This is a genomic window from Flavitalea antarctica (assembly GCF_054461535.1).
This window is the reverse complement of sequence record NZ_JBTLQG010000041.1, coordinates 1-43,848: the sequence shown is the minus strand read 5'-3', so window position 1 is coordinate 43,848 and position 43,848 is coordinate 1. Positions and strand designations below refer to the sequence as shown.

At 43.3% G+C, this 43,848-nt stretch carries 34 protein-coding genes, 1 tRNA gene and 2 pseudogenes; 17 read left to right on the top strand and 20 right to left on the bottom strand.

From position 1 onward, the window contains the following. On the top strand, positions 1-536 hold a 536-nt coding region (locus ACX0G7_RS24000), incomplete at its 5' end, for a hypothetical protein (RefSeq protein ID WP_458926071.1). A 510-nt stretch (positions 537-1,046) separates the two neighbouring features. Here the strand turns inward: ACX0G7_RS24000 and ACX0G7_RS23995 are convergent. From ACX0G7_RS23995 to ACX0G7_RS23965, 7 genes are all read right to left on the bottom strand, one after another. Beyond that, the gene (locus ACX0G7_RS23995; RefSeq protein ID WP_458926070.1) at positions 1,047-1,283 is read right to left on the bottom strand and encodes a GIY-YIG nuclease family protein; all 237 of its coding nucleotides are present in this window, start codon (positions 1,281-1,283) and stop codon (positions 1,047-1,049) included. Between the two features lie 1,036 nt (positions 1,284-2,319). Then, positions 2,320-3,036, bottom strand: a complete 717-nt coding sequence (locus ACX0G7_RS23990; protein ID WP_458926069.1) for a hypothetical protein — start codon at positions 3,034-3,036, stop codon at positions 2,320-2,322. Positions 3,037-3,160: 124 nt separating this feature from the next. Continuing rightward, positions 3,161-3,637: an organic hydroperoxide resistance protein gene (locus ACX0G7_RS23985; protein ID WP_458926068.1), complete on the bottom strand. Its 477-nt coding sequence runs from the start codon at positions 3,635-3,637 to the stop codon at positions 3,161-3,163. A 171-nt stretch (positions 3,638-3,808) separates the two neighbouring features. Further along, the gene (locus tag ACX0G7_RS23980; RefSeq protein ID WP_458926067.1) at positions 3,809-4,336 is read right to left on the bottom strand and encodes a LytR/AlgR family response regulator transcription factor; all 528 of its coding nucleotides are present in this window, start codon (positions 4,334-4,336) and stop codon (positions 3,809-3,811) included. Positions 4,337-4,451: 115 nt separating this feature from the next. Further along, positions 4,452-5,348: an alpha/beta hydrolase gene (locus ACX0G7_RS23975; RefSeq protein ID WP_458926066.1), complete on the bottom strand. Its 897-nt coding sequence runs from the start codon at positions 5,346-5,348 to the stop codon at positions 4,452-4,454. 171 nt (positions 5,349-5,519) lie between these two features. Next, positions 5,520-7,493, bottom strand: coding sequence for a sigma 54-interacting transcriptional regulator (locus ACX0G7_RS23970; protein ID WP_458926065.1), 1,974 nt, complete (start codon positions 7,491-7,493; stop codon positions 5,520-5,522). Next, entirely contained in the window at positions 7,486-9,789 is a 2,304-nt protein-coding gene (locus tag ACX0G7_RS23965; RefSeq protein ID WP_458926064.1) for a sensor histidine kinase, read from the bottom strand. The genes ACX0G7_RS23970 and ACX0G7_RS23965 overlap by 8 nt, the downstream gene beginning before the upstream one ends. A 287-nt stretch (positions 9,790-10,076) precedes the next feature. Between ACX0G7_RS23965 and ACX0G7_RS23960 the strand changes: the two genes are divergently transcribed. The 5 genes from ACX0G7_RS23960 to ACX0G7_RS23940 all read left to right on the top strand — a co-directional run bounded on the left by ACX0G7_RS23960 (position 10,077) and on the right by ACX0G7_RS23940 (position 16,060). Beyond that, positions 10,077-11,363, top strand: a complete 1,287-nt coding sequence (locus ACX0G7_RS23960; protein WP_458926063.1) for an epoxide hydrolase family protein — start codon at positions 10,077-10,079, stop codon at positions 11,361-11,363. 319 nt (positions 11,364-11,682) lie between these two features. Further along, complete coding sequence (locus ACX0G7_RS23955; RefSeq protein WP_458926062.1) at positions 11,683-12,705, top strand: alpha/beta fold hydrolase; 1,023 nt, start codon at positions 11,683-11,685, stop codon at positions 12,703-12,705. A gap of 783 nt (positions 12,706-13,488) precedes the next feature. After that, on the top strand, positions 13,489-13,941 hold the full coding sequence (locus ACX0G7_RS23950) for a hypothetical protein (RefSeq protein WP_458926061.1): 453 nt from the start codon (positions 13,489-13,491) through the stop codon (positions 13,939-13,941). 23 nt (positions 13,942-13,964) lie between these two features. Then, positions 13,965-14,777, top strand: a complete 813-nt coding sequence (locus tag ACX0G7_RS23945) for an alpha/beta fold hydrolase (protein WP_458926060.1) — start codon at positions 13,965-13,967, stop codon at positions 14,775-14,777. 101 nt (positions 14,778-14,878) lie between these two features. Then, on the top strand, positions 14,879-16,060 hold the full coding sequence (locus ACX0G7_RS23940; RefSeq protein ID WP_458926059.1) for a DUF3095 family protein: 1,182 nt from the start codon (positions 14,879-14,881) through the stop codon (positions 16,058-16,060). 855 nt (positions 16,061-16,915) lie between these two features. Here the strand turns inward: ACX0G7_RS23940 and ACX0G7_RS23935 are convergent. Continuing rightward, positions 16,916-18,451 carry an ISL3 family transposase gene (locus tag ACX0G7_RS23935; protein ID WP_458926058.1) on the bottom strand — a complete coding sequence of 512 codons (1,536 nt, stop codon included), beginning with the start codon at positions 18,449-18,451 and terminating at the stop codon, positions 16,916-16,918. Between the two features lie 60 nt (positions 18,452-18,511). On the opposite strand from ACX0G7_RS23935, the gene ACX0G7_RS23930 reads away from it, so the two are divergent. The 3 genes and pseudogenes from ACX0G7_RS23930 (at position 18,512) to ACX0G7_RS23920 (ending at position 22,718) form a co-directional block, all read left to right on the top strand. After that, a complete protein-coding gene (locus ACX0G7_RS23930; RefSeq protein ID WP_458926057.1) occupies positions 18,512-18,982 on the top strand; it encodes a helix-turn-helix domain-containing protein in 471 nt (156 codons plus the stop codon). A gap of 506 nt (positions 18,983-19,488) precedes the next feature. Beyond that, positions 19,489-20,555 (top strand): annotated as a pseudogene (locus ACX0G7_RS23925) (IS3 family transposase); the annotation flags it as partial. 582 nt (positions 20,556-21,137) lie between these two features. Beyond that, a complete protein-coding gene (locus ACX0G7_RS23920; RefSeq protein WP_458926056.1) occupies positions 21,138-22,718 on the top strand; it encodes a BACON domain-containing protein in 1,581 nt (526 codons plus the stop codon). A gap of 144 nt (positions 22,719-22,862) precedes the next feature. Here ACX0G7_RS23920 and ACX0G7_RS23915 read toward each other — a convergent pair. Both ACX0G7_RS23915 and ACX0G7_RS23910 read right to left on the bottom strand, forming a co-directional pair. Then, positions 22,863-23,087 (bottom strand): annotated as a pseudogene (locus ACX0G7_RS23915) (IS3 family transposase); the annotation flags it as partial. Positions 23,088-23,254: 167 nt separating this feature from the next. Then, positions 23,255-23,328: transfer RNA gene (locus ACX0G7_RS23910), tRNA-Pro, on the bottom strand. Between the two features lie 182 nt (positions 23,329-23,510). Between ACX0G7_RS23910 and ACX0G7_RS23905 the strand changes: the two genes are divergently transcribed. From ACX0G7_RS23905 to ACX0G7_RS23870, 8 genes are all read left to right on the top strand, one after another. Next, positions 23,511-24,794, top strand: a complete 1,284-nt coding sequence (locus tag ACX0G7_RS23905) for a dihydroorotase (RefSeq protein WP_458926055.1) — start codon at positions 23,511-23,513, stop codon at positions 24,792-24,794. 66 nt (positions 24,795-24,860) lie between these two features. Then, on the top strand, positions 24,861-25,388 hold the full coding sequence (locus ACX0G7_RS23900) for a DUF4199 domain-containing protein (RefSeq protein WP_458926054.1): 528 nt from the start codon (positions 24,861-24,863) through the stop codon (positions 25,386-25,388). Positions 25,389-25,391: 3 nt separating this feature from the next. Continuing rightward, positions 25,392-26,336, top strand: a complete 945-nt coding sequence (locus tag ACX0G7_RS23895; RefSeq protein WP_458926053.1) for a glycosyltransferase family 2 protein — start codon at positions 25,392-25,394, stop codon at positions 26,334-26,336. Then, on the top strand, positions 26,336-27,484 hold the full coding sequence (locus tag ACX0G7_RS23890; protein WP_458926052.1) for a glycosyltransferase: 1,149 nt from the start codon (positions 26,336-26,338) through the stop codon (positions 27,482-27,484). The genes ACX0G7_RS23895 and ACX0G7_RS23890 overlap by 1 nt, the downstream gene beginning before the upstream one ends. 30 nt (positions 27,485-27,514) lie before the next feature. Beyond that, on the top strand, positions 27,515-28,096 hold the full coding sequence (locus ACX0G7_RS23885; RefSeq protein WP_458926051.1) for a D-sedoheptulose-7-phosphate isomerase: 582 nt from the start codon (positions 27,515-27,517) through the stop codon (positions 28,094-28,096). A 57-nt stretch (positions 28,097-28,153) separates the two neighbouring features. Beyond that, positions 28,154-28,846 (top strand): nucleotidyltransferase family protein, encoded by a 693-nt coding sequence (locus ACX0G7_RS23880; RefSeq protein ID WP_458926050.1) that lies wholly within the window; start codon positions 28,154-28,156, stop codon positions 28,844-28,846. 10 nt (positions 28,847-28,856) lie between these two features. After that, positions 28,857-29,414, top strand: a complete 558-nt coding sequence (locus tag ACX0G7_RS23875; RefSeq protein WP_458926049.1) for a D-glycero-alpha-D-manno-heptose-1,7-bisphosphate 7-phosphatase — start codon at positions 28,857-28,859, stop codon at positions 29,412-29,414. 93 nt (positions 29,415-29,507) lie between these two features. Continuing rightward, entirely contained in the window at positions 29,508-30,542 is a 1,035-nt protein-coding gene (locus tag ACX0G7_RS23870; RefSeq protein WP_458926048.1) for a hypothetical protein, read from the top strand. A 217-nt stretch (positions 30,543-30,759) separates the two neighbouring features. Here the strand turns inward: ACX0G7_RS23870 and lepA are convergent, their stop codons facing one another. From lepA to ACX0G7_RS23820, 10 genes are all read right to left on the bottom strand, one after another. Beyond that, positions 30,760-32,550: a translation elongation factor 4 gene (gene lepA, locus ACX0G7_RS23865; protein WP_458926047.1), complete on the bottom strand. Its 1,791-nt coding sequence runs from the start codon at positions 32,548-32,550 to the stop codon at positions 30,760-30,762. Positions 32,551-32,754: 204 nt separating this feature from the next. Continuing rightward, a complete protein-coding gene (locus ACX0G7_RS23860; RefSeq protein WP_458926046.1) occupies positions 32,755-33,951 on the bottom strand; it encodes a glycosyltransferase in 1,197 nt (398 codons plus the stop codon). Between the two features lie 16 nt (positions 33,952-33,967). Beyond that, on the bottom strand, positions 33,968-34,672 hold the full coding sequence (locus tag ACX0G7_RS23855; protein ID WP_458926045.1) for a class I SAM-dependent methyltransferase: 705 nt from the start codon (positions 34,670-34,672) through the stop codon (positions 33,968-33,970). Next, a complete protein-coding gene (locus tag ACX0G7_RS23850; RefSeq protein ID WP_458926044.1) occupies positions 34,659-35,936 on the bottom strand; it encodes an MATE family efflux transporter in 1,278 nt (425 codons plus the stop codon). Before ACX0G7_RS23850 ends, ACX0G7_RS23855 begins: the two co-directional genes overlap by 14 nt. A gap of 50 nt (positions 35,937-35,986) precedes the next feature. Beyond that, entirely contained in the window at positions 35,987-36,748 is a 762-nt protein-coding gene (tpiA, locus tag ACX0G7_RS23845) for a triose-phosphate isomerase (RefSeq protein WP_458926043.1), read from the bottom strand. A gap of 75 nt (positions 36,749-36,823) precedes the next feature. Then, positions 36,824-37,897 (bottom strand): putative sugar nucleotidyl transferase, encoded by a 1,074-nt coding sequence (locus tag ACX0G7_RS23840; protein ID WP_458926042.1) that lies wholly within the window; start codon positions 37,895-37,897, stop codon positions 36,824-36,826. A 126-nt stretch (positions 37,898-38,023) separates the two neighbouring features. Then, complete coding sequence (locus ACX0G7_RS23835) at positions 38,024-38,275, bottom strand: type B 50S ribosomal protein L31 (RefSeq protein ID WP_458926041.1); 252 nt, start codon at positions 38,273-38,275, stop codon at positions 38,024-38,026. A 95-nt stretch (positions 38,276-38,370) separates the two neighbouring features. Then, positions 38,371-38,862 (bottom strand): YajQ family cyclic di-GMP-binding protein, encoded by a 492-nt coding sequence (locus tag ACX0G7_RS23830; RefSeq protein ID WP_458926040.1) that lies wholly within the window; start codon positions 38,860-38,862, stop codon positions 38,371-38,373. A gap of 315 nt (positions 38,863-39,177) precedes the next feature. Further along, on the bottom strand, positions 39,178-41,640 hold the full coding sequence (locus ACX0G7_RS23825; RefSeq protein WP_458926039.1) for an outer membrane beta-barrel protein: 2,463 nt from the start codon (positions 41,638-41,640) through the stop codon (positions 39,178-39,180). 1,207 nt (positions 41,641-42,847) lie between these two features. Continuing rightward, the coding region (locus ACX0G7_RS23820) for a prolipoprotein diacylglyceryl transferase (protein WP_458926038.1) at positions 42,848-43,848 on the bottom strand (1,001 nt) is incomplete at its 5' end.

Sequence of the window (43,848 nt, the reverse complement as noted above, 5' to 3'; positions counted from 1 at the left end):
AACCCGGTTCGTCATCAAGGTTCTGGAAGACACATACTTTGCAGGCAGGAATAGTTGTTACCAGTCAATTTACAACCCACGTAGGTTCAGTTGAACAACGTTATTGGCCCGGGGACACAATGACAATTGTCAACGAATACATTCTTACTAAGAACCAACAATTCTTTGGGCTTAATTTGGGTCTTAATCATAGATTCAAAATTTCCGGCAAACTTCAGTTTCTCGCAGGCGTGCATGGTCAGGGGAGTTTTGCATTGGTTCACAACTATGAACAACGATGGGATAGCATCGTCCATTTTCCAAATCAAGATGGATTTTTTACAACATCCACCCATCTACCCGCTTTGAAAGGGAAAAACTTTTTTCAATGGCAGCTAATGTTTCCACTTGGGTTTGAATACGATCTTTATCATAAACAGATTTTTGGTCGTATTGAATTTAATCCAGGTATTGTAGGTGGTCCATACCGGCCAAAATCATTCTATTCAAGAGAAACGTATGGAGTTGGAATCTGGCTTGTATATCAACCGCATTAAACGACTAATACAAAAAGTTAGATAAAAGGTCTTAACGCTACATCCAAAATCACGGCCAGGAACTATAACGCAACAATACCAATCTGCCTGGCTATGTTTTTGCTTCCTGTGTTTTGAATTTACCTGGTGACCAAAGTCCCTGAAAAAAGGTAAGCTAACACCGAATGGACGAACACTTTTCATGTAGTTATATCTTGAGGTGAACAAATCATAATCAGGAAGCATTTATATTATAACCATAAGCATAACGTCAACAAACACCCGTTTTTTTTCGCTGGTCATAAAAAACAAATTCAAGCCCAAAACTCCAGCATTAAAAGTATCAACCTGGCATTGATAATTCTAGCGAACCTGCGGCTCGCAAGGCTTTTAGACCACATCAACGAATAACCCAAAAAACCTAACTATGAAAAAGACATCCTCGTTCAATTCACCCTGTGATATTGTCTACCTCAATGCCATCGCTTTCTGTTGAAATATCCTTCTTACACACAATATCGGCGGGTGTATTCAAATAAACCTGTTATTCATAAACGCTCTTCCGGAACCGGTCTTGAGATAAGATTCAAATTCAAAAGCTTTGTACTTATCCGCAAATGCACAATAAAATATGAGCTCGACCGGTAATCTCTTCGCAGTCGCCGGAACATGACCATCAAAGTGTCGTTGATATCTTTCTTTCAAATCAGACGTACAACCCGTATAATGCTTGCCGTCTCTGCATCTCAAAATATAAACATAATGCACCCTTCAAAAATAAATTGAAGATATGTGCGAGCTCACGTATTTATGCGGTCAATTTCGCTAAAAAACTTTTTTTTCAGATGTCTGAAAATCTCATGGGAAAATCCCTGCTCAATTCGCCGCAGCTCCTTCAATAAATATGATGTTAACAATACTGATATGCCCGGTCTTGCCCGACGAATCCCACCCACCTTCGCTAAAGCTACGGCGGACGAAGCCCACCTTCGCTAAGCTACGGCGGGCGAAGCCCGCTTCCCCAAGATTGAAATGGTCAAAGCGCCGTGCTCGATAGCAGTCGGGCCTCGCCCGACGAAGCCCGCCGGGCGGAGAAACCCTCCCTACAAGACATAAAAAAGCCCGCCTTCGCTAAAGCTACGGCGGGCGAAGTCGGGAAGACAAGATTCGAACTTACCCTATAAAAATTTTAATATCAATGTCTTGCAGCAAGAGGATTCTAAGACTCACCGAATGACTCACTGGCCAATAAAGAACAATTGAAAGATAACAAAAAGATTTATTTATTTTATCGGAAGGCCAGTAACTAGTATAGGAATCGCAAAACTTACGGAATTTGTCTTCTATACTTGCGTATGTTAGTAATGATGGCCTTCCTGTTTACGCAAAGAAACGGCGGTAGTCATTAGCAAAGGAATCTCATATCCTGCCAATATCAACCATTTCATATTCCCATCGGAAGTTACATTTCAGGTGCAAGCCAGATAATGCAAGGCTTTAGAATTCTTCCATTGCCTTAGCTTCCGCCGATCGACCAGTGAAATGTGCAAATCCCTGTTTTGTGTATCTATTTAATCTGAATTACCTGTGACTTGTAAACTTGTAGTGAATATTCGGCTAAGTGCGACACCCACCAATAATTAGTTCTTTGTTCGTGACCTTAACCAATTCAAATCAGGGGGCGTCGTGGTTGATTACAATGGCTGGTCACTTGAATTGAAACTGAAATCCGGGTATAATGCCATAGCGCTTCCGGATCTTACCGATAACTTTCTAAAGATAAGATATTTAATGCATCGAACATTTACTGGAACACTACATCGCTAAAATCGATTGAAACGATAACAGGAGCATCTAACTGTGAGTGGTTGTTTTCATCAACAGGATACACCCGCCTTTTCGTTGCCACCATGATTCCGGCTACGTTCGTATAATCGGATAAATAATGTGCACAAGCTGTGTTACCCGCCACTTCCACCCGGTAATCGAGCCTTTTTATCAGACCATCTCCATCAAAATAAAGTGTTTGTTCCCTGCTATGGGTATGAATGTCTTTGGGCCATGTTACGACCAGGCGACGCCATGTTTCATTATTTTCTTCGCATGGCTTGATTTCGATTGTTGTGAAACCCGGCCTTGCAAACTGGAAAGGTGTATTAAAATAGTTCCAGGTGGCATAACCGCTGAAATAAGCCAGCTGAAGGTTGCTCCATTTTGTTTCCCATGCGTGTGACTGATAAGACGCCCTTGGATTATACAATTCTTCAACAATATCTCCGGAAGCCGTCTCAATTGCTATTCGGTCTGGTGTATAAACCGTATGCCAGGCGCTGTTCGGAATGTGTGAAGTTTTCTGTTCCAGCAGGTTCAATTTTACATCGACGCTTTCAATCACACCCGCATGGCCTTTCATTCCCCACAAGAGACCTCCAACCTCGAGGTGAGCACTAACGTTATAAAACTGTCTCCATCGATCGAGCCCACCATGCGCATCGATAGCAAGCTTAATTAAATCATTCATATTTTTTGATTTATTTTTTTTGAATGCTGGTTTTAAAAAGCAGATTTCATGACCACATTGGTTAAATTACTATCAGTCAAGATCCGAATGTAAAAAACCGGGTTGACAATCGTAGCAATGTAAATTATACCAGGTTGAAGGTCGCAGCTATATTACCACGCGTTGCCTTTGAATATGGGCAATTCTGTTCTCCCGCATTAACCAACTGTTGGGCGACTTGACGATCCAATCCAGGTAGGCTAATATTCAGCCTCGCCTGTAAGTAGAATGAGCCGCCTTCATTGCATAGATCCACTTCAGCATCAATAGCAGCATCTGCCGGAAAGCGCAATTTAAGCTGACCCGCTGCAATCCTCATTGCTCCCATAAAGCAAGCCGACCAACCTACTGCAAACAGTTGTTCTGGATTAGTACCGGTTCCGGAGGTACCCGGTGTATCAAGCTTTATATCCAGCCGGCCATCAGAACTGCGCGCCGCGCCGTCACGCCCGCCCGTCGTATGGGTTTTGCCAGTGTAGTGAACTTTTTTTGTCTCAATTTTCCTTTGTTCCCCGGGTTTATTGAGTGCTTCTATGACCGGATTGGAGTAGTTGTTTTCCATTGCCAGATTTTTAATTGTTATAAAATTGTTTGTCAAATATATTTGCTGATCAGGGCTGTTACCACCAACAAAGTGTTGAGGCGGACGATGTTGATAGTGAAGGGGACTGTAAGAGGGCTGAATATTCGGAAAGGGGCAATACCGGAATCAAAAAGCGATATCTATGAAGATTTATCTGTTTTCAAGCCAGTTCAGAAAACTGGTGACTTTTTCCTTTGTCACAAGCAATTTCTCAGACACGGGAACGGTAAGGTTCACTAATAACTTCCGGGCGAAATAATGCTCTACTTCTTTTACCGCATTGAAATTAATAAGGTACTGCCGGTTTAATCTGAAAAATTGGTTAACCGTTAAGAGGTTTTGAATTTGCTCCAACGAGTAATTTACAGGATATTCCCGCATGTCAAAGCACATGATTGTTGCAGATTCATACCTGATATAAAAAAAGGCGATGTTTTCGATTGGCACTGTGATATACTTATGTTTACTAAATACCAGGAAACTCGTTTTAGCTACAGGCCTCACGAGTCTTGACAGGAGCGCGTCTAACACGGCCAGGTTATTCTCGCTGAGGAAATCTTTATGGTCCATTATCTTCTCAAAATGATCACTTATCGGATAATTTCGCCCATCAGTCGAAACTGATCTTAGGGCATACTTACCAGACATCAAACCAACATTTTTAGATTGAGTTTGCATTTTATTTCGTTTTATTTACCAGATTGAATAAGTCCGTTTTTCATTTTCACTTTCAAAAAGTTCAGGTTGGAATTTACTGTCCGGGGGTTCTGTAGGCCATTAATCAATGTAAACTTTATCGCTGCGGCGACTGTTTCTCTAACCATGCGAGTATGTATGCCGCGTCCTGCCGCCAGGTGGGCTGACAAACCACAAAATGATTGCGCCCTCTCATTACTTTAAAATCGGTAACTGAATCTTTACATCTGTACATTTTGAAATTACGCCGGTTCAGTGATGCAGGTATAGACTTGTCAGCACTCCCTCCGAGTAGCAATAAGGGAACATGGGGCTTTTTAAAGTCGATTGCTATCTTCGCGAGTAGACTATTTTTGAGTATCAGCTTAGATTCCGGCACTAATAAATTAATATAAGTTGTTGTTTGTTCATCCAGAGCCATTCCGTTTGTGAAGAAATATTGCCATGTTTTAAAAGACATCAAATATGTCTCTGTTTTCGAGGTGAATGGACATAATACCTTCCACCATGATCGCCAAAACGTCAATTCATAGGGTACTACGCCCTGCGGCGGGAAGGAATGAATGGCCACGCCCGCAACAGCAAGATCCCGGTTAATGAGTACCTGTGTAACTAATCCGCCGAGCGAATGTCCTATCAATACAGGCTTTTCAGGAAGCTGCTGTATAACCGATGCATAATGTTCGATTACCTGGCTTAAATGAACAGAGGCAAGCAACACGTCCGGGTGACGTCTTCGAAGTACTCCCGCAGATGCGTCTTTGTAAGGGTATGGTGGTGCTATAGTGATATAACCCCTGGCTTCAAAAAAGACTCTCCACGCATCCCAAACCTTATTACTAGTGAAAGCCCCCGTGACAAAGACAATTGTTTTCAATTGAGAATTCATCATGTTTGATTTGTTTGCAAGCGCAGAAGCCATCAAAGATGGAATCTTGTCACGCTTTACAGCAATCATCTTTGTCCGGAAATCATCTAACACAAATGACAGCATATCGTAACATGTTCAGTACCTGCTATAGACATGCCAAATTATTGAAGTCCACAGTAACCTGAGTCGGACTGTTGGATACCAGTTAATTATGAGAACTCGTCAATGTGAAGCGCCTTCATAATATCTCCGATAAACTCCGAAAAATGCGGACTTGAATGGAGGAATCCGAAATTAATGGAAGGTCTCATCCTTTCGGATGCCTAGTTTTGAGATCCTGGACTCAAGTGTTGTGGGCTTCAGGTTAAGAATTTCTGCCGCACCACCAGCACCCCGGATGCGGCCGCCGGTTTGTTTGAGGACCGCAAGTATATGGTTCTTTTCATTGTCCGATTGGATTCTTCTAATTTCGGAAATAGTCTTTGGCGCATTGATAGTATTACTGCTGCCGGGAATTTTTGTATCCAATTCAATCGGTTCAAGTGACCTTTTTAAGACTAAGGGAGACTTTCCATCATTCAAAATCACCGTCTGCTCCAGGACATTCTCCAATTCTCTTACATTCCCTGGCCATTCATAGGTCTTTAATGCATCCAGCATTTCCCGGCTGATTCCATTGTATGCCTTGCTAAACCTCGTGCTGAATTCCTTGGCAAGATGAATGGCTAAGATTTGAATGTCCTCATTTCTTTCACGAAGCGGCGGGAGATGCACGGGGAACACGTTTAGACGAAAATAGAGATCGAGACGGAACCTTCCGTGAGCCACTTCTCTTTCCAGGTTACAATTAGTTGCTGCAATCACTCTGACATCAGTTTTTATAGGCCCATTCCCCCCTATGCGGTCAACTACTTTTTCTTGCAATACTCGTAACAGTTTCACTTGCATATCCAAACTCATTTCCCCAACCTCATCTAAAAATAGGGTGCCCCCATCTGCCTGTTCAAATTTTCCGGCCTTTCGTTCGGTTGCCCCGGTAAATGATCCCTTCTCATGACCAAACAATTCAGATTCAATTAAGCTGGCAGGAAGGGCTGCGCAATTCACTTTTATGAACGGCTTAAGTTTACGTGGTGAAAGACCATGTATACAATCGGCGACTCGTTCTTTGCCCGTCCCACTCTCACCTGTTATTAAAACGGATGTATTTAATGGGGCCACCTGGGTCACAAGATCTAGCACATTCAACAATTGGCGGCTATTTCCAATGATACCTTTAAATCCCGCAATGGCGCCGCTCCGCGGCTCCGTATTGCTCTCCTTGCCTCCCCCTACAATCGTTGAATCAGAAAGAAAACAACTATCCAATATGGTCAATAACAAAATTTGTAATCGTTGCAATAGTAATAAATGGCCTGGGTCATAAACATGGCTCTTGCAACTGTAAAGTGAAAAAGAATAAGAATAAGCAGGGAATCTCTTAATAGGAATCGATATACCTGATTCCAACTGAAACGTTTTCGCAAACAATCTCTTCAAGGGATTATTACGACAAATTGTTTCGAACTCGTCATTGTTGTACCATCCTGCTTTTTCTTCAAGCGGGGATGCCGCGAGTATTGTTTGCAGCTCTTTTGGATCGAGCCCCGATATTGTCGCCAATTCCGAAGCCCCCACATCCTGGTATTGTTCAAAACCAATCCGAAGGGAGCCGTGGCCATGATAGGGATGTGCGTCAGAAGCCTTTCTGCACACCGCGAGGTAGTCAAATGGAATGTGAGGCTGCAAAGCAATTGCCGTTGCCAGTAACTTTTTTTTTCCGGAATCGCTGCTCAATCCAATAAAGCTAAGGTGCTTCTCCAGTTGATTTTCCTTGTGCAATTTTGACTCCATACTATGGTCATGCCTATAAAATGCTATTTCAATTGTTACGAATAAGTCTTTTGCCCTAAAAGGTTTTACCAGAAATCCAAAAGGTTCAGTCGCTTTTGCCTCCTCCAACACCTGTTGATTTGAATTTGCAGACAAGTACACAAAAGGAGTAGCTGATTGCCGTAATTGACGTGCCAGATCAATTCCTGTCAATTTGCCTTTGAGATAGATATCCAATAATACAAGGTCAGGCTGCTGAATCTGAACAATGTTTAACGCTTCCTGGAAGGAGGCTGCAATACCGGAAACTATATATCCGGCCTTTTCCAGTGTCAGTCGAAGATCATTGGCAACAATAAGTTCGTCTTCAACAATCAGTATCTTTTTATTAATCATAAACAAAGTTTTGCACCCTATCACTTTCCATACCCGATTGCTGACTGGGAGTTCCATCAGGTTCACCCGTCATTTTGATAATCACTTCAACTCCCTCATTGTTCAGGATCTCAAAACTACCCCCTAATTGCCTGGCGAGCCATCGCATCAGGTTCATCCCGAGAGAACTACTTTGAGTATAATCAAACCCGTCCGGTAAACCTCTCCCATTATCGGCAATACAAAGAATCATCAAATCAGCGCTTTCGCGATACATCGAAATATTAATAAGCGCGCGCTGTTTGTCTGAAAATCCATACTTTATTGCATTGGTTATGGCCTCGTTAAGTATCAACCCAATAGGCACTGCCTGTGCTACAGAGAGCTTAATAGAATCAATGTGCTGGGTAAATATTATATCCGATTCCAGGCTTAAAATATCTTTCAGATACTGTATTAATTCATTTATGTAAATGGGCATATCTACTTTTGAAACATCTTCAGACAGATATAACTTCTGATGGATAAGGGCCATAGCCTGTATCCGCCGTTCGCTATCCTTTATTGCGGCTATTGCCGCATCATTATCAAGATAGGCCGACTGAGTGTTTAGCAGGCTTATTACCATTTGAAGATTATTCTTTACCCGATGATGGACTTCCTTGATCAGCCATTCTTTGTCTTGCAATATCCTCGCCTGTTCTGCTATCAGATGCTCCAGGCTAATATTCTTCTCATCGATTTCTTTCTGATGGATTTTCAGTTTTGCATTGCTTTTTTGTTTTAGCCGATACCCGTTATACAACAACCCGACAATAATAAGTAACAAAGCAGCCCCTGCCGACGTTATCTTCATCCTCATATTCGCCTGGGCGACCCGGTTTCGGTGCAGTTGATTCTCAGTGTTAAGTAACCTGATATCTTTATCTCTTTGGGATGTCTGATATTGCACTCCAAGTTCTTCTATCTGCCTGCTTTTCGTTTCGTCAAAAATGGAGTCTTTGATCGCCTGATACAGCCTCAAATGGGCAATAGCTGAAGCATATTTTCCCTGTGCTGAATCAACTGCATACAACTTCAGATGAATATCCTTGATCGTTGCAAGTGTATTAACACCAACCGAAACATTTAAAGCATTTTGCAGATAAATCACTGCTTGCCCATACTGCCTGCGATCAAAATAAAATTGTCCAATTTCATAGTTAACATCTGCAGTCACTTCATTGTCGTTCTCAAGTTTGCTGATGGACTGAATCGCCTGGAGGTAATATAGGTCCGCCAGCCTGTCCTGCCGCAGTGTATGATAACAGAAAGCCAAAGTAGCGCTAAGGCTGGCTTTTGCATAAAAGCCGTTTGGGCTATTTTTCCTTGAGACATCAAGAATAAAAGCAAGAGCCTCCTTACTTCTGTTTAATTTTATCAACTCACGCACTAAAAACCCCGCATCTCTGAACATATACAAATTAACAGGCTTAGTGTATCTTCTGTCACTGAACACTTTCCAATACCATATAACACTGTTTTGTGGTTGATCCAATTCGCGGTACATATTTGCACGACGGCTATAAAATAAAATAGCGGCATACATGTCTTTCGTAGCCTCCATACTTTCAATACTCTTCAAATTGTAGAAAAGAGCCTTGGTAAAATCACCCTTTTGCCTGTTTATCACAGATAGCAAATCAAAGGTATAATGAAGATTCGGGTTGTTAATTGCCTTAAACTTCGCCAGGACTTCGAATAGTTGAACTTCAGCAGTATCCAGTTTACCATGATTTAAATTCACATCGGCAATGCTCTTCAACGCATCTATTGCCTTTACATTATCGTGCAACCTTTGACAAAGGGTGATAATTTTTTCAAAGCAATTTATCCGGGTAGGATACGAAGTGTCCCGGGAAGGTACAAGCATTGAAAGCTCTTCCCAAACGAGCAATTCCTCCTGATCATTGCCGGATGTTGCCAGTTCATTGATAATTTTTTTAAAATATTTCTGCCCATTCTTAGAATCCCTCATTTTGAAATAGTATCGCCCAATCATCCGGCGGCTCTCATTTCGCCATTTTTGAGATGTACTCATCTCCCCCAACCTGTTCGCCTCCAGCAGCAAAGTCAAGGCGCTATCGGGTTTAGGTTTGATTACTTCAGTTTCGGTGATATAATGGTCAGCAAGGATGAGCAGCAAGCGTACCCGATTGGAATCGGCCCGGCTTTTTTTTATTTTTAAAAGTAAAGTTGAAGTATTAACGGAGGAAGTTTGAGCGATTAATGAAACCGCAACAGTCAATGCGATACCTATAGTCAGCAGACTCTTCATATACTCCCTGATTTTATGATCATCAAACTACGCGGGTGAGAAAAAAAGTCAGCAGGCACTTAATGTCATTACCAACTATAGGCTTTCGGTGGGCAGCATTGTGATCGGGTTAAAGTTATCAAAAAAAAACAATAAAGGCCCGGATAGGATATTGAAGCGTAGGACCAAGGTTCTTCACATACAGAAAAGACGGGTTGAAGCACGAATTCGTCCACTTATCCGATTGTTGGTTGGCCAGAAGATCTGTCCCAGAATACTTTTGTGTAAACAAACTAAAAACACGTAACATGAAAAGAAATACAAGAATTATTGCTTCGATAGCGGTTGCCGGAACATTGCTGCTACAAGTCGTTGCAGGTAATGGACAGACAAATACATCGACCAGGACACTAACGTCAGAGGATATACGAAAATACCACATTCATGTCGCTGAAGCTGAGCTTACCGATCTTCGCAGACGTGTGCTGGCTACAAGATGGCCTGAACGTGAAACAGTACAGGATCATTCCCAGGGGGCAAAACTTGAAAAAATTCAAGCCCTGATAAGACACTGGGGTAACGGCTACGACTGGCGTAAAGCTGAGGCAAAACTCAACGCACTACCCCAGTTTGTAACAAAAATTGATGGCCTGGATATTCAGTTTATCCATGTTCGTTCAAAACATCCCAATGCCCTTCCATTGATTATGACACATGGATGGCCAGGCTCCATATTTGAACTTCTAAAAGTTATTGGTCCACTTACGGATCCAACTGCATATGGCGGTCGTGCTGAAGATGCATTTCATTTGGTGCTACCTTCAATTCCCGGCTACGGCTTTTCAGAGAAACCTACAAAACCCGACTGGGGCCCACTACACATTGCAACTGCCTGGGATGTGCTGATGAAAAGACTTGGATATAAGCGTTACGTATCACAGGGAGGCGACTGGGGTGCAATCATTTCAGAGATAATGGCAGTCCACGCACCAGAAGGATTATTAGGTATTCATATCAATATGCCAGGAACAGTGCCAAATGAAGTGTTGAGGCTTTTGCAGAACGGGGATAAGGTGCCAGTTAATTTTTCAGAGGCAGAAAAGGAAGCCTATGCTTCCCTGGAATTTTTCTATAAGAAAGGATTCGGTTATGCAAATATGATGAATACACGTCCACAAACACTGGGTTATGGTTTAGCAGACTCTCCCGTTGGACTTGCCGCATTTTTCTATGACAAGTTCTCTGAGTGGACGTTTACCGGCGGCAACCCTGAGAAGAGTCTCAGCCATGAGGAGATGCTCGATAATATAACACTTTACTGGCTCACAAATACTGGTACATCCTCGTCACGTTCTTATTGGGATGCAACGCAGCTGGGCGGCGGGCCTTTCAATGCTTTTGATATTCCAAAAGTTCCAGTCGCAGTAACTATTTTCCCCGGCGAAATCTATCGTGCACCGCGCAGCTGGGCAGAAAAAGGCTTTCACAAACTGATTTACTGGAACGAAGTAGACAGAGGTGGTCATTTTGCCGCCTGGGAAGAACCAGCTCTGTTTACAACGGAAGTACGTGCGGCGTTTAAGTCCCTTCGCTAGCAAGCGTCGGTAGCTACATCCTGTTTCTTTGTGTTGAATTAAAACTGTTAGACATAGGTACCTATAATCTCCATTTCAAGAACGTCCAAAATGTTGCAGGATTTGCTTAAGTGGCAGCGTTTGGTAATCTCAGGGCTATGAAAGACTGCTTCACGATTTATACTGACCTGTTCGGCTAACTTGTCATTGTTTAACTATATCCTCCACTACTACATTTGAAAGGTGGTAGCTGCGATCAGCTAACAATTTTGTGGATCCCTATAATTTTTTATCACCTGTTTTTTTCTGTAACAAATTCATCAATTGTTAATCGGACATTATGTATTCAATAGACCAGGATCGTCGGAATTTTATTGTTAATGCAGGCAAAGTATTAGCAGGTGGTGGAATTACCATTTTAGGTTTAAGCATGAAACCAATGTTGAAGGGGAGGTCTTCCATTGTACGTTCTGCCTTGCCGGTGAAGCAAATTAAAGCAGGAGTATTAGATATCGGCTATGCCGAAGCCGGACCAGAGAATGGTCCGCCGGTTATTTTGTTGCATGGATGGCCATATGATATTCACAGCTTTTCAGAAGTGATACCTCATTTGACTAAACACGGATTTCGCGTATATATCCCGCATATGCGCGGTTATGGCACAACCACATTTTTAGAAACTTCCAGTAAACGCAATGGGCAACAGGCTGCATTTGCCGTTGACATGATTTCTTTTTTAGACGCTTTAGATATAAAAAAGGCGGTCATCGCCGGATTTGACTGGGGCGCCAGAACTGCTTGCATCATGGCCGCTCAATTCCCTGAACGGTGTAAAGCTTTGGTTTCAGTCAGTGGTTATCTCATCGGCAACCCCGCTGCTGGCAAAATGCCGCTATCACCTTCTGCTGAGCTTCAATGGTGGTATCAATTCTACTTCAGCACTGAGCGTGGCCGCTTAGGGTATACTTCTAATCGAAAAGAATTTGCCCGGTTGATCTGGAAGTTGGCATCTCCTGGCTGGAATTTTAGCGACACGACCTTTCAACTGTCTGCCTTGTCGTTGGAAAACCCGGATCATGTTGATATCGTAATCCATAATTATCGCTGGCGACTTGGACTTGAGGTTGGTGAGTCACGATATGATGACATAGAGCGTTCCCTTGCGAGCGTCCCGGTAATAAACGTTCCAACGATTACTATCGAAGGTGACAACAATGGAGCACCGCACCCACCTCCATCGGCTTATGCTAATAAGTTTACCGGGAAATACAAACATCTCTTTTTTAAAAATACGGGTCATAATCCTCCGCAGGAAGCACCAGAGCGTTTCGCAAATACGATTGTAGAAGTTAATCGGTTTTAAAATTATATAGGCTGATACCTCCTATGGAAATGTCTGTGAAAGTGTCAGAAGGGCTGCATTGCAGATATAAGAAGAATTTGGCTCCTCCAGGTATCAGGTAGTTACAACAAGAAAAGATTTAAGTTATGTCAAGTAATTTATCTGTATAATCGCCGGCGTTTTTTAAGGAATCTGTCTCTGGCAGTGGGGGCCATTACGCTCGGAATTGCCGAACCTGCAAGGGCGCAAAGCAAAACCGGAGATGCTTATGCGAACCGACTAATTGATGGTGAATTATTATCACTTTGCGAGCTAACAGCTGGTTAAACACGCAAAGGTTGCATACATAGACCCTAAAAGATGAGGTTGTTCTGATCAACTTTTGCACTATACCAGTATTAACTGGCTTAGGCAATTACTCTATATACGTGAGTGGTCTGATAAGTATAAAGATAACGGGTTAGTAGTGGGTCGGCGTTCATACTCCGGAATTCAGTTTCGAACACAATCTGGCAAATGTTCGTCGCACGTTTACCAACCGGGACGTCGGCTACCAGGTTCCAATAGACAACGATCGCATAATATCAGAGGCCTTTAACAACAACTTCTGGCCGGCAATTTATATTTTGGATGGTAATGGCAAGATCCGGCGTCAACAATTCGGTGAAGGCGCCTACCTGGACTGCGAAAGGGTAATACAACAACTATTGGCATCATCAGGAACCTCGAATCTCAATAATAAATTAGTCAGTATCGAGCGAAAAAAGATTGAAGCCCCCGCAGATTGGGACAATCTCAAGTCATTTGAAAACTATCTCGGTCAGACTCGAACACAAAACTTCGTATCTGCCGGGCAAAGCTCCGCGACTCGGAATTAAATATTATTTCATGCCGGCAATTTTAAAACTTAATCAGTGGGGCTTGCAGTGGGCCTTGTCGGGCCAGTGGGTTATAAAAAACGAAAGCATCATTCTTCGACAAACCGGTGGAAGTATTGCATGTCAGTTTCACGCCCGTGATCTTCATTTGGGGATGGGACAGTCAATAAGCGGACAGGCCATAAGATTTAAGATCCTGATTGATGGCGAAGTCCCAAGTCTTGCTCATGGGAATGATGTTGACAGCAATGGCACCGGAGTAGTAACGGAACAGAGACTTTATCAACTGATCCGACAGCAAAACTCTATATCAGGTCGTCAATTTGAAATCGTGTTTTTAGACTCCGCAGTCGAGGCGTTTGCATTCACATTTGGCTAAACTAAATAATAAACGATATCAAGATGAAAAACAGCAGTTATACAGATTTGCATCACACGGCCCAGACTAATTTTATCGATGTGGACGGTATTGCCATCGCGTATCGAAGGTTCGGGCGGCCCACCGGAACCCCTTTGGTTCTTTTACAGCACTTCACCGGGACAATGGACAATTGGGATCCAGCCGTTACAAATGGCCTGTCGAAAAGTTTTGAGATTATCCTGTTTGACAACAATGGAGTTGGTAGCTCATCTGGTGAAACACCTCGTACAATCCAAGAAATGGCAGATGACACCATCAAGTTTTTCAAAGCGTTGAATCTGGATAGTATTAACCTACTAGGCTTGTCAATGGGTGGATTTGTTGCTCAAGAAATTGCATTGAAAGAGCCGGCCTTGGTGAACAAGCTGATACTTGTAGGCGCAGGGCCGAAAAGCGGTGTCGGTATCTCAGGCATAGTAAATCTGATAGCTGATTCTGAGGCATTCAGTCCAGATGAGCAAAAGTTGTATTTTTTTTACGAAACGACGAACAGCAGTCGCGCCCTGGGCGAAGAATCCCTGAAGAGAATTAATAAGCGTACTATTGATCGTGATCCGGAAACAAGTAGCATTGCAGTGCAGGCCCAGTTGGCATCGATCTTAGATTGGGCAGCCCCTGACCCTGATGCAATGAATCAATTACGCCAAATCAAACATCCCGTTTGGATTGTAAATGGCAGTAACGACATTGTAGTCCCAACGATTAACTCCTATACACTTTTCAAATACCTACCCAATGCAAAGTTGAGTCTGTATCCTGATTCCGGTCATGGATCACTATTTCAATATCCGTAACTTTTTGTAAGGGAAGCGATCGCATTTTTAGACAGTTAAATGCTGATGCAAATATGCATGTGTATGAGAAATTAAAATTGATATTTTTAAAATTGTTAGTTATGAAATTAAATACAGATTTATTTTATACTCAGATTGCACCAAACAGTATAGGGATAGATGATCTTTTAAGTAATGAAGAACTTTTTATTAAAGTGCCTTCCGATTGGCATATTGTTATTACTGATATAAAAGATTCTACTCATTCGGTATTAAACGGAGAACATGAAAAAGTTAATGTTGTTGCTACAGGAAGCATAGTTACTGTATTAAATATTGCTTACAAAATGAGTATCGACGTTCCATTTTTTTTTGGTGGAGATGGTGCTTCGTTTATTGTACCACCTGTAATGATCTCACCAGTCATGCAAGCATTATTCTTATATAAAGAAAGGTCCCTGGCGAATTTTAACCTGGAAATCCGCACAGGGACCATTACAGTTAAAAAAGTTTATAGTGAGGGTTATGAGCTGAACATCTCAAAATATAGCAGATCATCTGTCTTTTCAATGCCTGTGATGTTAGGGAATGGATTAAACTATGCAGAAGGGCTAATAAAGGGTGTTAGCGGTATTCAAGATGAATATCTGCCCCAGGGCAACGAGTTAGATCTGTCAGGCATGGAGTGTCGTTGGGATAGGATTGCTCCTCCTGAAAACCAGGAAGAAGTAGTGGCGCTGTTAGTCATCGCCAGGAGGGGCTTTCGCCAGTCTTCAACCTTCAGAAATGTGATGCAAAAACTCGATGAGATCTATGGTTCGGCGAAGCAAAGACAACCAATTTCAATATTGAAGCTTCGTCGGCAAACTACTTACAAAAGCATAAGAACAGAATTAATTGTCAAATTTGGAAGATTTCGCCTGATAAAGTTTATACAAGCACAAATCGCATATGCTTATCGATATATTTATTTGCGTACAAAAAATGGAAAACGATTTCTAAGATTGTTGGTTGAAATGGCTAATACGCTGGTCATTGACGGAAAAATCAGCACTGTCATTTCAGGCACTGCCTCTCAGCGGGAAAAGTTAGAAGCGTATCTGACAGAAATGGAACTGACGAAAAAAATATTTTATGGTTTGCATATTAGCAGTGCATCGATTATGTCTTGCTATGTGAGAAATACGAATAATGGACATATTCATTTCGTAGATGGTTCAGAAGGCGGGTACACTCAGGCCTCAAGAATCATTAAGAGCAAATTAACTGCATCCAATCTTCAAATTGACACTTCAATCGTGTAGCTGTCTTCCAATCATTAGCTCACTAAGTCTGCCTCTGGAAATTTTCATTTGCGATTTAATATCTCGGGACGTGGTAGATAGAGACGCACCCTGTAGTTCCAGCCGGGCATAATCGGCAGCCAGTTTGCAAATTTTTGAAATGAAGCAAGAATCAATTGTTCTTCCTGTGGATCAGGATCCTGTAAAAGGTTATCCAGCGTTATGTCATCAGGTGGCCAAGATCCTGTCAGTTCAAGTGCTTAACCTTTAAAAAACCCAAATACCTCTTTAAGGTATTCCTCGAGATCCTAACGGCCTCGGTAACTGTTTGAAGCACAACACCATTTATTCTGTGCCTGATCTCCTCTTTTAAATTACTCATGCTAATCGTTTGTCCAGCCATGCTAGTGTAGCATTTTTATAGAAAACTGCGAAGCAAACGATTACTTAAAACTTCCCTTCCAGGTGGGCACTACTGTCGGAATGACTGGGCTCAATATATGAAATTGGTCAACAACGCCGGAACGACAGCATGCCGGTCAACATCACGAGAATGATCCTAAAAAAATCCCCAGGTGTGGTCACTTTTAGCGGAAAATCCTAGAAAAGCGTCTGGTTGGTTCTAGTCTTATAGTGCCTTAAGCATTATGGAGAATATTAATTAGAAAGAAATACGGTGGAACTCGCACCCACGCGAACTCCTCTGGGATTCCGCATTAATCCCCACGATGTTGATAGATTTCTCCGATACCGACTTCCCCCGGATGTATCTTTGTATCCATCCATCGATCTCAACTATAGACCCATTCATTCACCTTTAAATTCGAAAGATGGAAAAGAAGAGGATCAACTTCCCACCAGAGTTCTGGCTGTTCCTTACAGCGATGGCTCATCTGGCAGTGGAAGTGTTGAGAAACTGGAGGTAGGCAGTATGATCTTACCGGCACCTTTCGCAAACACCTTGAGGCCTGATATTGATTTTTCCACATCATTGAGCCATTGCTGCAGCGATCCTTCTTGCTTATCTCGAAACAATTTTTTAAACTGCTTGACTTGTTTTGCAGTTTGGTTTACCACACGGTATTGGCGACATAGTTGACCCAGAAACTTTTTATCCTCTGTTGTTAATTCCGCTCGTTCCTTTTGAAGCAAGAAAGACAACTTACCAGCCGACCATGTTTTTATAATGGAGGGGTCTGTCTTGTGATGTGGTCGTGTTATCTTATAGCTTTTTAATAGCATATTCATGTTGTTGCAAAACTGCGTATAGCCACCGTTAAAACCTAGCTTTACTATATCTGCGTGAAGATCTGTATAAAGTCTACCTGCATTGGTTTCCTGTAAAAGGTAACCTTGATATGCATCAAAATTTGTTGATCTGCTTCCTGTTTTTTTAGGAAGGAAATCCATTCTGAGGTATTTCCTAATGGTAATTCTCGTTATACCCAGACTTCGGGAGATGGCTCTGATAGTATACCCCTTGTCTTTTAATTCTTTTACCTTACTAAATCGTAGCAGAAGTTCCGGGTTGGAATTCATGGCAAAGGTCATGGCCGTAGGCATTTCTTGTTCTTTCAAACTGATGATTTCTGTGGCGGACGGAAGGGTTGTTGATGCTTCTGGGTTATTGTAAAGTGTGAATGCTTTTGTGAGTTCCTTTCCCATAGATTGGAACATCTTTTTTGTTGCCTCTCCCAGGTTCATCAGCAAATGAAAACGGTCGGCAACCTGGATAGCTTGAGGGGCTCCTTCCCGACCACCCTTCGAATAAGGCCCACCGCGATCCCGCGAAATGACCCTTACTTCCTGGTGACCTTTAAACCACTGAGATACAGTCGCAGCTTCTCTGTCTGGCAACAAGTCTATTACTTTATTTGGATACAAATCAACGATGATAGTCCCGTAAGTTTTAGCTTTCTTAAAAGCCCAATCATCTATACCAATAATCCCAGATGTCATTTGAGGGACAACCAGCTCTAGTCTCTTTATTACCCTTAATATTGTTGAAGGACTTACTGGCAAGTGAGTAAGGTAAGCGATTGCAGATCCTTTATTGCCGCCAAGTTCAAGTGCCAGGCTTCTTAATAATTCTGTACATCGGTTAAAGCGCCGGTGATACGGAGATATTTCCTTTTTGAAGCGCTCGGTAAATACTTTTTGTGTACAATCAGGATTATCACAGAAATATTTCCGCGATAGCATTAACACCCGAACACTATATCCTGAAGAGGGTAGATCGCCTAATACACGCTTATACCTGCTATGACTCCGTTCGCTGACACAACCACAAGAGGGACAAATGGATGCCGTTTGGCAAGAGGATGTTTTAATTATTAAATGTCCCTCTAACAAAGAGAGCGAACAATCCTTAAGTTGTAGTGCGTCGGGTAAAAGGAAGGCTGGAAACAGCATAATGTATATTAATCAAATACACATCGAATTTATACTTTTGTAATAGGAAATCGAAAAAAAATGAGTAATGCTCCAATGAAGGTTAAAGGGTATGATCCAGCAGCTATTAAAAAACTACTGACAGCTGACGAGTCTTTTGTTGTAGCGATACGATTGTACCTGGTGTACCAAGTCGCTTTGGGCCATTCGAGCAGACAACTGGCAGAAATGCACAACATCAGTTTTAAGCAAATAACTACCTGGGTACACAGGTTCGAAGAGGAAGGAGTAGATGGATTACGCAACAGGAAAGGTCGGGGAAGAAAATCACAATTATCAAAAGCTCAAATGCAGCGAATAAAGAAACTAGTGCTCAAAGAGCTTCCTACAGACCATGGATACGAGCAGAACAGGTGGACGGGACCTTTACTTGCCAGTTGGATTGAAAGCAAGTATGCTATCAGTTACGAGCGTGCCCAGATTTATAACCTGCTTAGGAAGCTAGGAATTGAATTCTACAAGCAAGAAGGTTTAGTTGAAGTAAAAGTGTAGTTAATTAGTATACTTTCACCAAAAGCGATGAAGAACCAAGTTCGCCGGAATATACACAAATTATGAGATCAAGAGTTCTGCCGTATACAGACACAGCATGATCTATTTTAATTTGGTGCAGCTGAGCAAGTATTCCACAGAAGTAAAGCAATACCTGAATAAAATAAATTCCCCCCGCCACAGCCTGACTTTAAAAAGATGATGCGTAATACGAAGAATGATCAACGTTATGATAGTAACCCAGATAAGACCTTAGGAGATAGGATGAAGCATCAGGGAAAATAGTTATGTTTGGATACGATAAACATTTCATTTCGAGATCTAGAATATACTGATAGGGATCTTGAAATTACGCATCAGATCCATATCATCATTGTAAATGGTGTTGAAGATCTTGACTCCTTCGTTGATTTTAATACGGCCAAGCCCAGCTGTCGGCTTCCCCAAACTTCGGCCCGGTGATTTAGAGTTAACTGGCAATTTGTTAACTTTAAATTTTAAGTTTTATGCAAAAGAAACGATTTACCGAGGGCCAGATAGTGGCCGCAATTAAGATGCAAGAAGCGGGTATCGCGGTCAAAGGAATCTGCAGGGAACTGGGAATCAGTGACGCGACTTTCTATAATTGGAAAGCCAAATACGGCGGGATGCAAGCCAGCGATATATCCAGGATGCGCGACCTCGAAAAGGAAAACTCCGAACTCAAAAAGATGTTTGCTGAGATGAGCATTGAAAACCGCGCATTAAAAAATCTCATTGAAAAAAAGTTGTAACGCCCCAGGAGAAAAGGGAGGCTGCTGACTATTTGATCGTAGATGAGCAGCTTAGTATCCGAAAGGCGTGCACATTGGTAGGTTTATCCCGAACCACCTATCAGTACAAGGCAAAACCCAAAGATGATTTTGAAGTTCAGGACGCGTTGGCCGCGCTTACTACTAAACACGTTACTAAAGGATTTTGGCAATGTTGTTACCGGCTCTGGAATAAAGGGTATACCTGGAATCATAAAAAGATCCATAGAGTTTATACCAACATGATGCTGAACCTGCGTCGCAGGGTTAAACGCAGATTGCCCGAGCGTGTGAAGCAAGCCTTGATGGCGGCAACGGCGCCGAACCAGGTATGGAGCATTGACTTCATGTCCAATAGTCTTGCTGATGGCAGGAAGTTCCGGATATTAAACATCATAAATGATTTTAACCGGGAGTCACTTGCAATCGAGATTGACACGTCATTGCCAGCACGGAGGTTAATACGCATCCTTCAAAAACCGATTGAAGAACGTGGTATCCCAGCCAATATCTGCTGCGACAATGGCCCTGAGTTTATCAGCAGGCTACTTGATGAATGGTGCAATGACCATAAAATAACAATTCAATTTATTCAACCAAGAAAACCAACACAGAATGCCTATGTGGAAGGAAAAAATGGTAGCATGCGTGGCGAACTTATCAATCCACACCTGTTCTTTACCTTATCTGGAGCCAGATGGCGGAGTGAAGAATGGCGACATGATTACAACCCCGAACGTCCGCATAAATCGCTTGGGTACCTTGCGCCAAAGCTCTATGTTGAGCTATGGTACAAAAGCTCAGAATATGCACCCCAGCTTTATCCACAAACGGCGAACGGAAATCCTTTTCAAATTGAAGAGAGCCGTTTAGTGGATAAAATATTTGAAAACCAAAATGATCATTAACTTGGAAAACTCTAGATCACTCCGGTACTAAAAAGAGGGGAGTTTACAACATTAGTGTAAAAAAATCAAAATACTTCTGACAAAAAATTTGGGTAGAAGAAAAGAACAGAACCTGAAAAATAACAAGCTTCACTATCATAGAGTAGATTTACTAAGGACAGCCGAAAAGTTTTATTGAAGGCGCCTCGGTCAAGTGTCCGTCAAATTACGGGGTCCTAATTAAATACACAAGTCCGTAATGATTTGTGAAACAGGAATTCGGTACTAATGATTGCAAGTAATAGGTCTCGGCAAATGACAGCCGCGACAGGTTTCCATCGACTTTTTTGGCGAAAAGTTAGTTTTCTAAAAATTTAGTTTTTATCTTAACGAACTTGTTTGGATTCTTTCACTTCGCAAAGATTTTCAAAAACGTTGTTGACGCGTATCTGCCACCTACCATTAAAAAAGTCACTAATGTCAGCATTGCGTTTTGTTATCTATTGTTCCTTCTCTTTATTGATATGTTGTCAAAAAGCTCCTATAGGCTCAACTGCTGAACCAGCAGCTGAACTTAGCATAGACAAGACGACTCTAAGCTTTAGCGCAAAAAAAGGGGAAAACGGCGTAATCGTTATTCGCAGCAATGTAAATTGGAAAATAACGACCAAGACCGCAGGCGTTTCATGGCTTTCGTTTAATAAAGTGACTGGGAGCAAAACGGATACCGTAACAATCTCTTGTATAGCTGATAATCTTGGAGACAGCGTAAAAAAAGCAATAGTTGTTTTCAGCCCCGTGGCATCTGCCCAGGAGCCAAAGGTCGAGATTGAAATTTCACAAGCGGGTGCGGACCCAGTAGACAGTACTAAGAACGCATTTGGTGGATCTCAACCTGATTCTTTTAATGACGTTATTGCAACTCCTGATGGAAATTACCTTGCCATCGGATACACTTCAAGTAAGGATGGTGATGCACCGGGGGGATCTAAACAAGAAGACATATGGCTTGTAAAGTTTAACCCCACCAGCCAGATAATCTGGCAAAAGAAACTTGCATCTGATCAAAGAGATTTTGGCGGGCAACTGATTTATGCGCACGGTTCCGGATACCTCCTCACCGGATCTCTCGGTCCTGTCGTATCAAAAGGAACTATAATCAAAATCGATGAAAACGGCAATTTACTCTGGCAGAAATTATATGGAGGATCTAATGGGGATGGGATCGGTTCGATTGCAAAAACCGCAGACGGTGGGTATATCGCATGTGGAGGTTCCCAAAGTGCAGATGGAGACATTCCGGCAAACAAAGGATTTGTCGACAGTTGGGTGATTAAGATTGATGGAGATGGCAAGCTGCTGTGGAGCAAAACTTATGGAGGAAGTTATATTGATTATTTCTCGTTCATCAAACAAAATGCCGATGGGAGTTATACAACAATAGGTACAACAGGAAGTTTTGATGGCGATGTTGTTGGGAATCATCCTTCGTCTTCAGATGCATGGGTAGTTAACCTTGACGCCAGTGGCAAAATTACCGGTCAAAGATGTTTTGGGAGTGAGTATTATGAGGCAGTTGAAAGTGTGACGAGTACAACGGATGGAGGGTATGTTATTGCTTGTGTTACGAATAGCAAAGGTGGTGGAGACGTCCTTCAGACCGGTTTTGGAGACTATGATTCGTGGGTAATAAAAGTAGACGCTGCACATAAAATCCTCTGGTCAAAGATGTTTGGAGGAAGCGGACGAGATCTGATCTCCTCGGTGTCACCAACTTCTGATAACGGATATGTTCTCGCCGGTTCGACGTTTGGCCCCTTACCCAATATAACCGGCCTTGGAAAAGAAGATGGCTGGGTTTTTAAATTAAATTCCTCCGGACAAATGTTAGGCGAAAAATTGATCGGAGGATCCATGGGCGACTATGCATACAAGGCAATTGAATCTAAGCAAGGTGGTTACATTGTGGTGGGCTTCACAGTGAGTCGGGATTTTGATATCCATGGACACTCCGATTCTTATTCGGAAGACGCATGGTTTATGAAGTTTAAGTTCTAAGCGATATTTTGCAAAAATTGTTCTCAGTCACAGCGGACGATCAACTGGTTAGTTTAGATCCGGAACTAAGTAAAATATAACTAGTTCACAACCACTATGGAATAACCAACAAGCTGTACTTGCCCTAGAAAACCGGAGATTTGATTAAGCTGCTTTTGTTGAAGATAATTTTTCTTGTTCATATTCAAATTGATCAGGTGATAAGTACTCCAGTAAGGAATGCATGCGCTGTCGGTTATACCACGATTCTATGTACTTAAAAATGCTGCTTCGTGTTTCTTCTTTGTTCAGCAAAGTTTTGTTCGAATAAATAAGTTCTCGCTTTAGCGTCTAAAAGAAACTTTCGGCTACTGCGTTATGCCAGCAATTAACAGGGCTAAAATGAAAAAACCCTGTAAATACTCAATATTTACAGGGTATGATTGCTTTTGACAGCTGTTCTTGTCGGGCCTCGCCCGACGAAGCCCGCCGGGCGGAGAAACCCTCCCTACAAGACATAAAAAAGCCCGCCTTCGCTAAAGCTACGGCGGGCGAAGTCGGGAAGACAAGATTCGAACTTGCGACCCCTAGCACCCCATGCTAGTACGCTACCGGGCTGCGCCACTTCCCGAACTTTCCAATCAATTGTGGCTGAAACTGACTGGCCGGCCATGAAAACCGGGCAACAAATGTACGTCAAATTTACTATCCGCAAAAATTATACTATGCCAGCGATTCTCTCAATCCCATCAATTACAAAGTATTAGGTCCATGTTCAAGCTATGCCTTATCTTCGCTCAACTTTTTTTTTACATGAAGGTCCTCATAAAACAAGCGCTGGTAACTGATCCTTTATCGCCCGCTCACGGAACCGTACAGGATATTTTTATAGATTCAGGAACAATCAGGGATATTCAACCGGAACTCAGCCCGGAAGTTGATGAATTGATCAGTGGAACCAATATCTGTGTCTCCCCGGGATGGGTTGATCTGTTTGCCAATTTCGCTGACCCCGGTTATGAATACAAGGAAACGCTTCAGACAGGCAGTGCAGCTGCCGCAGCGGGTGGTTATACCGATGTTTTTGTGATACCTAATACAAAGCCGGTTATTGACGCTAAATCGCAGGTGGAATATATATGTCACAAATCGGCTTCCCTTCCCGTTACCATTCATCCCATTGGCGCTATATCCAAAAATTGTGAAGGCAAAGAACTGGCGGAAATGATCGATATGAGATCCAGCGGGGCCATTGCTTTCAGCGACGGGCTTAACCCGGTACAGTCTGCCGGTGTTTTATTGAAGGCACTTCAATATGTCAGGGCCTTTGATGGTGTTGTGATCCAGATCCCTGATGACAAAACAGTCGGCGCAAACGGGTTGGTGCATGAAGGCATTGTTTCCACCAGGCTTGGCCTGCCAGGCAAACCAATGATGGCCGAAGAGTTACTGGTGGCGAGAGATATCAAACTGGCCAGGTATGCGGAATCGAAGATTCATTTTACCGGGGTAACATCGCCCAAATCACTTGAGTATATCAGGCGCGCAAAGGCTGCGGGCATACAGGTAACCTGTTCAGTTACGCCGTATCATTTGTTTTTCAGCGACGATGACCTGGTTCAGTACGACACAAATCTCAAGGTATATCCACCTTTACGAACAAAAAACGATATTGTGTCGCTTAAACAGGCAGTGGAAGAAGGAACGGTCGATTGTATCGCCACCCATCACCTGCCTCACGAATACGATAGCAAAATACTGGAGTTTGAGTATGCGAAATACGGGATGATCGGGCTCGAGACAAGTTATGCTGTGTTGAAATCAGTATTTCCGGATATGAATGAAGGCAGGATTGTAGAGTTGTTAAGCTTAAATGCCCGGAAAATATTTGGACTGGCAACAGCAACCATATCAACAAATGCAAAGGCTTCGATGACGATTTTTGATCCGAACGGAAGCTCCGTTGTTGATGTAAAAAACACCAGGTCCAAATCACGGAACAGTGCGTTTATGGGAATGAACCTGAATGGGAAAGTAATAGGAATTCTGAACAAGGGCCAGCTCATCAAAGCACACAACAGTATGCAACCTGTTTAATACATCGATAAAAACTATCAACCCAACTTAACCCATCATAAACTGAATCAACAACAAATGGAACAAATGAAAACCAACACTGGCCTTGTCTATGGAGTGATTTGCGGAATAGCCGTTATTCTATTGACCCTCTTGCTTTATATAGCGGGGCTTGAATGGTTTACCAGTCCGCTTAAATATCTCCGCTATGTAATTCCGATTTTGATTGGATTCCTTGGCGCATACAAACAGCGTAGCTTGCAGGGTGGATACATTACCTTCCAGGAAGCCCTCAAAACTGTATTCATAATTTTCATTATTTCTGTAGTACTTGATACACTCTTCAGCTATCTTTTGTTTAACGTAATTGATGTACCATTCATGCAAGCGGTGATCCAGGATGCGGCAGTCAGAATGGAAAAATTCCTGGTAAAGATGGGAACCAAACAAGAGGACATCGACAAAGCAATGGCTGAATTTGACAACCCTGACAATTTAAGTCCGGGAAACATATTACTAGGTGTGCTTGTCAGCCTGATCGGATGGTTCATCGTTGCCCTGATCATCGCGGCTATCGTCAAAAAGAAAAAGCCTGAATTCGAAAATCAATTTTAATAAATGGATCTTTCCCTGGTTATACCCTTACGTGATGAAGAAGAATCCCTGCCTGAGTTATGTGCATGGATAAAACGTGTAGTCGATGATCAAAATTATTCTTACGAGATCATCCTTATCGATGATGGCAGTATTGATAACTCATGGGAAGTAATTGAATCACTTCGCCTGATTGATCCCAATATCAAAGGAATCAAATTTCAACGCAACTATGGCAAATCAGCCGCCCTTAACGAAGGATTTAAAGCCGTTAAAGGTGATGTGGTGATCACGATGGATGCCGACCTGCAAGACAGTCCTGATGAAATCCCCGGACTCTTTAATATGATTGTCGCAGACGGATTTGATATGGTGAGTGGATGGAAAAAAGTGAGGTACGATAATACGCTGACAAAAAACATCCCTTCTAAATTTTTTAACTGGGCCACCAGGCGAAGTTCGAAAATACCATTGCATGATTTTAACTGCGGATTGAAATCATACCGAAAAAAAGTTGTAAAAAGCATCGAAGTGTACGGCGAAATGCATCGGTACATTCCCGTACTTGCCAAGTGGGCCGGCTTCCGGAAGATCGGTGAAAAAGTGGTTGAGCATCGTCGCCGTAAATACGGGAAAACAAAGTTTGGGTGGGAACGTTTTATCAACGGCTTTCTCGACCTGGCATCTATCATGTTTGTTGGTAAATACAGCAAAAGACCCATGCACTTTTTTGGATTGATGGGAACGTTGTTTTTTCTCCTGGGTCTTGGTATTGTGATATTTTTGATCATTAGCAAAATCGTGGATCCGTCGAGATATGTGAGCAACCGTCCGCCTTTTTATATATCGCTGACTGCTATGGTGATCGGGTCACAGCTATTCCTGGCAGGTTTTCTTGGGGAGCTGATTGCAAGAAATTCAATAACCAGGAACAATTATTTGATTGAAACAAAAGCAGGGTTCGACTAATGCCGGTTAATGTCGTTTTGATTGGTCCTGCCCACCCCTTAAGGGGAGGTTTGGCCAGCTTTGATCAAAGACTTGCAAAAGCGTTTAATGACCAGGGGGATAACTGTTCTATATATTCTTTCTCGCTTCAATACCCTTCATTTTTATTTCCTGGTACAACACAGTATTCGTCTGAGCCGCCGCCTGCGGATCTTGATATACACACCCGGATAAATTCGGTGAACCCATTGAACTGGATATCGGTTGGGGAGGAACTGAGAAAAAGAAAACCTGATCTTATTGTTGTAAGATACTGGCTGCCATTTATGGGAGCAGCACTTGGTACAATCTTAAGAAGAGTAAGGAAAAACAAACATACCCGTATTGTTGCCATCACAGACAACGTGATCCCTCACGAAAAACGGCCGGGCGATGTTCCACTTACCCGCTACTTCCTGAAGAGTTGTGATGCATTTGTAACGATGAGTGAAAAAGTGATGAATGATCTGAGGACATTTGAACCTACCAAACCAGCCAAACAGGTACTGCATCCGTTATACGATAACTTTGGCGACCCGGTTCCGAAGTCTGAAGCCCGGGCTAAACTTGAATTGCCTGTTCATCAGCCGATCGTGTTGTTTTTTGGTTTCATCAGGAAATATAAGGGGTTGGATCTGTTGTTCGAAGCCATTAAAGTATTAAAAGACAAATACCCGGCAGCCGCCGAGATCCGCTTTTTGATAGCTGGTGAATTCTATGAAAACGAAGCGCCTTACCAGGAACAGATAAGAAACCTCGGGATTGCTGACCGGCTTATTCTCAGAACCAACTTTATTGCCGACAGTGAAGTGAAATATTACCTCGGGGCTGCCGACATGGTCATTCAACCTTATCGCAATGCTACTCAAAGCGGCGTGACGCCACTGGCTTATCATTATGAAAAGCCAATGATTGTAACCAATGTGGGAAGTCTGCCAACACTTGTGCCCCACGAGAAGGTAGGTCTTGTCTGCGAACCGGAGCCCGGATCGATTGCCACGGCCATCCTGCGCTTTTTCGAATTAGGCGAAAGTTTTTTTATTCCTCATCTTCGCGTCGAAAAAGAAAAGTATTCCTGGAACAAACTAACCGATGCAATAATGGCGGTTGGCGGCTTGAAGAAGAGCTGAATGATCCCTGGTTTATAAACAACAGATACTATGAATAACAAGATTAAAAAAATTATAGCGGAGTCCGTTTCAGTAAAGTCGATGGTTCTTGACAATGAAGAACTATTGCAACGCGTAGAACAGATCGTGACCGGAATGGTAACAGCATTGCGAAATGGCAACCGTATTTATTTTGCAGGAAACGGTGGCAGCGCCGCTGACGCCCAGCATCTCGCTGCTGAGTTTTCGGGTAGGTTTTATATTGACCGGGATGCATTACCAGCTGAGGCATTACACTGTAACACCTCTTACCTCACAGCTGTCGCTAATGACTATAGCTATGATGTTGTATATGCACGATTGATCAAGGGCCTTGGAATGAAGGGGGATTTCCTGGTTGGACTTTCCACCTCCGGCAACTCGGCAAACATCATCAAGGCATTTGAGGTGGCGAGGGATAGAGGTATTATTACTGTTGGTATGACAGGCGAAACCGGTGGAAAAATGAAAGATCTCAGTGACTACCTCATCGACATTCCATCAACAAATACCCCCAGGATACAGGAGAGCCACATGCTGCTGGGTCATATCATTTGCGAGCTGGTAGAAGAACAATATTTTGCGAAAGCATAGTAGAAAGTTTAGTAAAGGGATGTTTCAGGGGTTAGTAAAAGATAAAATCAATGAGCTATGATTAACCAGGCAATAGTGCTCGCCGGAGGGCTCGGTACAAGGCTTAGGTCGGCCGTTCCCGATCTGCCAAAATGCATGGCACCCGTAGCCGGCAAACCTTTCCTGGAACATGTGATTGATTATTTTATCCTGCAGGGTATCAATGAATTTATCTTTGCGGTGGGTTATAAATCCGAAATAATCATTGATTTTGTGAGATCAAACTACCCGTCACTGATCGCAGATTTTTCCATTGAAGAAGATTTGTTGGGCACAGGTGGTGCTATAAAACTGGCCGCAGGAAATGCCAGGCATAAAGATGTTTTGGTATTAAACGGCGATACGATTTTCAAGATAGATGTTAAAGAGCTTTCAGCATTTCATGAATCAGCTTCTGCAGATTGTACCATCGTATTGAAGCCAATGAAAAATTTTGAGCGATACGGTGTTGTTGAGATCTCGGGAGAAAACAAAATCAGCAGCTTCAAAGAAAAACAGTTTTATCAAACTGGCCTGATCAGCGGAGGGGTTTATGCGCTTAATGTAGAATCTTTCCTGGAAGAAGCTCTACCTGAAAAGTTTTCATTTGAAAAAGATTACCTGGAAGCTTTGTTCCTGGAGAGAAATATGTTTGGCATAATTCAGGACAGATACTTTATCGACATCGGCATTCCCGCAGATTATCAACAGGCACAAACAGATTTTAAATAATACCCGACCTATGTTAGACCTTAAAAAAGTAGATAAATCCTGGACGCTTTTTCTTGACCGCGACGGCGTTATCAACAAGGAAAAACACGAGGATTATGTGTACAACTATGATGAATTCATTTTTTATGAAGGGGTTCCCGAAGCACTGAAAATAGCTACCGAACGTTTTGGCAGGTTGGTGGTGGCTACCAATCAACGTGGAGTTGGCCGCGGGCTGATGACGGAAGAAGACCTGGAACTGATCCATGAGCAAATGCTGAAAGATGTGAGCCTTGCGGGTGGCAATATTCAAAAAGTATATTATTGCATTTCTCTTGATAACGAGAGTAGCTGCCGTAAACCGAATCCAGGTATGGCAGAAGAGGCAAAACGGGATTTCCCTGATATTAACTTTTCCAGGTCGATCATGATCGGCAATAACATCAGCGACATGGAATTTGGCCGCAATGCGGGGATGCATACGATTTTTCTCACCACTACCCATCCCGATCATGCTGTCCACAAGGCTTCAATCGACCTTGTTTTCGACAGTTTGTACAGTTTTGCAAAAGCTTTACAGTTATCATAAAATTTTACTATTCTTTTCGCGTTCGGGTATATTCACCCGTACAGAAAGTCTAGTTTTGCAATTATGATCATTACCCGAAATAATCGTTCTAAAATGGCGGTGCTGCTGATTTTCAGTACTGTTCTTTTATCGTTCAGTGCATCATATGCCCAGAAGATCAGTTCAGCCGACCGTAGACAGTTGCGTAAGAAGGAGGATAGCCTTGCGCGTTTTTCCCGTGATATGGTTTTTAGTCCCAATCCGGCAGAGAGATTCCGCGCTGACAGCAATTTCGTAAGAACTTTTGTGCGGGCGCTGAAAACAAAAAATGCCTTCTTCTACCCTTTCGATTCTATCAACATTTCCCGGCTCTATGCCCCCGATAGCACTTTCCGCATCTTTACCTGGCAGATGAAAAAAGATGAATATGTGTACATGCAAAAAGGGGCCATACAAATGAATACCCCGGATGGCGAGCTGAAGCTGTTTCCCCTGTTCGACAACTCGATGTTTTCTTCCAAACCTTTGGATTCGGTCCGGAACAGGAACAATTGGATTGGAGCCATTTATTATAACATCATTCTGAAAGAACACCAGGGTAAAAAATATTACACGCTATTAGGCTTTGACGATTTTGCGATCAGCAGCAACAAGAAATGGCTCGAAGTGCTGACCTTTAACAATAATGGCGAACCTGTATTTGGTGGACAGGTTATTTCGTTTAAGGAGGACTCCGTGAAGAAGCCATCACAGCACCGGTTTAATATAGAATATAAAAAAGAAGCAAAGACCGTTTTCAACTACGACTCAGAGCTCGACATGATCATTTACGATCACCTCATCTCTGAAAGCGAAGAACCCAATAAACCTGACACTTATATTCCGGATGGTGATTATGAAGGATTTAAATGGAAAGATGGTCAGTGGCTGCATGTTGACAAGGTCTTCAATTTCAAACTGGAAGATGGCCAGTCGCCCGCAGATGCAAAGATCAGGGATGCACAGGGAAATATAGATGAGAAAAAACTGGAAGAAGCTTCGCAAAGAAATATTGACCGGGCTAAAACTCCGGCGTCTCCCCCTGCAAAAAAACCGGTGAAGAAAGCGGAGAAGAAAGCGGAGAAGAAAGTTAAGAGTGATGAGTTATGAATTATGAATAAGTTTTGAGTGATCTTAGTTGAGAGTGTGATATAAAACATCAAAAAGCGGCTTCAATCTGAAACCGCTTTTTGCTTTAAATGATTATCCTACTCTGCAGTAATAATTATAGAACACACAACTGAATTTCATTCAAAACTCACTCATCACTCATAATTCTCAATTCATCACTTCTTTACGCTTATCGCTTCTTTACGCTCCAATTCCTCTATTCGTCCAGCTTAAGCACCGCTAAAAACGCTTCCTGGGGAACTTCTACGTTGCCTATCTGGCGCATCCTTTTCTTACCTTCTTTTTGTTTTTCAAGCAGCTTACGTTTACGGCTGATATCACCACCATAACATTTAGCGGTTACGTCCTTACGCATCGCAGATATGGTTTCCCTTGCCACCACCTTCGCGCCGATCGCGGCCTGTATGGCAATCTGGAACTGCTGACGTGGAACGAGCTCTTTTAATTTTTCGCAAAGCCTGCGCCCGAATTCCATTGCCCTCGCCCGGTGAATAAGTGCGCTCAAAGCATCCACCTTATCTCCGTTCAGAAGAATATCCATTTTGATGATGTCGCTGTCACGGTATCCTATGGGTTGATAATCGAATGATGCATAACCGCGGGTCTGGCTCTTTAACTTATCATAAAAATCAAACACGATCTCAGTCAGCGGCATTTCAAATATAAGTTCAACCCGGGTCGTAGTAAGATAACTCTGGTTGATCAGGATACCACGTTTGCCAAGGCAAAGGGTCATGATATTCCCGATATAATCGGGTTTGGTGATTATCTGTGCTTTGATAAAAGGCTCTTCAATTCTTTCAAGCTGGGTTGGATCCGGCATCTGGATCGGGTTGTTCACCATTACCTTCTCACCCCTGGTGGTATAAGCAATAAAACTAACGTTGGGAACGGTCGTGATTACAGTTTGATTAAACTCCCGTTCCAGTCTTTCCTGGATGATCTCCATGTGCAGCATTCCGAGGAAACCGCAACGAAAACCAAATCCAAGCGCCTGGGAAGTCTCCAGTTCATAACTAAGCGAAGCATCGTTTAGCTGGAGCTTATCCATACAATCGCGCAGCTCTTCAAAATCTTCCGTATCTACCGGGAATATACCAGCAAAAACCATTGGTTTTACTTCCTGGAATCCCTGGATCATCTGGGGGTTCGGATTGTTTGCAATGGTGATCGTGTCACCTACCTTTACTTCCTTCGCATTTTTTATACCCGTGATGATATAACCCACATCGCCTGTTTTAACGACAGGTTTTGGTGTCATCGTAAGTTTGAGGATACCTACTTCATCAGCTTCATATTCATGATCGGTCGAAACGAATTTTACTTTATCCCCTTTGCGGATCTCACCGTGAAGAATACGGTAGTAAACAATGATCCCCCGGAACGAATTGAACACAGAATCAAAGATCAGGGCCTGTAGCGGGGCATCAGGTTCGCCTTGTGGAGCAGGGATACGTTGTACAATTGCTTCCAGTATTCCATCTACCCCAATACCTGTACGGCCACTGGCGAGCAGGATGTCTCCAGGTTCACAACCGATCAGTTCAATGATCTGGTCACGCACCTCGTCTATCATGGCACCATCCATATCGATCTTATTGATCACGGGGATGATCTCGAGATCATTTTCAAGTGCCAGGTAAAGATTGGATATTGTCTGAGCCTGGATACCCTGGGTGGCATCGACCAGGAGAAGCGCGCCTTCGCAGGCAGCAAGTGCCCGGCTCACTTCATAACTGAAATCGACATGGCCGGGCGTATCGATCAGGTTCAGGATATACTCCTGGCCATCTTGTTTATAGTTGATCTGGATCGCATGACTCTTGATCGTAATTCCTTTTTCGCGCTCGAGATCCATGTCATCGAGTACCTGGTCCATCATATCGCGGTCGCTGATGGTGCCCGTGCTTTGAAGCAATCTGTCGGCCAGGGTACTTTTGCCATGGTCAATATGCGCTATTATACAGAAATTACGGATGTTCTTCATTCCTTGGCTCATCTTTAAAATTGGCTGCAAAACTAAATGATTTTAGCCGGATTCGGGAGAGTTTGTGGGTCTCCAGGCTGAAACAATATCCCCAGGTTCAAGAGGCTTACAATCAACCCCTTAATCCAAAAACACTGCCTGGGAGTGCTTGGCTGAAGATAACGACCAGTTCTGTGTTATCACCTCGCAATTGTGGATAAGGTTTTATGGTTTTACTGCCGGTGTCATCTGAAGGTGCTGATTTCCCGCTCCAATCAACACCTGTCGGTACAAAGAAACGAATTGCTGACCCACCAGCTCTTCATTAAACATAGCAGCCGCCGCAGCAGCGATAGCGGGTCTATCAAAATGTTGATGGCTATCCAAATGTTCAAGGATCGTTTGTAACAACCCATTCTCATCCCCGCGTTCGCATAATCTCCCGTTTGATTTATTTACAATTTCAGGGAGTCCGCCAACCCGTGTAGCAATCACCGGCACTCCACAGCAAAGTGATTCGCAGGTTACGCAACTGAGCGTTTCGTGATGGCTGAACATCAATAAACAGTCGGCGCGTTGAATTTCCCCGGGCACTTCATGATGCCCGACAGAACCCTTCCATTCGATTCGTTCATGAATGCCGAGCCTCGTGGCGAGGTGTTGATAGGCGGGGTCATTGCTTCCCAGGATCACCATCTTCCAGTCGTTTCGAATCTGGTTTAATCTTGCAAGCACCGCGAAGATACCTTTGACGTTTTTTATCGGGTGCAGGTCTGAAATGTGAATGAACCTGAATTCAACATTGGCCAATGGTTTGTAGTTGAACCGGTTTGTGTTCACCACGTTATAAATAACGGAAGTATTGGTGACGCCAAAGATCTCAGTAATTTTTTTCACCAGGTCAGCAGATACAGCTGTTACCCAGGATGCATTGCTCATCACGTTCCGGCTGAAAAACCGGAATAACCAGTCACGCATGAAATAGTTATCAGGATCCACCTTGTAATAGCCTGACCAATGTTCCGATACTAAAAACGGAATCCTGAATTTTTTTTTCATCCACAAAGCGGCCATACCCGCCCTCATAGCAACATGTACGTGAACCAGGTCCGGGCGGCCGTTTTCACGCATATATGTTTTGATCTCCTGCTTAAAAACACCTAAATAAGTCCTGAGCGAAATAAGTTGATCTATCCGCCTGAAGCCCGTTTTATGGGGTTTGTAGTAAATAATCGTTTCGGTAAGATTTCCGTCCTGCGTAACCGATCGGCTCTGCGCTTTATCTAGGGATTCATCCTTCACCACATAAAAAACATGCACCGGGATCAGCTTCGCAATTGCCTGCAAATGACGTTGGATAAAATCGCCCTCCTGTTCCCCTGTTTTGTTCGGATACCAGCTCGCCAGGTGTAAGACTTTCATTTGTGAAAAATTTAGATTATCTGGCAAGTATCATCATCGAATAATCACCCCAGAGATCCGCGCTCCGGTTTTTATTCAATGAGAAAGATATGTCCCGCAGACTTCTTTTTACAGCGTGTTTAAAACCTTTGGCTCGTTTAGGATCAGTTACCTGGCTCGTGTAGATCCAGTCTATAACCTGATAGCCGGTATCTTTTAGCATCCATAGCACCATCTCCCGGGAAAAATAATGAATATGACCGACAGAATCTCTTTGCTGTAACATAACATATGGCTTCAAAAGGGTGCGACAGCTAAGATCCAATGGAATATGAAAAGCAAAAAAATTTCCCTTATTCTTCAGCGATTCAAGAAACCCGTAATAGTCAGGCACATGTTCCAGCACATCGAACATCAATATGAGATCAGCTTTGGGCGTGCCTGGTACCAGGTAGTCGCCTTCAATGAAACGGATCTTGTCCGACCGGTATTTTTGAGCCAGCCTAATGGCCTGAGGAGAAATATCATAACCGGTATATGCGGTATCCGTGGCCATGGTTTGTGATAGTTCATGCAAAACGCGGCCTGAACCACATCCCACTTCAATTACAGATTTGATAGAAATCGGTTGTCTAGTCAATAGTTGGTTTAACCAGCCAACTTTATATACTGAATCCTTCTCATCCCAATCTGGTTTTGTTTCCAGGTAGGTACCATCGGTATAAATTTCAGTTCTTTTCATTGCCGGCAAATAGATTCTTAATAATAGTAAAATCAGCAGCTCCTGGCAGAAAAAACGCCTTAAGTTGCAAATCCGGGTTGCGACGTTTTATCATCAACATGATATACACCTGGTACACAATATAACCAACGCTACTGGTGGCCGCCGCCGCATAAATACCATACTTTGGACTAAATATAGCATTACCGGCAACAATCACCACCAATGCCACCAAAGCACCCCTCACATTCAACGCTATATTTCCCTGGCCCCCGTTGTACGCACTTATAAGTGTTAGTGTTGATAGCGAAAGAATACCCGGGCAAAGCAATAAAAATGGCAGATACATGGAATCAAAAGAGTCACCATATATAAACGGAAAAAGCCAATGCCCGGTTACTAATAACAAGAGTATTGCAAACGTATAAGCCATCATTAGCAACCGCGATAACACCTGCAACTCGCGGACACCATCAACCGAAGTATTTGAAGCGGTTCGGGAAAATACCACGGTGCCAATCACTCCCGGTAATAACAAAAAGATTTGCCCCAGCTTAGATACCTGTATGTAGTTACCAAGATCAGCAGCACTGCTGTTGCGTTGAACGAACCAGTAGTCAACCCGGTAAACGAGGAAAAAAACAATATTAGCTGTCACTGCCAGTCCCGCTAAGCGGAACACTTGTTTTGCTGTTGATAATGCCGGCCAGCTAAGCTCCCATTCATTGCGGTGCAGATAACCCGCAGCCAATATAAGCCCGTTTACAAAAAATGCAGCACCATAAAATAAGATGAAGATAGAAGCATCCCTGTTTGAAAACACCGGACGGAAAGTCAAACAAATCAATACGACGAGCAGGTTGAACAATACCGTGGTAAGATTTGGAAAGACGTATTGATTCTGCACATAGTATAAGGCGTTGAAATAATTGCAAAGCACCACTCCCCCACAATACAAGATACATCCTGTTAATGCGGATGCATCATCTATCCTTAACAGCCAATGTATGATCGGCAATGAAATTATGATGCACCAGGCACTCATCAGCAAGGTAATGCCAAGCAGTTCCGATCTGGGCAGCGTACCCTTTGCTATAAAATAAGCTGTAGCGGATTCAAGGCTGAAACTGATCACCAGCACTACCAGTGCAAGATTGTTAAGTGCATAATTTATCAGGCCGCTATCCTTTGCCTGGAAAACCCTGGCCACGGTGATCGTTACCAGGAAAACAGCGAGATAGTTTAATCCCCGCCAGAAGATACCGCGGTATAAAAGTTTTTTCAATATGCGATACTTAATAGCTGCTGTGTAAATACCCGGTTCGCCCCGGGTCTTTATTTAAGCCCTTGTATGATCTGGATGAACTCCGCGGCATTTAGTGATGCTCCCCCAACTAGTCCGCCATCAACATCTTCTTTCGAGAATATTTCTTTTGCGTTGTTGCCTTTTACGCTGCCACCATACAGGATGGAAACATTTGCTGCTGCTGCCGGTCCAAACCTTAATTCGAGCGATGAACGCAGGTATGCGTGCATCTCCTGGGCCTGTTCCGCACTGGCTGTTTTGCCCGTACCTATTGCCCAGATTGGCTCATAGGCAATTATTACTTTTTGTATTACATCCTCGGATAGATGAAAGAGTGACTCGGTGAGTTGGATTTCAACATAACTGTTTTGGGTACCCGCTTCGCGTATAGCCAGCGGTTCACCGCAACAGAAAATTGGAGTAATGCCATATTCAAGACAAAGATTAACCTTCTCTGCAAGTTCCTGGTTGGTTTCTTTGAAATATTCGCGTCTTTCGCTGTGCCCGATTATGCAATATTTAATACCGATAGACTGCAGCATTTCAACGGAGACTTCGCCGGTATAAGCACCGGATTTTTTATGATAACAGTTCTGCGCTGCTACAAAATAATTTGTTTCGTTGGCAACCCGGGTATTTGCCATGATGAGATATGGAGAAGGAACTGCAAAAATTACAAGCTTATTGGCCCCAAGAGAGATTTTCGGTTCCAGGATATCAGCAAGTAACTTCTCCCCATTCTGATATGTACTGTTCATCTTCCAATTGGCCGCAGCGATCTGTTTTCTCATAGCATATTTATTTATTGTAAGGCTTTTGTGCCGCCTACCAGTTAAACTAAAAAATGATTTGTGCTTATACGTTTCTTACGCATCTGATAAAGCTTCAAAAATATGTTTCAGTCTTTGTATTTCGTCCTTTGACAGAACTTGTTTTTTCAATTTCTTCCAGTTTGAAATATGTTCGATGGCTTTTTCAAAGCTGTATGTAGCTATTGACTGCGCGCCCCAGCTGAATGAGGGTACGTATTTAGGTACCAGCCCGGGACCAAATATATTAGCGCAGATACCGACAACTGAGCCCGTATTAAACGAAGTGTTGATGGCCGACCTTGAATAATCACCCATCAGCAGCCCGCATTTGTTACCAGCAGCGACCCAGTCCCTTTCAGCCATATTCCAGACCTTAACCTCACCGGCATTGTTTTTCAGATTGGAATTCGAGGTACCGGCGCCGAGATTGCACCACTCGCCTACCACTGAATCTCCGAGATATCCGTCGTGGCCCTTGTTTGAATTACCGAAAATCACTACGTTCTTTAACTCTCCACCCACAGTGCTGTTTGGTCCAACGGTGGTAGCGCCGTAGATCCGGCTACCCATTTTTACAACGGAATGCTCACAGGCTGCAAACGGACCACGGATAGTTGATCCCTCCATGATCTCGGCGTTTTTGCCGATGTATATGGGGCCGGTGGACGCGTTCAACGTGCAAAACCGGAGCGTGGCGCCTGGTTCAATGAATATGTTTTCAGGATTCAGGACCTGCACACCGGCAGGTATCCCGGCTGATATGCGATTCCTGGTTATTGCCAGGTAATCCTGCCTGATCGCCCAATCGTTAAGGCGGAATATATCCCAGGGGAAATCTAGCGCATTGACCATTTCCGGGTCCACAACAGACTCGAGGCTCACGCCGCCGGCATGATAGGCCTGCATCCACTCATTTGATGGGACCAGGTTTGCCGGTACCAGGTTTCTTGAGGGAGAAAGCTGGGATATGCCAGCCTCAGCGCTGGTTTGCACTTGCATACCGGTGGCCAGTTCCCATTTTTGCCGGATAGTGAGAATGCCCACCCTGATGTCGGCTACTGACCTGATCTCGGCAAAGGGGTATAAGGAGAGAGAAAAGGGATGATCGTCCAGGATGATGGGTGCCATGGGCTAAAAATAAATAGATTAAGTCACACCGCTATGGGCATGAGGATGCGTACTGCCACTCTGAACACAAAAAATCCTCTTCCGGGTGGAAGAGGATAATAAGTTGAAAGAAAATTGCCGGGGCAATTACTTCTTTTGTGCGTAGCGTTTTTTGAATTTATCGATACGACCCGCTGTATCAACCAGTACTTTCTGACCGGTGAAAAACGGATGCGAAGTGTTTGAAATTTCCAGCTTTATCAGCGGATATTCATTCCCATCTTCCCATTTAGCAGTTTCTTTGCTGGCTGCGGCAGAGCGGCTCAGAAAACTGATACCATTACTCATGTCCTTGAAAATAACAAACCGATATTTATCGGGGTGGATTCCTTTTTTCATAACTCTTTGATTTAAAGGCAATACGGATTTTGCCGTATTGGTTAAAAATTTAGACTTGCAAAGGTAATCTTTTGAGAAGAATGTTCAAAGAATATTTAGCTGCGCATGTTTATATACTGCATCGGGAAGCCCAGATCAGCTGATTTTACGAGCTGGATGACCGCCTGCAGATCATCAAGTTTTTTTCCGGTTACCCGCACCAGGTCATCCATGATCTGTGCCTGCACTTTCATACCGGAATCCTTGATGGTTTTGACCACCTTTTTGGCATCCTCCTGTTTCAGACCATTTCGGACAGTCACCTCTTTTTTTACCACCTTCCCGCTTTGATATGCTTCTTTGGAAAAATCGAAAGCTTCAGGTTCAATTCCCTGTTTATGTGCCCGGCTTATGAGTACATCAATCAGCTGCCGCATTTTCATATCATCGCCTGCTTCAATCTTAAGTTTGAAATCTTTTTTATCAAGATCGATCACCACCGGCGAATCCTTAAAATCAAACCGGTTTGTTACTTCCTTGTGTACAACGTTCACTGCATTATCAAGAGCCTGTGCATCAACCTTGCTAACGATATCAAAAGATGGCATAAGATTAAGTTTCAGCAAATGTAGTAAAATCAATTCTGCAACTAAACACAAAAAAAGAGGAGTTCATATAAAAATGAAGGCCCCATGGAAATGGGGCCCGTTAACCAAAACTAACTGCTTATGAGAAAATTTTTCGCCTTCCGGCTATATCTTGAAGTTACATATAAGACACACCGCATCCAACAAGGTAACTGAGTATAATTGATATGAGGATGATCTTTTTCATGATTCTGTCTTCTTATATATTTGACTCTTTATTTACTTCAAACGTTACACCAACCACTGTTAAAAAAAGGTGAAGATAAATTTTCCCAATTATTGCTCACTGCCCTTCACCCTGCTTTGTTCTTCACCTGCACCACCTTTCTTACGGTTGTTCTGCGGTCCTTTGATTGGCTTTCCGAACCTATAGTTAAACGTAATACCCGCTACCCTCGTATCACGCCTGTTCTGGAATCTTGCTTCTGTTCCCTGGATGTCGATAAAGCCCTTGACCTTATTGGTATAGAATATATCGCGTATGTTTAACCGAACACTTCCCTTGCCTTTCATCACCTGCTTGGAAATCCCTGCTGAAGCCTGGCCCAGGCCCCCTATTGTTATCTGGCCGTCAAGGCCTTTGGATCTGTAGAAACCACTAAGTTCAGCGCTCCATCCCTTCTTGAAATTGAACTGGTTGTTTACATTAAACAGGAACATAGAAGCATCAACATCGAGGTTTTCTCCATAAAGCATTCCCTGGTACCTGTTATAGTTATAGTTGCCGTATAAGATAGCGGTCCACCATTTAAACACCGGTACCTGCGCACTAACACTTAATCCAACATTATGCCTTTCGCCGATGTTACCGCGTCTTACTATGGTTGCAAAATCGACCTGTTCGAATGTCTCAGCAAAATAATTGGTGGTCTTACTATAGTTCAGCGTTGTGGTCAGAAAGCTTTTGAAAGTATGGCTCAACTCCACATTATTTGTATACTGCGGCTGCAGGAACGGATTGCCTGATTCATAGGTGTAATTGTCAATAAAAAACAGGAATGGATTCAGGTCCTGGTATCTTGGCCGGTCAATTCTTCTACCTACAGAAAGTCCGAGCTGGTTGATCTTATTGAGTTTATAGCTCAGGAAAACTGTTGGGAAAATATTGTTGTAAGTTCTTTCGAAAGCCGAGTCCAGCGCAGGTTTTGCTTCATTTCCAAACTGGTGTCCCTTTATATTTGTGTTTTCAAACCTAAGTCCGGCCTGAACCCCCAGCTTCTTGTATTGCTTGCTTACATTAAGGTAAGCAGCGTTGATATTTTCCTCGTAACTAAACCTGTTTGTTTTATCGTAATCCACAGAAGGAACTCCTGAGATCACATTAAAATAGTTTGCGCTGTTGTCTGTATTTACATAGCTGCTTTTCACCCCGGTCTCAAGCTTCAATCCCTTCTTCAAAGGAAGTGTATAGTCGACCTTGGCTGAATAAATATTGATATCAACCGGCAGCGTGCTTATCAGGTTTGTCTGCCCCTTCTTTACCCACAACGGATCGAAGTTCGCATTCATAAAAGTTTGTTCACTCTTTGAAGCATAGGTTGAATAATCCAGGTCTGCTGTAAGTTCTCTACCGGTGGAATCATATTGATGCCTGAAGTTTACATTCACTGCACCATTTTTCCAGGTATTGTCTTGTGTACCTTCAGAATAAACGATCGAATCAACAGCCAGGCTCTCATTCTTCAGGTAGGATGTATTATTATTTGAATTGCTTTCGGGACTTAAAAATCCTGAGGTAACAATACCGATGGTTGACTTCTTATTGATAAAATAATCCACTCCGACTTTCAGGTTATTGTTGGTATTGCTTCGTTTCATATTCGCAACCTGGTCGAAAACTGCAGTAACCTCTTTGTCATCGTTTTTATAAATCCGGTTAATGGTGAGCTCCTGGAAACCGTTGTTTTTGCTAAAGCCGTAATTCATAAAAGCATTGAACTTTCCATTGCGGTAATTGAGGTTTAAGCTTTCGTTTGTGCGCCAGTAAACGCCCTGCGAATAGCCAGCATTCACACTACCATTAAATCCCTTCTGCTTATTCTTTTTTGTTTTTATGTTGATGATACCTGAATTACCTGCCGCATCATATTTTGCTGGTGGGTTTGTCATAATCTCCAGCTGATCGAGCTGGTTAGCATTCATATTTTTTAAGAGGTTCACCAGTTCGGCTCCACTCAGGTAAGACGGTCTTCCATCTAAATAAATCTGAACACCCTGTTTACCCTTTAGACTGATGTTTCCGTCTTTATCGACAGTAATGCCAGGTGCTTTTTCGAGTACCTCCAGTGCTGTCGCCCCGGCATTTGATACTGCTGCATCTACATTAACTACCATACGGTCGATCTTCTGCTCGATGAATTGTTTTTTCGCAACGACTTCTACAGCTGTTAAGTCGTTAGAACTTGCGATTAGGGAAACATTTCCGAGATCTTTTTTTTGGCTGGTTGCATTGATCTCGAACGGAGAAGATTTATGTAGTGAAAATCCAACAGCAGAGACACGGACAAAATACCGGCCTTCCCTGATGTTGAGAAAGGTAAACACACCAGCGGTATCTGCACCGGTAACTCCTACCTGGGCAGAGTCATTGGCAGACAGCAGTGTGATGGTGGCATTTGGGATTGCCGCTTTTGCACTGGCCGCGCTGACCACGCGACCCGAAATTGTCCCAGCTATCCCCTGGGCATGGACATTTATAAATGAGAGAACGATAAGCGTAAGAATGGTTAACTGTTTCATGTCTATTAATTAATACTATGCTAAACTGATTACACAACTAAATTAGGTACTATGCTAAACAAGGTACATGGCTTAGTGTTGGAAGGTTGATTTTATTGATGATCGGCAATGTTGCATGGATTGTATTTGGAGATAGGACGGGCTTGCGGGAATTAGGTTACAGGGGAATCGTTAATTTGGGATGGATGGTGGGGTTTTCGTGACGAACGGGGTGCTTTGCGGTACGATGATTTTGTCCCGCAGGCGCGGGGGCGTTCACTTGGTACCTCACGACGCCGGATGGACCCGAGGTGGGCTGATTGGCCGCTGTGATTCCTCCCGGTGAACAGGTTGCTACGGCCAGTCCCGACTGTTCGGGAGGAATCGAAGGCGTCCAATCAGCCCACCTCGGGCCCATCCTCCTTCGTTCCAACTGTCGTTCCCTTTTGGGGGCTATATGCGATCAGCACAACATTCTTCATTATTCACTTATTCCGGGCGAACTGCAGTAGATTTTAGAGTGCTTGCAGCAATCTGCGATTTCAGGTAGCCAGTGCACTAGCTCGTTTTCGCACCGAGGCGGCCTCAAGCATCTGTATCTTATTACCTTTATCTCAAATATGGATGCTTGAGAACTACGGGATGAAAATCCAGGAAGCAGAGGCCACAAATAGGACTAAAGATTAATCATTGATTCGTGTGACCTCTTAGTGATTAGTACTGTCAATTTTCACAGGACTGATTATCCATTACAAATTGTGATTGCTATGGAAGACTTGTACAATTTATTATAACTGATGGCATATCCCCCAAGTGGATGAGTGAGTGGGAGACAGGTTGTTCGTTTTGGGGCTTACCCCAGCGAAGGTGGCGGGGCCTTCTTTCCCTGCTCGGAGTTACAAAAGCCGATCAGGGCCCGGCAATAGCCAGCACTTCAGGCTACTGAACAAAGCCGATCAGGGCCCAAAAGCCGATCGGAGACAAAAGCCTCCATGGCAGAAGCAAACTTGTTAAGACAGGGAAAACAGCCCCCGCCACCTTCGCTGGGGCACGCACCAAGGAGCAACCTGCTCCCCACGGAGCGAAGGAGCGACAAAGAAGTTTGCTAAATGGGGTTACCTAAAATGATAGTAGAGGATCCAAAATCAGATAAAGATCCAAAGACATGAACCATTCCCTGTCTTCGCCAGGAGCAGGAAGCGCCAGGAGCAAACAAGTGTTGTTGGAATTATGAGGATGCTTTTACAGTTCCGCTATAACGTCTGCGAAGAAATAAAAATAAGAAGACCCCGCACAATGACAGACAAACAGCAATCACTTCGGCCTGCGTTGGATGGAAACCGAAAAGATTCATCTTGTTATTCACGCGGATCTGCTCAATAAGGAACCGTTCAAGACCATTTACTATAAGATAAAAAGCAAACATGGTTCCGGGGATCCTGAGCCGCGTGCGCAGTGACCATAACAAGGCAAAAAGAACAAGCCCCATCAGGGTCTCATAAAATGGCGTAGGGTATACGGGGATAGGCAGATGTGCACAATACTGTCCGGAACAACCGGGGATCGGCACCCCATCACCAAGCACATTATGCGGATATGAATAAGCAAACATCCAGTCGGGCAACCAGGACGGAGCAACTGTTGCTTTATGTGGTATTTCGGAAACCGGCAATCCCGGGAACTGCCGCTGATAATAAGCTGCGTTAGCATTCAATGCTGCGTTGAATTGGGCCGTATCTGCCTTTACAGCTTTTGAGCTGGCATTGGTCACATACTCACTGTTCAGCACACCCCAGTCGCCATCACCGGAAACCTGGCAGCCGATGCGCCCGACCGCATACGCGAGGATCAGGGCCGGGGCTGCAGCATCACAAAGATGAACAAAGCCAATCTTGTGTTTCCTGGCATAATACCAGATCGCAAGAGTCGCGCATATCAGCCCCCCATAAAAAGTTAACCCGCTGAAAGATAACAATGCCTCAATAGGGCTCGCCACAAATTCATCCCAGTTCTCGAAGTTGTGAAAGAGCTTCGCTCCGAGGAAACCGAACAACGCAGCATAAATCACAATATCTCCTACCCTGTCATGCGGCCAGATACGGATCGTTCTTTCTTCAGGCCTGGCCAGCTTCTGCTTGTTTTTTTCAAACCACTTTACACCCATGAAAAACACACCGAGCAATATTCCTGAAACCCAGTTGCCCTGGGCAGAAAAGATATATTGTTGAG

Bases quoted from the DNA above. Each gene is read 5' to 3' on its own strand.
- ACX0G7_RS23990 (WP_458926069.1), bottom strand. From the start codon at position 3,036: ATGAATGATTTAATTAAGCTTGCTATCGATGCGCATGGTGGGCTCGAT.
- ACX0G7_RS23985 (WP_458926068.1), bottom strand. From the start codon at position 3,637: ATGGAAAACAACTACTCCAATCCGGTCATAGAAGCACTCAATAAACCC.
- ACX0G7_RS23980 (WP_458926067.1), bottom strand. From the start codon at position 4,336: ATGCAAACTCAATCTAAAAATGTTGGTTTGATGTCTGGTAAGTATGCC.
- ACX0G7_RS23975 (WP_458926066.1), bottom strand. From the start codon at position 5,348: ATGCTGTCATTTGTGTTAGATGATTTCCGGACAAAGATGATTGCTGTA.
- ACX0G7_RS23970 (WP_458926065.1), bottom strand. From the start codon at position 7,493: ATGATTAATAAAAAGATACTGATTGTTGAAGACGAACTTATTGTTGCC.
- ACX0G7_RS23965 (WP_458926064.1), bottom strand. From the start codon at position 9,789: ATGAAGAGTCTGCTGACTATAGGTATCGCATTGACTGTTGCGGTTTCA.
- ACX0G7_RS23960 (WP_458926063.1), top strand. From the start codon at position 10,077: ATGAAAAGAAATACAAGAATTATTGCTTCGATAGCGGTTGCCGGAACA.
- ACX0G7_RS23955 (WP_458926062.1), top strand. From the start codon at position 11,683: ATGTATTCAATAGACCAGGATCGTCGGAATTTTATTGTTAATGCAGGC.
- ACX0G7_RS23945 (WP_458926060.1), top strand. From the start codon at position 13,965: ATGAAAAACAGCAGTTATACAGATTTGCATCACACGGCCCAGACTAAT.
- ACX0G7_RS23940 (WP_458926059.1), top strand. From the start codon at position 14,879: ATGAAATTAAATACAGATTTATTTTATACTCAGATTGCACCAAACAGT.
- ACX0G7_RS23935 (WP_458926058.1), bottom strand. From the start codon at position 18,451: ATGCTGTTTCCAGCCTTCCTTTTACCCGACGCACTACAACTTAAGGAT.
- ACX0G7_RS23930 (WP_458926057.1), top strand. From the start codon at position 18,512: ATGAGTAATGCTCCAATGAAGGTTAAAGGGTATGATCCAGCAGCTATT.
- ACX0G7_RS23920 (WP_458926056.1), top strand. From the start codon at position 21,138: ATGTCAGCATTGCGTTTTGTTATCTATTGTTCCTTCTCTTTATTGATA.
- ACX0G7_RS23905 (WP_458926055.1), top strand. From the start codon at position 23,511: ATGAAGGTCCTCATAAAACAAGCGCTGGTAACTGATCCTTTATCGCCC.
- ACX0G7_RS23900 (WP_458926054.1), top strand. From the start codon at position 24,861: ATGAAAACCAACACTGGCCTTGTCTATGGAGTGATTTGCGGAATAGCC.
- ACX0G7_RS23895 (WP_458926053.1), top strand. From the start codon at position 25,392: ATGGATCTTTCCCTGGTTATACCCTTACGTGATGAAGAAGAATCCCTG.
- ACX0G7_RS23890 (WP_458926052.1), top strand. From the start codon at position 26,336: ATGCCGGTTAATGTCGTTTTGATTGGTCCTGCCCACCCCTTAAGGGGA.
- ACX0G7_RS23885 (WP_458926051.1), top strand. From the start codon at position 27,515: ATGAATAACAAGATTAAAAAAATTATAGCGGAGTCCGTTTCAGTAAAG.
- ACX0G7_RS23880 (WP_458926050.1), top strand. From the start codon at position 28,154: ATGATTAACCAGGCAATAGTGCTCGCCGGAGGGCTCGGTACAAGGCTT.
- ACX0G7_RS23875 (WP_458926049.1), top strand. From the start codon at position 28,857: ATGTTAGACCTTAAAAAAGTAGATAAATCCTGGACGCTTTTTCTTGAC.
- ACX0G7_RS23870 (WP_458926048.1), top strand. From the start codon at position 29,508: ATGGCGGTGCTGCTGATTTTCAGTACTGTTCTTTTATCGTTCAGTGCA.
- lepA (WP_458926047.1), bottom strand. From the start codon at position 32,550: ATGAAGAACATCCGTAATTTCTGTATAATAGCGCATATTGACCATGGC.
- ACX0G7_RS23860 (WP_458926046.1), bottom strand. From the start codon at position 33,951: ATGAAAGTCTTACACCTGGCGAGCTGGTATCCGAACAAAACAGGGGAA.
- ACX0G7_RS23855 (WP_458926045.1), bottom strand. From the start codon at position 34,672: ATGAAAAGAACTGAAATTTATACCGATGGTACCTACCTGGAAACAAAA.
- tpiA (WP_458926043.1), bottom strand. From the start codon at position 36,748: ATGAGAAAACAGATCGCTGCGGCCAATTGGAAGATGAACAGTACATAT.
- ACX0G7_RS23840 (WP_458926042.1), bottom strand. From the start codon at position 37,897: ATGGCACCCATCATCCTGGACGATCATCCCTTTTCTCTCTCCTTATAC.
- ACX0G7_RS23835 (WP_458926041.1), bottom strand. From the start codon at position 38,275: ATGAAAAAAGGAATCCACCCCGATAAATATCGGTTTGTTATTTTCAAG.
- ACX0G7_RS23830 (WP_458926040.1), bottom strand. From the start codon at position 38,862: ATGCCATCTTTTGATATCGTTAGCAAGGTTGATGCACAGGCTCTTGAT.
- ACX0G7_RS23825 (WP_458926039.1), bottom strand. From the start codon at position 41,640: ATGAAACAGTTAACCATTCTTACGCTTATCGTTCTCTCATTTATAAAT.